This window comes from Micromonospora sp. NPDC047187 (assembly GCF_040643355.1).
Classification (GTDB): domain Bacteria; phylum Actinomycetota; class Actinomycetes; order Mycobacteriales; family Micromonosporaceae; genus Micromonospora; species Micromonospora salmantinae.
The window spans coordinates 56,105-113,775 of sequence record NZ_JBEYUF010000013.1 but is presented as its reverse complement, the minus strand read 5'-3'; the positions used below and the strand labels follow the sequence as shown (position 1 = coordinate 113,775).

The window sequence follows — 57,671 nt, the reverse complement described above, 5'->3', positions numbered from 1 at the left end:
GCCTTCCTTCAGGTCCTCGTTGGGGCGGATCACCAGGTAGAGCAAGCCGATCCAGAGCGCGGAGAGCAGGATCGCGCCCATGAAGTCGGTCGGGTGGTGCATCCCCCGGTACATCCGGGACGTGGCCACCCCGACCGGCATGAGCACTGCCAGCGCCACGAAGATCCAACGCCACCACCGGTCGGTACGCGGGAAGACGATGAGGGTGATCGCCAGCCAGACGCAGATCGTGGCCGCGATGTGCCCGGACGGGAACGACGAGGTGGGCATCTGCCCGTCCAGGTTCTCCACCGGCGGACGTGGCCGGTCGATCGCGCGGGCAGACGCCAGGAAGAGGGTCAACTCCCCCACCATCGCCAGCGCCACGAAGAGCACCGGGCGCCAGCGCCGCCACACCGCCAGCACCAGCGGGCAGAACACCAGCGAGATCAGCAGGATGGCATGGGTGTCACCGAACTTGCTCCACCACCAGCTGACGTCGGTCAGCACCTCGGTGTGCCGCTCGGCGAACCACTGCGGCACCTTCGTGTCGAGGGTGTCGAAGAAGGTGCCCTTGGCGTGGTAGCTGACGTACGTGCCGAAGCCGTACAGCGCCCCGAACACGATCACCCAGCCGACCAGCAGCTCGGCCACCGCCGAGCGGGGATGGGCCAGCACGTGTTCCTCGGCCGGGGCGGGGGCGATGTCGTGCCCCGCCTCCGGCTCCAGGCCCTCGGTCAGCGGCGGCACCGGCCGCCCCCGCTCCCGCCGCCACAGTCGGAAGGCGTACGCGGTGACGCCCAGCCAGGCGGCCCCGAGCAGCCAGGCGGCCAGCACGTCGGAGACGAAGTGCACGCCCAGCGCGATCCGGGTCAGCCCGACCAGTGCCACCAGCACACCGACGCCGACGATGGCCGGCTTGCGCCAGCGGGGCGCCATCGCCGGCAGGAACACCAGCAGCAGCGCTCCGTACGCGACGAACGAGCCGAGCGCGTGCCCGCTCGGGAAGCTGTTGCCGGGCGCGCTGGCGATCGGCACGTCCACTACCGGGCGGAGCCGGCCGACAAGCGTCTTCAGTGACGGGTCCAGGATCAGGCCACCGACCCCCGTGATGATCAGATAGACGGCGAGTCGGGGCTGCCGCCGGATCAGCAACCCGACCACGGCGATGGTGACCAGCCAGATGAGGATCGGTCGGCCGCCCAGGTCCGTCACCGCCTGAAGGACGGTGACCAGCGCGTGGTGCGGGGCGACGAGCCCGTTGAACCACTCGGCGAGCCCGTGGTCGACATCCTGCAACGGGCTCCACTGCACCCGGACGAGCAACAACAGCAGCCCGAAGGCCACCCCGGCACCGGTGACGGCCACCAGACCGGCAATGCTCCGTTCGGCGAAATGACCGATCGGACGGTGCGCCACCTCTTTGACCGCGGTCACCCCGCACCTCCCTTGTGTGTCTGGCGAGGCGCTTTACCCGATCCGCGTCCGTCGTACACGCCGGTGCTGCTAGAGCGCCGACATGTCCCCGGTGTCGTACAGCTCGGCGCGGTCCGGGTCGGGCTCCCACAGATCCGGTTGGGCGGGCTCGCGCGCACCGATGCGCAGCGCCTCCAGTTGGGCGGCGAAGGACAGCCCGCCGAAGAGCGCCATCCCGGTCAGGTTGGCCCAGAGCAGCAGCGCCATCATGCCGGTCAGGGCGCCGTAGGTCTGCCCGAAACCGTCACTGAACCGCACGTACGCGGCGAGCAGCAGGCTGGCCAGCCACCACAGCGCCGTGGCGATGCCGGCACCGAACAACAGCCAGGACAGGCCGGGCTGGTTGCGGCGCGGCGCGTGTCGGAACAGCACGGCCACGGCGACCACGGTCAGCCCGAGACTCAGCGGGAAGCGGATCACGTCCCAGATGCCGTGGGCGAGTTCGCCCCACTCGTAGTGTTCGCGGACCGAGTCGCCCATCGCGCCGCCGCCGACCAGGATCAGGAAGCCGGCGAGCGCGGGCAGGCCGGCGGTGACGGCCAGCACGGCGGCTCGCAGGTACTTGCGCAGCGCCGGGCGGTCCCGCTCGACGCCGTAGATGCGGTTGGCGCCCCGCTCGATCTGGGCCATCGTGGTGGTGAGCGCGAACAGGCCGGTGAGCAGACCGAGGGTGAGCGCCAGCTCCCCGGCGTCCTCGACACGCTCGCCCTCGCCGAGCAGCTCGCCGACCATCTGCGAACTCTGGCCCGGGGTGAGCGCCAGGACGGTGTCGGCGACCACCTGGCCGCCCTCCTCGACGCCCAGCTCGCTGATCAGGCCGGTGAGGGCGATCAGGAACGGCACCACGGCGAGGCAGAGTTGCAGCGCGAAGGCCCGGGAGTGGCTGAACCCGTCGCCGTAGCGGAACCGGATGAACGCGTCCCGCAGCAGGTGCCAACCGCCCTGTCCGCGCAGTGTGTGCCAGGCGTCGTCGGCGGACAGCTCCTCGTCGGCCATCAGCCGGGTCTCCGGCACGATCCGGGTACTACTCACTGCGGGCTTCCTCGATCAGCTGCTCGCCCCGCTCCCCGGCACCTTGCGCGTCGACGGCCAGGTCGGGGGCGTCCTCGGGCTGGGGGACGCAGAGCCAGAGCGCCTGCGGCCGAACCTCCGCCCGCAACTGCCGGCCCGGGGAGATCAGGTCGCCGTCCAACTCCCGAGGTTGCGCCCGGTTGCTGGTGACCACCACCCGCCGGCCCCGGAAGATCTCGAGCTGCGGCACCTGGCCGCTGCGGCGGACCACCGCCCAGCCGAGCGCGAGCCAGTGCCGCAGGTTGCGCGGGGTGAGCACGGCGACATCGAGCCAGCCGTCGTCCGGCTCGGCCTCGGTCAACAGGGTCACGCCGCCCTGCAGCCGGCCGACGTTGGCGATCAGGACCGAACGGGCCCGGCGGCGTAGCGGAGGCCGGTCGTCGATGCGGATCTGCACCCGCATCGGCCGGTCCCGTAGGTGGCGGGCGGCACCCATCACGTACGCCGGCCAGCCGATGCGGGCCTTGGTGGTCTCGTTTGTGGCTTCGAGCATCTGGGCGTCGAAGCCCATGCCGGCCATCACTGTGAAGTACCTGTCCTCGACGGCGCCGACGTCGAGCAGCCGTCGGCCGCGTTCGACGGCGACCTGCAACCCGGCGGCGAGGTCGGTGGAGAGCCCCAGGTTGGCGGCGAGCAGGTTGCCGGTGCCCTGCGGCAGCACGGCGAGGGCCACGTCGGTGCCGACCAACCCGCTGACGCAGGACATCACTGTGCCGTCGCCCCCGCAGGCGAAGACCAGGTCGACGCCGGCCTTGACGGCCTGCTCGGTCTGGCCACGCCCCGGGTCGTCGACTGTCGTCTCGTACCACTGAGGCGCGGGCCAGCCGGCCGCGGTCAGGGCGTCGTCGACGGTACGGCGCAACTCGTCGAGATGGTCGACCTTGACCGGGTTGACCACCACAGCGGAGCGCAACCCGCCGTCGCCGCCCGAGGGCCGCCTGTCCTGTCCAGCATCCACGGCGCCAGTGTGCAGCACCCGGACGGCTTCAGCGACCCGGCGACCGGCGCACGTCGGAAGTGCCACAGACAGGTTTCAACCCGGCCCCACCCGTCAGGCCGCCGCCCGCAGTGCGAGCTCCACCCGCCGGCGCAGATCGTCGAGGTCGACACCGGACTCGGTGAGCACCAACGCGCCCAGCCCGTTGCCCTCCCGGAGCACCCCGAGCAGGATGTGCTCGGTGCCGATGTGCCGGTGGCGCAGCCGCAGGGCCTCCCGCAGGGACAGCTCCAGCACCTTCTTCGAGCGGGGCGAGAACGGGCCGCCGAGGTACCGCCTACGCCCCCAGCGGCGGCGTGGCGCCGGCACCGCCTCCCGTAGCGCGTCCGGGCCGAAGGACTGCTCGATGCGGGCCACGATCGCGGCCAGGTCGATGCCGATCTCCCGCAGCGCTGCGGCGTCCGCGTCGCCGAGGCCCGCGCCGCCGCTGGCGGTGTGCCGGCGGACGCGTTCGCGCAGGTCGTCGGCGCGTACCCCGGCGTCGGCGAGCACCCGGCTGGCCAGCCCGGCCTCGTCGGCGAGCAGGGCGAGCAGCAGGTGCTCGGTGCCCACCGGCCGCTGGCCCTCGACCCGTGCCTCCTCCAGCGCCCGCCGCACCACGTCGCGCGCCCGGTCGGTGAACCGTTCGAACATCACGCCTCCCAGGATGAGTTGACCGCCGGTCGCCCGGCGTGCTTCTTGTGCACTGCCTGCCGGCTGACCTCGAGCGTGTCGGCGATCTCCTGCCAGGACCAACCCTGTCGTCGGGCGTTGTCCACCTGGACCACCTCGAGCCGCTCGAGCAGCCGGCGTAGCGCGCGGACGGCGCGCAGCCCGACCCGGGGGTCGGTGCTGCCGGCTGCCGCCGCGAGTTCTGTCGCCTGACTCATGCCGTCAACATACGTTGACAGCGCGTCTCGTGTCAACCCTGGTTGACGAACGCTTGCCTGTTCCGTCCGCCGCACCCCACCCACCGACTTGACAGCGCTATAGCTAGCCGTTATCCATTAACGATCTAGACGAAGGATGTGCTCCGTGCAGGACGTGGTGCTGGCCATGCTGGCCAAGGAGCCGGCGCACGGATACCAGCTGCGCAGCCGGCTGCGTGCCGCGCTGGGCCCGCTGGGCGAGGCGATGAACGCCGGGCAGATCTACGTGACGCTGACCCGCCTCGGCAAGGCAGGGCTGGTGACCTCGCAGCGGGCCGAGGGCCTACCGGACCGGCCCGAACGCCGGGTGTACGCGCTGACCCCGGAGGGGCAGCAGCGAGTCGCCACCTGGCTGGCCGAAGTGAACTGGCCGAAGCCGGACCTCGCGGAGTTTCACCTCAAGCTGGTCGCTGCCGCGACAGCCCGGCTGGCCGATCCGGTGGCCCTGGTTGACGCCCAGCGGCGTGAGGTGCTGCGCCGGCTGCGCGACGCCCAACGGGCCGCGTTGGAGCGATCGGTGGATCCGGTTGCCGGGCTGCTGCTGGAGGGTGTCGTGCTGCGGCTGCGGGCCGACCTGGAATGGCTGGAGGCGTGCGAACGCCTATGGGCTGAACTTGATCCGACCGGACGGAAGGCGGGGGCGTGACCGGGTCGACGGTATTGCAGGCGCATGGCCTGAGCATGCTTTACGGCGACGAGCACGCGCTGGTCCGCGCGGTCGACGAGGTCGACCTGAACGTGCCGGCCGGGCAGTCGCTGGCGGTGATGGGGCCCAGCGGCTGCGGCAAGTCCACCCTGCTGTACCTGCTCGGCGGGCTGCAACGCCCGACCGGCGGTGAGGTGTGGCTGGCCGACCGTCGGATCGACACGATGAGCGAACGGGCCCTGGCCCGGCTGCGGCGTGACAGCCTCGGGTTCGTCTTCCAGTCGTTCCACCTCATGGACGAGCTCACCGCGGTCGAGAATGTGGAGCTGGCCGCGCTGCTGGCCGGCCATTCACCAGGCAGGGCCCGCAAGCGGGCGATGTATCTGCTGGACCGGGTGGGGCTGGCCGACCGCGCCACGCACCTGCCCTCGGCACTGTCCGGTGGGCAGCGCCAGCGGGTCGCCATCGCCCGCGCGTTGAGCAACGAGCCGCTGGTCGTGCTGGCCGACGAACCCACCGGCAACCTGGACAGCGCCGCCACCCTGGACGTGCTGCGGCTGTTCGAGGAGCTACGCACCGCAGGACAGACCCTCGTGGTGGTCACCCACGACCCCCGCATCGCCGCGGTCGCCGACCGGGTGATCGCCATGCGTGACGGCGCGTTCGTCGACGACAACCGACTTGCCAGCACCGCCACCGGCACCCTCTACGGCGGGCGGAGCTGACATGGCCGGCCGCCTCCTGCTCGTCTGCCGGCTACTGATGCGCGACCTGCGCCGTCGCCGAACCGAAACCGTCCTGCTTCTGACCGCGATCACCGCCGCCACCGCCACACTGACCGTCGGCCTCACCCTCAACGAACTCGCGGACCGGCCGTACCAACAGACCCGGACGGCCACCGCCGGCCCGGACGTGATCGTGACACCCCGGGCCACCGGCCAGGCCGCACTGGACGAACTCGCATCGCTTAGCACCGGGGCCGGCGTCACCGATCACAGCGGCCCCTTCCCGATCGCCTACCTGACGATGACGGCCCACGGCAAGTCCGCGCACACCGTCGTGGCGGGCCGGGACACCGCACCCGCATCGATCGACCGGCCCGCCGTGACCGACGGCACCTGGGTACGCCCCGGCGGCGTGGTCGTCGAGCGCGCCTTCGCCGACGCCCTCGGCATCCGCATCGGCGACACGGTCAACATCGGCGGCCATCCGCTGCGCGTGATCGGGACCGCGGTCACCGCCGCGAGAGCGACGTACCCGTACGCCGGGTGGCACTATCCCGGCAGCGTCCTGGTCGAGCGCGGCGGCCTGGTCTGGGTCGACCACAGCAACATCGCCACGCTCGCCGGCAGCCAGCCCCTGTCGTACACCCTCAACCTCAAACTCGCCGACCCGGCGGCCAGCAGCACATACCCCATCGGCGACCAGCTCACCACCTGGCAGGCGATCAGCTACCTCAACGGTCGGCTGTACAGCGACGCGCAGATCGCCCTGCTCGTCGGCAGCTGGCTGCTCAACGGCCTTGCGCTGGCCGGCGTCGCCGGCATCGTCGCGGGCCGGATCATCGGCCAACGTCGCCGGGTGGGGCTGCTCAAGGCCGTCGGCGCCGGCCCGGCCATGATCGCCGCCGTCCACCTCGCCGAGTACCTCGTGATCGGGCTTGCGGCCGCCGCCGCGGGCTTGGCCGCGGGCTGGTTCGCCGCACCCGCGCTGATCCGCCCCAGCGCCGGGCTCATCGGCTCCGTCAACGCCCAGCCACCTGCGCTACGCATGGTGGTCGCCGTCGTGGTCCTTGCCCTCGCGATCGCTGTGGCGGCGACTCTGGTGCCGGTGTTGCGCGCCGCCACCACCAGCACCGTTCACGCGCTCGCCGACGCCGCAACACCACCGCGGCGTCGGCGGTGGCGCATCTGGCTGTCACGGCGGCTGCCCACCCCCCTGCTGATCGGGGTACGCATCAACGCGCGCCGGCCGCGCCGCGCCCGGCTGGTCACCGTGAACGCCCTGATCACCACAACCACGCTCGTCGGCGTTTTCATGGTCAACAGCCAGGCGGTGCACTTCGACCTCGGCTACACCGAACTCGCCAACCCCCGGGTGGAACGGGGCGAGCAGGCCACGCTCGTGCTCACCGTCGTGCTGTGCATTCTCGCGCTCATCAACGCCGTCGTGAGCGCCTTGGGCGCGGTCCTCGACGCCCGGCAGCCACTGGCCGTCGCGCGGACGCTCGGTGCGACGCCCGCGCAGGCAGGCCTGGGGCTGGCGGTAGCGCAACTGCTTCCAGCCATACCCGGCGTCGCAGTGGGGATCCCGGCCGGCGTCGGGCTCGTTACGTTGGTCAGCACCGGCGAAGTCCAGTACCCACCCGGTTCCTCCCTGCTCGCCACCGCGCTCGGAGTCCTGCTCGCCATCGCCGCGCTCACCGCCATCCCCGCGATGGTTGCCGCACGGCGTCCGGTTGTGGACACACTCAGGTCCGCACCGACCTGACCGGCCGAGCCATCCGATCCCGCCCGCCGCCACGCTCATCCGACTACCCTCGGTCAGGGACAGCTTGGTCGTGCCGGGCGCGACGCCCGGGAGGTGATATCGGATGGCCGCACCCGCCGACGCAGCGGTGCTGGTCGGCCTCGGGTCGGAACTCGACCTCCCGGTCGTCGAACAGGCCGCGCAGGAGGCCGCCGGACACGGCCGGCCGCTGCATCTGCTGCACACCTTCGACTGGCGCGCGGCCTTCGCCGCGGACACCGTCGCCGCACCCCGCGACCAGGCCGAAGAGCTGATCACCCGCGCCGCCCAGCTCGCCCACCAGACCGAGCCGGGGCTGACCGTACGCGGGGAGATCGTCGAGAGCGCCATGCTGCCCACCCTCATCCGCCGCTCGGAGGGCACCTTCCTGCTGGCCGTCGGCGACAGCGGCATGGCGGGCAGCGGCCAGTGCGTTCCGGCCGAGACGACCGCCGTGCAGTTGGCCGCACGCGCCGGCTGCCCCCTGTTGGTGGTCCGACGTGAGCCACCGCCGCAGGGCCCGGTGCTGGTGGGCGTCGACGGCTCGCCCAGCTCCCACCTCGCCCTCCAGTGGGCCGTGCAGTGTGCGGCCCGCCGGGGCGCTCGACTGCTGGCGCTGCGGGTGGTCGAGTACGACGAGGACACCGACGCGGTCGCCGAGCAGCTCACCGAGGCACTGGCCCGGCACACCGGCCGCGACAGCACAGTGCCGACCGAGTGTCGCGTGGTACGCGGCGACCCCGCCGAGGTGCTGATCGACACCTCCCGCAACACGCAGGTGGCGCTGGTCGCCGCCCGCGGCGACGAACCGGGGCGGGCCATGCTGGGCGCGGTCGCCCAGTCCCTGCTCTACCACTCCCCGGCCCCGGTGGTAGTGGTCCGCGGCCTGGCCGAGGCGCCGCTGACCGGGCCCGACGCCCACCCGGCGCGAGACCAACGGCCCTGACCCGGGGCGTCCGCAGCGGCCAGGCTGGACACCGGACGCCCACTCCTACCCGCGAGAGGCAGCATGATGGAGACCGCTCTCGACGTGCACCGCGCCCTCACCGACGACGAGCTGCGCCGGCTGGACGCCTACTGGCGCGCCGCGAACTACCTCACCGTCGGGCAGATCTACCTGCTGGACAATCCGCTGCTGCGCGAGCCGCTGACCCCCGACGACATCAAACCCCGACTGCTCGGGCACTGGGGCACCAGCCCCGGCCTCAACCTGATCTACGCCCACCTCAACCGGGTGATCGTGGCGCGCGACCTCAACGCCATGCTGGTCACCGGCCCCGGTCACGGCGGGCCGGCCATCGTGGCCAACACCTGGCTGGAGGGCACCTGGTCGGAGCGCTACCACGACGTGGCCCGCGACGAGGCCGGGATGTCCCGACTCTTCCGCCAGTTCTCCTTCCCGGGCGGCATCCCCAGCCATGTCGCGGCGGACGTGCCGGGTTCGATCCACGAGGGCGGCGAGCTCGGGTACGCGTTGAGCCACGCCTACGGCGCCGCGTTCGACCACCCGGACCTGCTGGTGGCCTGCGTGATCGGCGACGGCGAGGCGGAGACCGGGCCGCTGGCCGGCAGTTGGCTCTCCGACGTGTTCCTCAACCCGGCGCGCGACGGCGCGGTGCTGCCCATCCTGCACCTCAACGGCTACAAGATCGCCAACCCGACAGTGCTGTCCCGGATCCCCGAGAGCGACCTGCTCGACCTCATGCGCGGATCCGGCTACCAGCCGTACGTGGTGGCCGGTGACGAGCCCGCCCGGGTGCACCGGACCCTCGCCGCGACGCTGGACCGTGTGCTGAGCGAGATCGCCGAGATCCAACGGCGGGCCCGCTCCGGAGGCGTCGTCGAACGCCCCCGCTGGCCGATGATCATTCTGCGCACGCCGAAGGGCTGGACCGGCCCGCGTGAGGTCGACGGCACCCAGGTGGAGGGCACCTACCGCGCCCACCAGGTGCCGCTGTCGAGCGTACGCGACAAGCCGGCGCACCGGGCCGAGCTGGAGCGCTGGCTGCGCAGCTACCGGCCGGAGGAGCTGTTCGACGCGACCGGCGCGCCGGTGGAGGAACTGCTGACGCTGCCGCCGCGCGGTGACCGACGGATGAGCGCCAACCCGGTCACCAACGGCGGCGTGGTGCTGCGCGACCTGACCCTGCCGGACTTCCGCGACTACGGCGTGGAGGTACCCGAACCGGGTACGCCGATCGCCGGCGCGACAGGGGTGCTCGGCCCCTGGATCCGCGATGTCATCAGCGCCAACCCGGAGACGTTCCGGCTGTTCGGCCCGGACGAGGTCGCGTCCAACCGACTGGGTGCGGCGTTCGAGGTGACCGACCGGGCCTGGGTGGCCGCCACAGTGCCCGGCGACGACCACCTCTCCCCGGACGGGCGGGTCATGGAGGTGCTCTCCGAGCACCTGTGCCAGGGCTGGCTGGAGGGCTACCTGCTGACCGGCCGGCACGGCGTGTTCACCAGCTACGAGGCGTTCATCCACATCGTCGACTCGATGCTCAACCAGCACGCCAAGTGGCTGAAGGTGACCCGGGCCATCCCCTGGCGGCAGCCGATCGCCTCGCTGAACTACCTGCTGTCCAGCCACGTCTGGCGGCAGGACCACAACGGCTTCTCCCACCAGGACCCGGGCTTCATCGACCACGTCGTCAACAAGAAGGCCGAGGTGGTGCGGGTCTATCTGCCGCCGGACGCCAACACCCTGCTCGCCACGATGGACCACTGCCTGCGCAGCCGGCACTACATCAACGTGGTGGTGGCCGGTAAGCAGGCCGCCCCGAACTGGCTGACGATGACCGAGGCGATCCAGCACACCCGGCGTGGCCTGGGCATCTGGGAGTGGGCCAGCAACGACGGCGACACCGAACCAGACGTGGTGCTCGCCTGCTGCGGAGACGTGCCCACCCTGGAGACGTTGGCCGCCGTCGAGCTGCTGCGCCAGAACCTGCCGACGTTGAAGGTGCGCCTGGTCAACGTGGTCGACCTGATGCGACTCCAGCCGGACACCGAGCATCCACACGGCCTGACCGACAACGAGTTCGACACCATCTTCACCCAGGACCGGCCGGTCATCTTCGCGTACCACGGCTATCCGTGGCTGATCCACCGACTCACCTACCGCCGCACCAACCACGAGAACCTGCACGTGCGCGGTTACAAGGAGGAGGGCACCACCACCACTCCGTTCGACATGGTGATGCTCAACGACCTGGACCGCTTCCACCTGGTCATCGACGTCATCGACCGGGTGCCCGGGCTGGCCGCCAGCGCCGCGCACCTGCGCCAACGGATGGTCGACGCCCGACAGGCGGCCCGCGACTACACCCGCCAGTACGGCGAGGACGACCCCCAGGTCGCCGAATGGCGCTGGGTCCGCGAAACCGACCCGACCACCCCCTGAAGGAGGACGACGTGCGCGACGCGGAGATCCTGGTCGGCTACGACGGCTCCACCGACGCCTCGGTAGCCCTGAACTGGGCAGTGGAGGAGGCGCGGCACAGCGGCCAGCCGGTGCGGCTGGCGTACGTCTTCGAATGGCTGACCGTGGCCAGTTGGGTCGGCCCGGGCGTGGCCCCCGGCGTGTGGCCGGACGACACCGCCCGCCGGCAGGTCGAGGACCTGGTCCGCAGGGCCGCGGCGGACGCCACCGCGGCAAACCCTGGGCTGACCATCACCGGCGAGGTGTACGACGGGCCGCCCGCGCTGGTGTTGCAGGAACGCTCGGCGGAGGCCGGGATGCTGGTGCTGGGCAGCCGGGGTCACGGCGGCTTCGGCGGCCTGCTGGCCGGGTCGACGGCGGTCTCGGTCGCGGCACACGCCCACTGCCCGGTCGTGGTGGTCCGGGACGGGGCCGACAGCGCCGCTACCGACACGTCGGGCCGCCCGGTGGCGGTCGGGGTGGACGGTTCGCAGCCTTCGCTGGTGGCGCTCGGCTTCGCGGCCGAACGGGCGGCGCAGCGGCAGCTGCCGCTGCGCGTCCTGCACGCCTGGACACCGGGCCCCGGCGGGGCGGCCGGGGTGCCCGCCGAGCGGGCCGCCGTGGAACAGGCGCTGGAGCCGTGGCGGCGAACATTCCCCGAGCTGGCGGTGACCGTCGACCTGGAGTCGACAAGCCCGGCCGCGATGCTGATCGAGGCGAGCCGGGACGCGCGGCTGGTGGTGGTCGGCAGCCGCGGCCGGGGCGGCCTCGCGGGGATGCTGCTCGGCTCGGTCAGCCAACAGGTGATCCAGCACTCCCACTGCCCGGTCGCGGTCGTCCGAGAACGCTGACCGGAGCCTCAGGCCATGAGCGTGCGGCGCCTGGTGCTGGCGCGAACTCGGGCCGAAATCCTCATCGCTCAAGATAGCCAATCCCGAGATCGGCCTCGCGGTCAGGCTTCTGCGGCTATTCGCCGAGCCAAGCGTTCATACACGGGAGCGGCAAACGCCTATTCGACATCTGCCGCTCCCACTGTCATCGGGCCGACAAACGCTCCCGAACAACCTTATTAACAAGATCAATTTCGACTAGATTAACGGTCCGTCAAGAACATCGTATTCACAGTAGAGACCGACCAGGTATTGCTTCGAGTATTCCCCTCCCTGCGCGATGTTCTGCGGCAACCATTCGTCCGGTCCGGGATCGAGGTCAACCACGCATCGCCCGGAAGAACAGTCAAGATTCAACCCATCCGACAAAACTGTGTACGAGTACTTGGCGCTCGAAACGAACTGGTACTCACTGACTCCCTTGACGATCAAGCGGACGAGTCGCCATTCGTTAGCGCTTGCGTCCATCGCCTGAATTTCAACGGAAGCGGTGCGATCACCGATCGGAACACGAGGTAGGTGCAGGCGAACTCCAGTGATAACGCCATCCTCGAAGCGAATAAACCGCTCCAGGAATGACTGGACATCGCGTTGTTCGAGCCGCGCAGACACCTAAATACCCTCCTGTGAGCTCATGGCCTCAGATTCCACCCGGGCGGAAGGTCCGGACCTGGAATATGCGGAGCACCCGCACCATGCCCACCACCGGGAGTGCCGGGCGGGTCAATGATGTGGCCATGCGGACCGCCTGTTCCATGGTCCTTGAAATCATAGTGCCCAAATGCATCGCCATCCCCATTGTAGATCGTGTTCTGCACTGGGGTTCCATCTCCGCCCGTACGGGTGTAAACGGAATTCGGCTCCCCGCCGGTCCACGGGGGCCGACCCGTTCCGGACATATGACCACCTATTGGAAGCCCATCGTCGCCGAGTGGGATCCTGGCATCGACCGGGCCATATGGTCGATCCGCCATCGACGGTGCGGGCGTGAAGCCGTCACCGCAGTTGTGAACCAGGACCGGCGTTTTGCCCGCCACCACATAGTACGTGTGGATGTCCGCGACCGTGAGGTCGTGCATCGACTTCAGGCCGGCATACGACCGGACGGCCTGGACGGTTACCGCCTTGCCATCCAGGGCCCGCAGCGACTCGCCGACCTGCACATCCGCGGCATCGATCCAGTCCTTCCGGTCCTCGCTCCAGAACGGGTGGTGCTGCGTGGTCTTGATGACGGAAGGCTCGGCGCCGGCCGCCACGACCGTCAGGTCCGTCAGGTCCGCATCCTCGTTGCGGTGGGTGCGGGTGACCTCACGAGCCGCGGTCTCGCCGGTCTCCGGGTCGGTGGCCAGGACCAGGTCGCCTTCTTGCAACTTCTCGATGGCTTCGTAACCACCGCTGGCCAGCACCACCTTCGTTCCCGGCGCGAAGCTGTGTCGTTTGACCAGGCAACTCTCGGCTGCCTTCAGGACGTTGTCGGCCCATTTCGTGTCCTCGGACCATTTCAACAGGGCCTTGCCGGCCCTGGCGATCGTGTTGGCCATCGGCTTGGCCTTGCGGAGGAACTGGAGGGCCTTGGTCGCCGGCAGCATTCCGGCGAGTGAGAAGGCGCAGGCCATCAGATCGCCGTGGATGCAGTCCAGGATGTCGTTGATGCCGAAGAAGTCGAGCAGAAGCTTTCCGCCGGCCTGGATGATGATCGAGATGGCGTTCTGCTTCTTGACTTCCTTGGCCCGCTTGATCTCCTCGTTGGTCGGGCCGCCGTTCTTGCCGCCGCCCCTGCCGCCCTTGTCGCCACCGCCGCCGTTGCCGCCACCAGCATCATGCGCGGCGTGCGCCTCTGCCCAGTCGTCGTCGCCGCAACTGCCGCCGCAACCGTCGTTGTCGCCCGCGACCTCGACGTAATTGCCGTACATGTCCTCGTAGTCGGCGCCCGGGCCGCAGGCGTCGTCCGAGCAGGACCGGAGGCCGCTCGGGTCGGAGAACGTGATCGGGCTGTTGTTGCTGTAGGCATAGGCGTTCCACTGCTGCGGATCGGCCAGGTCCTGCACCGGGTCGACCGAGATGAACCGCCCCAGACCGGTGTCGTACTGCCTGGCTCCGATGTTGGTCAGGCCGGTCGGGTCCTTGTCGCCTCCGACGAAGCCCTTGTTGTTGGTCCACTGCGGCTGGCTGCCGCGAGGATCGCCGTACGGGGTCTGGCGGCGTACGGTGACCGCCTGCGACGCCGCGTTGATGCCGGTCTGCTGGGTGCCCTGGTGGTCGGAGTAGAGCCAGGTCAGCGCGCTCGGCGTACGGTTGGCGACCATCTTGCCGGCGAAGCTGTAGTAGCGGGTGCCGGTGATGACGGAGTTGTTGTCCCGCCGGATCTCCTGGCCCGGCAGGTAGAGCGTGCTGCCGGTGGCGTCACGCCGGATCAGGCGCGCGCCGTCGGCGTCGTAGATGTTGGTCTCGACGGTCTGACCGCCGACCTTCACCGTGGCGAGCTTGCCCTCGGCGTTCCACGTGAGGGTCTGCGAGTTCGCCGCCGTCGCGCAGTTGTTCGCTGTGGTGGCCGCCGGTCGGCAGGTCATGTTGCCGACGTTGTCGTAGGCGTACTGGGTCGTGACGGCGGGTTGGCCGGGCGCCTCCGTGGCGACCGAGGTGACGGCGTGCGGCCGTACGACGTCCTTGCCGCTGGTCGGCGTCGTGTAGTCGCGCTTGGTGTCGCCCGCCGCGGTGTGCACCTTCTCCGTGCTGCGGTTGCCGACCGCGTCGAGGGTCCACTCGTGCCAGTACGGTGCCGGCCCGCCCAGGTTGGGCACGCTCGGATCCGCCGCGCAGTCGACACCCGTCTTGGGCGTCCAGGCGTTGGTCATCCGACGCAGGTCGTCGTAGCGGAAGCACTGGGTGTCCGCCGTACCGACCTGCGGGGTGTCCTTGATCCAGAGGATGTTTCCGATGGCGTCACGCTTGTAGTTGGCGTCCACCACCGTGCCGGCGCCGGTCTCCGGCTTGACCGTCATCCGGTCGACGCGCCGGGTGGTCAGGTCGTAGTAGGTGTTGTCCTCGACGTACACGCCGCCGTCGGTCTTGCGGGTGGTGAGGGTCGGCTCGCCGTACTGGGTGTACTGCTGGCCGATCACGTAACGGCCCACGTTGATCAGGTTGGTTGCCAGCTCCGTGGGCAGACCCGTCGTCGAGTCGTACTTCGTCTCCACCTTCTCGGTGGTCAGACCGCCGCCACCGGGATAGGTGATCGACGTCGGGCTGCCGTTGTACGGGGAGTATCCGTAGGCGTAGGACCAGGTGCCCGCGAGGTTCTGAGCCTCGTTGGTGGGGATGACGTAGTTCGCGCCGTCCGGCTGGTAGCGGTCGGTGAAGTCGCTCACCTGCCACTTGTAGGCGTTGGCCGATCCTGCGGACTCGTACCGGATGCTCTCGGTCAGTTGACCGCGGACCGTCTTGCCGCTGTAGAGCTTGTCGTACTTCCACTCGGCCAGCTTGTTGCCGGCCGCGACGCTGCCGGCGTAGAGGCCCTTGCGCCGCCCCATGGCGTCGTAATCGTTCACCAGGACGTTGTTGGCGGCGTCGGTGGTCCTCTCCACCTGGTCGTACTGGGTGTACGACATGGTGGTGGTGCCCTTGTCCGGGTCCTTCGCGCTGATCTGGCGACCCTTGATGTCGTACGCGTTCACCCACTCGTTTCCGCCGGTGTCCCGGACGAGGGTGAGCTGGTTCTTGCGGTTGTAGGTGTAGGTCGTGACGATGTCCGGCTTGACCTGGGTCTTGTCGGCCCGCTGCCGCAGTTCGATCGTCCGGCCCTGCACGTCGGTCTTGGTGGTGGTGACGGTGCCGCCCTCCGGCGGGGTCACCACTGTGGAATCGCCGAGGTACTCGGTCCTGGTGCGCCACTTCTCGACGAGGTTGGTGATCCCGTCGGTTCCGAAGAACACCTGGTCGGTCGTGCGGGAGGCGTTGTCGTAGACGGCCTTCGACACGGCCGGCACCGACCACTCCGGCTCCCACCAGAGCGCGCCGGCGGGCGCGCCCGGCTCGGCATGCGCCTGGTAGGTGGTCACGGCCCGACCGGTCGCGTCGTAGAGCGTGTCGGTGACCACCCGGTCGCCGCCGACCCCGGCAATCTGTGTCTGGCGGGGCCGCAGGAAGGCGTCCTTGATGTCGTACGAGGTCAGGTAGCCGCCGCCGGCGTTGAGCACCCGACTTCTGGTGTACGGGTAGGCGTCCCGGTTGGGCGCGTACGAGTAGGTGTAGTCGACCGACGGGCTGGTCGGGTGGGCGGTGCGCGGCCAGCCGACCGCCCAGCCCTTGGCGAGGCGACCCATCGGGTCGTACTCCATGTCGGTGAGCCGACCGTTGTAGTCCTTGGTCTGGATCGGCTGACCCCAGTAGGGCCGCGTCTCGATGGTGTTGACCCAGTCGACGCTGCCGCCGTTCGGATCCGGGGTCTTGGTGGTCACCGTCATGACCGGCCCACCGGTCGCAGGGGTGTACGCCGTCGTCACCGTACGGCCACGCGCGTCGGTGGCGGTCTTCGGCCGCCCGTACACGTCGAAGGTGGCCTGGCTCAGGGTCTGCCAGACGGTGCCACCGCCGACCGACCAGTCCTGGAGCCGGTCGATCCGGGTGACCTCACCCCGGCTCGGTGGGGTGTCGACGCTCGTCGCGCCGTCGTAGAACTTGCGCTCGTCGGCGACGATGTCGTCCTGGCTGGCCGGCGCGGTGGCGCAGGGCACCGCCTTGACGGTGATCTGCTTGACCGTCTGGATCAGGTTGGCACCGGTGTTGCGGTTGTAGAGATAGGTGGTGCACGTCTCGTCGCCGGTCTTGGCCACGTCACCGTCGGACTGGATCGTCTTCGTGCTGCCGTAGGTGCCGTCGAAATTCGACACGCTGCGTGACGTCCGCCAGCCGGAGGCGCCGTTGACTCCGAGCGCCACGGCGTTGTAGGTGATCGCCGTGTTGACGTACCGGGCGGTGACCGTGTCCTTGTTGATGGTGCGGGTCGCTGTCGCATCCGAACGCCACGGCACATTGACCGTCTTGCTGACCGGCTTGGTCTTGGTGCCGTTGTAGACGACCTGCTCGCGGACCATGCCGGCGAACTGGTCCTCGTCGTACACCGTCTCACCGCCGAGCGAGGCGCCCACCGTGACGGTGCGGGTGTCACCGTTCGCGTTCAGCCGGTCACCGTGCATGCCCCGCAGGAAGGTCGTCTCGGTCAGGGTCTGCGCCGGAGCGTCGCCCTTGCGTACCTGCACCTGGCCGTAGCCGCGGAACTGGTTCCACGTCTTGCGTTTCGGCTTGACCAGGCCGTTGTCGTCGGCGTAGTGCCAGGCCGGGTTGCCGATGTAGTCGTAGTACGTGTTCTGCACCGGCTGGCCGTGGTCGGTGCCGCCGACCTTGACCATGATGTCGGACTCGGAGACCTGTGTGACGACGTACTTGTGCCAGTACTCGGTGAGTTCCTTACCCGGTTCGTACGGGTCCGGTCCGACCACCGGGTAGCAGAGGCGGGTGTTGTTCTCCGGGGAGGACGGCAGGCTGCTGCTCTTGCAGTCCTCCTGGCTGTACGTGACCTGGATCTTCCCACCGGTCTCGGTGATGATGTTGCCGATCCGCATCCGGTTGTTGCTGGTGTTGTTCTTGCTCAACACCCGGTTCCGCTTCGAGATCGGCTCGAAGGTCACCGGCGGCATGACCTCCGTGCCCCCGACCAGGCCCTTGTGCACCAACGAGTCCAGCCACATCCCGGCGTGGTCGCTGCCGTCACCGACCGAAGGGTAGGTGTGGCCCAACGTCCAGGAGTCGACCGGCTGCCAGTCGTCGGGCGTCTTGGTGGTGTCCCAGACCTTCGTGGTGACCGCCGACAGCCGCTTGGTGGTCCAGAACGTCGGGCCGTAGTTCTCCTTGCAGTCCGCCGCCGCCGCCGTGCACTCCTGGTCCCAGGGAACGTCCTTCCAGTTGCCCCGGTTCGTGCAGTCGACGGTGCAGCGGTTCGCGATGTCGAGGACGACCTGGGCCAGCGGCTGGACCGAGCGATCGGTGCTGCCACGGTCCCAGGTGCCGTAGTCGATCCGCCGCAGCGAACCGCCCCGGGTGTAGAGCGCCTTGTTGGTGGACGTGGCGTTCTTGGCGTAGTAGTTGTCCTCTTTCTCGTACCAGTACGACAGCGTGTTGCCACGGGGGTCGACGACGTAGTCGAGGTTCCACCGCCAGGTCTGGTTGCAGAACGACGAGGCGAACGTGCCCGCGTTGCACGGCTCGTTGGTGTGGTTGCCGGCGACGGGGACGTTCCACGCGGAGTTCGTCGTGGTGCTCTGCCCCGGCAGGCTGTTGAGGCCGAAGAAGTACTGCATGCCGTCGGGCGTCGTCACCTTCCAGTGTTCGCCGTCGTCATCGCCGTTGGCGGCACTGAGCTTCTTCTCGATCTTCGAGCCGTCCTCGTTGCGGCTGTGCCAGCCCTTGCCGGTTTCGAAGATCAGCTCCCCGCCCCGGCCGTTCAGCGACATGGTGGCGTTGTCCGACCGCCAGCACTGGTCGCCGGTACGGTTGGTGCTGTTGTTTCCGCCGCTCATGTCGTCGGCGCACGGCACGTAGCTGCGCTCGATGTAGCCGGACCAGAGGCTGAAGCCCTCGCCGGCCCAGGACGGCTGACTGTTTGACGCGTCGGACTGTCCGTCGACGGCGTCGGAGGTGTAGGAGAGGCCGAGGCTGGGTGCCGGGCCGCCGATCGCCGGCGGCATCCGCATCGGGTACGACCAGGAGAAACCACCGGTCGACGTGCCCGCCGACCAGGTGGCGCTGGCCGCCATCGGCGTGGCGGAGAAGTCACCCTCCGGACCCGAACTGCCCGCGGCGAGCGCGACCAGTGTGGACGCCGCCCCGGTGGAACGCGCCGTCGAGGCGCCGGCGGTGACCGGCACCTCGGCGCTGACCGAGCCACCGTCGTTGTGGGACACCAACGGCGTGGCGGCACAGTCGGCCCGCTCCGGGGTGCGCAGTCCACACTCCGGCACCTGGAACAGCCGCAACCGGGATGCCCAGTCGCCGCCGAAGGCGTCCCGGAAGCTCCGGTAGTCCACCGAGACGGTGGCCGCACCCGGCTGACCGAGGGCTGCGGACGAGGTGGTCGCCGAGCCCTGACCGGCCTCGTCGACCCGCAGCATCAACCCGTCGCGCCACCGCGCCGGCACCGTCGCCCGGTTGAGCAGCTCGACCGAGACCGCAGAGGTCCGGGCACCCGCCGCACCGGCCGCCCGGGTGACCGACAGCGGCAGCGCACCGACCCGTACCGCCGCCGGCGCAGACCGGCGCTGCCCAGTCGGGGCCTCCGCCGGGAGCGTCACCGTGGCCTTGCCCGGCTTCGGCCACACCGGCGCGGCCGGCTTCGCGCTCGGCACCTGCCGGGTGGGCCATGCCTGACCGTCGGCCGTGGCGCCGTCCTTGTCGAGCTTCTCCCGTTGACCGGTCTGGGGCTTGGGGCTGGTCGGCGCGGCCTGCGCCGGGACCGACAGCCCGGTGACGACGAGCGCCCCACTGAGGATCCCTGCCACGATCGCGTGCATCCGATTATGCGGCTTATATGTCACTTTGGCCAGTTTTTTGGGGTAGCGAGTCACCATGCCTCCACTCACGAGGTGTCGTGCTGCGGGTAGCTGAGGGGTACGAGAGCGTCAGTCCTCGGGTGCTTCCACCGACTCCGGTGACTCCGCGTCGAAGAGCGTCTTGACCGCCACGTCGGTCAGCGCCCCCTGATAGAGGCCGAGCTTGTCGATGTCGCCCTGCCAGAGGTCGCCCCACCGCGGCGTCCCGCCCACCGGGGTGAAGCGGGCCGCACCGACGACGAGCGGACCGGTCGCGTTGAAGGCACCGGTGAAGGCGCCGCTGCCGTAGCCCTTGATGCCCTCCTGCTTTCCGTTGACGTAGAGCCGGACCTCGCGCCGGGACGCGTCGTAGACGGCGACCAGATGCGTCCACCTGGCCCGGTCGTCCTCCGTTATGACCCGCGACGACATCGGGACCTCGACGGTCTGGCCCGAGATGACGTCGTCGTCGACACCGAAGACGCTGAGACACCACCGGTATTCGGTCGTGCTGCCCACCGTGAAGGCCCGCTGGCCGAGGTAGAAGGCCGACTGTTGACTGCCGGCCTGGCTGACGGCGGTCATCGTGCCCAACGCCTCCGCGTCGGGTCGCACCCAGACCGACACGCTGAAGGACTGATCGGTCCGCAGCACGCGGCCGTCCTGCCAGACCGGGTTCTGCGGCTCGGCGAGATTGTCCTGTGAGCGCCCGTACTCCACGGTCTGCTGGGCGGGATCCTCGATGCCCTGCCGGTCCAGCGCCAGGAACTTGTCATCGGACAGCGAGCCGAAGTCGACGCCCTGGGTCAGCGCCAGTCGGCGGCCGAACTGGCCGTCCTCCGGCGCGCTGCACAGCGTGGGGTCGGACGACTCCTCGTAGCAGGCCATGCCGTTGGCGAAGCTCCAGTCACCCACCTTGATCGCCGCGAGCATCCCGGGCTCGTCGAAGCCACCGGAATCCGGGTCCTCGGCGAGCTGACCGATGAAGTCGTGCGCGACCAGCACCCGGTCATAGACCTGCACGTCGGCCAGGTTGCCCTTGAACCAGTTGATCGGAGAGCCCGCCCACCCGCGGCCGACGGTGAAGATGCCGCCCGCGCTCCAGGCCGTCGCGGTCCGGTCCACCTCGCCGGTGAGCGTGCCGTTGACGTACAGCCGGACCTTTCCGGCGGTCTTGTCATAGACGCCGGCGAGGTGCGTCCACCGACCGACGTCCGCGGCGGTCAGGGCGGTACTGACAGCGGGTCGGCTGGTGCTGGTGGTCAGGTCGGTGTCCTTCATCATGAACGACCAGCGGGGCGTCGCCGGGGAGCCCTCCAGTCGGGTCCCCAACTGGAACCCCGTGGTGCTGGTGCCCGCCTGCGCGGCGACGACCATGTCGCTCGTGGTCGGCAGCGCCCCCAGTCGCACCCAACCCGCCACGCTGAACGACCTGGTGGTGTCCAGCACCGGTCCGGCCGTCGCCAGGGCCGACGAGGTGCCGTTGAACGAGGCGGTCTCGCCACGGATCATCCGTAGGTCCCCCGTCCACGAGACGCTCCCCGAGGACAACGGGGTGCGGCCCGACGGCGGGGACTGCTGCATGTCGTCGAGCGCGTTCGCCGCCGTGACGCCGGGGTACGTCTCCAGACCCCAGCGGGCGACAGCCGGCGCCGCACGCGCGGCGGTGAACTCCAGCGAGCCATGCCCGACGTTGCCGGCACCGTCGGTGGCCGAGACGTAGAGGGTGTTCAAACCGTACTTCGGCACCACGAGCGAGACGACCGCCTGCATCACGCGGATCGGGGCGTTCGGTGGCACGTTCACAAGGCCGCTGGTCGCCGCGAGCTGCGTGGTGGCCGGGCTGGCCCAGCCGTACGCGACCTTCGTCACCGTGAGGTCGGTGGACCGGATCGTGAAGTTGGCCGTGCTGCCCGGCACCGTCGATCCGCCGCTCAGCACGGCGGTCACCGGTGGGACCTTGGTGTCCGCCAGGAAGGTGCACCAGTCGGACCAGACGCTGGTCTGGCTGTACGGCGCGGGGTCGGTGGCCTTGGCACGGAACGCGTACTTGACGCCCTCCCCGGCCGTCACCGCGGCCGTGGTCGAGCGCCCTCCGGCGGGGACCGACGCCCCGGCGGGAGCGGCCCGGCGGGGCGTCGAGGCGTCGATCAGACCGTTGGCGGGCACCTGGACCCACTCGTACCCCGTCGTCAGCGCCTGCGTGCCGTCGGCGTCCGGGAAGATCGCGGAGAAGGTCGGCTTCAGCGTGCCGATGACGAGCGTCGTGTTGGCCGGGCAGGCCACACCCGCGATCTGCAGGTTGTTCGGCTTGCCGGGGATCGAGTCGAAGTCGACCACCAGCTTGGCGTTGCCAGGAAAGAACTTCTTGTACCGGTCGGTGGTGCTCTCACCCGAGCCGTCGGTGGCGCTACAGGCGCAGAAACCGAAGGTGATGTTTGTGGCGCTGCTCGTCGCGGACGACTGGATCACGCTGGTCACCGCGGACCCGGTGAAGTTGACGGTCATGTCGGGTTGCGGGGAGTCGGAACACCCGGAGCCCTCGTTGGCGTGCGAACTGGCCGAGGACTTCAGGCCGATCAACTTCGGTGCCCACTTCGTGCGCGGCGTCGAGGCGATGACCCCCGAGTGGTAGAGGTAGGTCGGGGTGTTGCCGCAGGACCAGGAGTGGTCCAGCTTCATCTGCACGTACGCCGACTCGATGTGCTTACCCCGGACAGTGGTCAACGGGAAGTCGAAGTAGGACCGGTACAGTTTTCCCGAATCCGGGTCTCTGCCCACCCGGGCGACCGAGGTGTCGGTGTTGTTGCTGTTGTTGTTCGTCGAGTACGCCCAGCGTGACTTGCCGGTGGACCAGGCGGGGTCGATGTAGACCGGGAAGGTGGCGTTCCCCGGTGCGAGCAACGTGGTGTCCGGACGCAGCAGCAGGTCCCCGTCGGCGACCTCGACAGCGACGGCGGCGGTCCGTGCCGCGTCACCGGGCGCCGCCGCTGACGACGGCCCACCACCGGAGCCCGAATCCGCCGCCGAGGTCTGCGCCGAGCGGCTGCCCGCCGGCCCGGTAGCGGAACGGGAGTCCCACATGACGGCGTTCTCCGCGGCGGCGAGGACCTCGCCGTCCGCCATGGCGGACAGGTTGCCGTCGCGCCCTCGTACCACCCGCGCGTCTCCACCCAGGTCGAAGCGGAGTTCGCGCAGGCGCGGATCCGCTGCCGCCTCGGGGGTCTTGACCACGAAGACGTGCGTGAAGCCCGTCCGGGTGGCGCGCAGCACGAGGTCCGTGCCCGGCAGCACCTCCACGTAGGTCGCGGCGTCGCCGGACACCGACGGGCGCGGAAGGCCGCCGGGCCACGACAGGGAGAACGACCTGCCCTGCCGGGACAGGATCACCGCCGGGGCGGCTCCTCCGGCGGAGAAGCGCACGTCCGCGACCGACGCGGCGGGCCGCCAGCCACCCGAATCCTCGATGAGCGTGAGGTCCACGTCAGCCCAGGAGCCGTTGGGTCGGTGCACACGCTGCGGCTGTACCGCCATTTCGGCGGTGAAGTCACCCGACGGATTCGCGAAGACCTGGGTCAGCTCGGTTCGGGCCGACGCCACCTCCACCCGCTGGCCCGAGCGGCGCGCCGCAACCGCGGCGGACCCCGCGTCGGCCGCCTCGGAGACCCGGGTGGGCGGCTGTGCCGCGGCGGGCGGTGCCGCCTGCGCTGGCACCGCGAGGCTCGACGCGCCGAGCAGCGCGACCACGGCACCAACAACCGGTCGAGATTGTCTGGAAAGGAACGCAGGCAGCAGCCAGCGGCTAGCAGTCATCAAAAATCCCCCGTGGCAATGAGAACTAGTCGGCCGAACTGTAGGGATGCCGCACATGTTTGTCTATGCCGTTGACCATGCGTTATGGCAAATGGGACGAGAGCCCTTAATGATCACTCAATCTGCACCCGGCGTCACCGATTCCTGGGCGGCGAGCACCGCCGCCTCCCGGGTCGGGTCCAGCCCGATGGAGCTGCGCTGCGGTCGTCCGGCGCGCGGCGGAACCGCACCGACCTCGCGCAGCCAGCGCCAGGTGTCGCCGACGGTCTCGGCCACCGGCCGACAGGTCAACCCGGCGGCCAGGGCGCGGGTCACGTCCTGCTCCAGCAGGCCCCGGTACGGGTGGCCGCGCGGCAGCCAGATCGGCAGGTCGCTCCACGGCTGCACCCCGGCGGCGAGAATCGACGCCGGATCGGTCCAGCGGAGCCGGGCGTCGGACCCGGTGGCGGCCACGCACGCGTGCAGCAGCTCGCCCATCGTGGTCTGCGCCGGAGGACCGACCGCGTTGAACGTGCCGCCCACCTTCCGGGCGCCCGCGTCGAGCATCCACCCTGCCAGGTCGCGGACGTCGACGTACTGCACCGGCAGGTCGGCCGGCGCGGGGGCGAGCACGTCCCCGCCCCGCTCGATGCGCCGCAGCCACCAGGGCAGCCGACCGATGTCCTCGCCCGGGCCCAGGATCAGGCCGGCCCGGGCGACCAGCGCACGCTGATCGAACACCTCCCGCACGGCACGCTCGGCACCGGCCTTGAGCTGCGGGTAGTCGCCGTCGACGGCGCCCGGGTCGGCGTCCACCACCGGGGAGTCCTCATGCAACCCCGCCGCGGCATGGTCGGTGTAGACCGAGCCGCTGGACACGTACACGTAGTGGCCGACCGAGTCGACCAGGGCGCGGGCGGCGTCGCCGGCGGCCCGCGGCGCACCGTCCCAGGTGTCCACCGCGACGTCCCACTCACCGCCGGCCAGCGCGGCCAGGCCGTCCGGCGCGGTGCGGTCACCCCGCAACCGGTGTACGCCGGACGGCACCGTGCCGTGCAGCCCTCGGTTGAACACCGTCACCGACCAGCCGCGGCGCACCGCCTCGGTGACCGTCGCCCCGCCCACGAAGCCCGTACCGCCCAGCACCAGCAGTCTCATGCGCGCCACCCTGCCGGCACCGGCCGGCGAAGGGCACCCCTGTTCACCGGCAGCGGATCTGCCAGTGGCAGAACCGGACGCTGGGCGGGAGGGTGCGGGCGTTCACGCTCACGCGGACCCCGTCCAGAATGCAGGAAAGCCACCCCGGGCATGGTCAACGGAGGCGCCGATTGCGAAACTGCTTCAATCTGCGTCAGCACAACCCCGGACGGAGCAGGGAATGTCCAGCACACCGCTGTCCCTGCCGCAGCCATCCGCGCGGGCACCCGAGTTCGGCCGGGACGCTCTCATCGTCTGCGAGAACCTGGTGCGGATCTACCAGACCGGTTCGATCGAGGTGCAGGCACTGCAGGGCCTGGACCTGGCCGTGCAGAGCGGTGAGCTGGTCGCCGTCGTCGGTGCCTCCGGGTCGGGCAAGTCGACACTGCTCTCCATCCTGGCCGGCATCGACGCCCCCACCGCCGGGCGGGTCCGGGTCGACCGGTGGAACCTGCTGGCGATGTCCCGCGCGGACCGGGTGGACTACCGGCGGCACACCGTCGGGTTCGTACGGCAGCAGACGGCGAGCAACCTGATCCCTTACCTGACCGCACGGGAGATGGTGGACCTGCCGATGACGGCTGCCCGTACCGGCAAGCAGGAACGCCGGGAGCGCGCGGCCGAGCTGCTGGACAGCCTCGGTGTCGCCGACTGCGCCGACCGCCGCCCCGGGCAACTCTCCGGAGGGCAGCAGATGCGGGTCGCGATCGCTGTGGCGCTGGCCAACCAGCCGCGGGTCCTGCTCGCCGACGAGCCGACCGGCGAGCTGGACGCCGCCACGTCCGCGGAGGTCTTCGGTGTGCTGCGGGACGTCAACCGGCGCTACGGCGTCACAGTCGTCGTGGTGACCCACGATCCGGAGGTCAGCGGCCAGGTCGAACGGACCGTCGCGATCCGGGACGGGCGCACCAGCAGCGAGGTGCTGCGCCGCACCACCACCGACGCGGAGGGCGACACCCACCTGATCGCCGAGGAGTACGCCGTGATGGACCGGGCCGGGCGGGTCCAGGTGCCCCGCGAGTTCCGCCAGGCGCTCGCGCTGACCCGACGGGTCCGGCTGGCCCTGGAACCCGACCACATCACGATCCACCCCGACTCGGAAAGCGGCGAATGAGCAGCGAGCCACTGCTGAGTGTGCGCGGCGTACACCGGCGCTTTCGCACCGGGCCGACCGTCGTGCACGCCCTGAACGGCGTGTCGTTCGACGTGGCCGCCGGTTCGATGGTGGCGCTCGTCGGCCGGTCCGGCTCGGGCAAGACCACCCTGCTCAACGTCATCGGCGGCCTGGACCGCCCGGACGCCGGCACCGTGCACGTCGACGGCACCGACGTCACATCGCTCGACGAGGATGGCCTGTCCCGGCTGCGGCGCGAGAAGGTGTCGTACGTCTTCCAGAGCTTCGGGTTGATCCCGGTGCTGTCGGCCGCGGAGAACGTCGCGGCCCCGCTGCGGATGGCCCGCGTCGCCCCCACCGAGCGCGAGCGGCGGGTCGAGTTGCTGCTGGAGCTGATCGGCCTGGCCGACCACGCCCGGCAGCGGCCGGCCGAGCTGTCCGGCGGCCAGCAGCAGCGGGTGGCGATCGCCCGCGCGCTGGCCGCCTCACCCCAGCTTCTGCTCGCCGACGAGCCCACCGGGCAACTGGACGCCGAGACAGGCCTGTCGGTGATGGCCCTGCTACGCGGGATAGTGGAGTCCGAGGGCGTCACCGTACTGGTGTCGACGCACGACGCGGTGATGATGGCCCTGGCCGACCGGGTGATCCGCATCCACGACGGGCACCTCGACGAACAGGCGGCCGGGCAGCCGTACGCGCCAGTGCCGGACGCCGGATGACGCGACGATGAGGCTGGTCAGCCGGCGCGCCCGCGCGCAGTGGCCGCTGCTGGCAGCCCTCCTCGGGGTCGTCACGATCGGCGCGACACTGCTGGGTACCTGCACCCTGTTGGTCACCCGCACCGCCGAGCGGGCGCTGGAGGTCGCCATGGCCCGCGCCGCCCCCGCCGCCGTCGACGTGACCGTCTACACCGGCACCGTCGAGGGCCGGGACACGTCGTCCGTCGCCGCCGACACCCGCACCGTGGTGGCCTCCACGCTCGCCCCGTTTCCGGTGACGACAACCGCGCGGGCGTCGACGGTGCTGCGGGCGCTGCCGCCCGCGCTCGCCGCTGGCACCACAGTGCCGGCCCAGGCGTACCTGTCCGGGCTGGACGACCTGCCGACCCGAGCCGAGCTGGTCACCGGGCGCTGGCCACAGCACCCAGGCGACGCGGTGCTGCTGGAGTCCACCGCACAACTGCTCGGCCTCACCCCCGGCCGCCGGGTACGCCTCGGCGCCGAACTGGCCCACGCGCCCGTCCCGGCCGTCGACGTGGTCGTCGTCGGTGTGGCGCGCCCGCTGCCGGGGCGCGGCTGGGACCGCGACCCGCTGGCCGCGGCCGGCTCCGCCACCGGCTACCGGGACGGACGCTTCCAGCAGCCGGTCAACGCCTACGGCCCCTTCCTCGTCGACCTCGCCGACCTGGTCACCACCGGTGCCACAGTCGACCGGCTGGAGGTCACCGCCCATCCGGACCTGTCCGACAGCAACCGCCACGACCTGGAAACCGTGGCCGGGGCCGTCGGCAGTGCCGACGACCGGCTGGCGGGCACCCTCGGCGACCGCGTCCGGCTCGCACGTGTCGCCTCCGAACTGCCACTGACCCTGCGGGCCGCCGACGACCAACGGCACGTCACCGCCGCCGTCGTCCTGGCCATCGCCGTCCTCGGCGGTGTCCTGGCCGCGACGGCACTCGTCCTCGCCGGTCGTCTGACCACTGGCATACGTGCCGACGAGACTGCCCTGCGGTCCGCCCTGGGCACCAGCCGTCGCCAACTCGCCGCCACCGCGACACTCGAGGCCGGGCTCGTCGCCGCCGTCGCCGCCGCGATCGCGATACCGGCCTCGTCGGCCCTGCACGCCGGCCTGACCCACCTGCCGCCGCTGGACGGTGCCGGCCTGACCGTCCGGCCGGCGATCGCCGGTGCCCAGGTCCTCGCGGTCGCCGGCGGCGCGCTGGTGCTCGCCGCTGTACTCATCGTCCTGGCCGTCCGGCCCGTCCCGGCAGCCGGCGACCAACGAACCCGCCGCGAACTGCTGGCCCGATCCGGCGCCGACCTGATACTCGCGGTGTTCGCCGCCGCCGGCTGGTGGCAGCTGTACGCGCAGTCCACCGCCGCCAGCCCACGCGCCGACGCGGTCCGGGTGCTCGCGCCGGCGCTGTTGCTCATCGCAGGCGCCGCCCTGGCTCTCCGGGTGGTACTGCCCGCCCTTCGCGGCGCCGACCGGCTGGCGTACCGCGCCCGCGGGCTGGCGCTTCCGCTGGCGGTCTCCGAGGCCGCCCGCCGGCCACAAGCGGTCGCCGCCGGACTGCTCGTCGGACTGGCCTGCGCGGCCGGAACCTTCGGCCTCGCCTTCGACGACACGTGGCACCAGTCGCAGCGCGACCAGGCCGCGCTCGCCGTCGGCACCGACCTCGCACTCACCCTCGGCACGGCGCCGGTGGCCGGAGACGGCGCGATCGTCAGCGCGGCCACCGCGGGGGCCGTGAGTCCGGCCCTCGACCGTGGCACCGCCGTCGGTCAGTGGCTCGGCAGCGCCGGCGACGCGCCGCGCCTGGTCGCCGTCGACACCACCCGCGCCGACGCGCTGCTGCGCGGGCGGCTGGACAACGACCGCGGATGGGCGGACGTGGGCGCCACGCTGGCGCCACGCACCCGGGTCGACGGCCTCGCCGTTCCGGCTGGCGCCCCACTCGTCCTGACCGGGACCGCCGCCGGCGACACCCCGCTCTCCGTGACGCCCCGGCTGATGCTGCAGGACGCCACCGGCCTACGCACGTCCTGCACCGGTCCCGCCGTACCGCTCGACGGCCAGGACTTCCGGCTGCCCGCCTGCGCGACGGCTGACGGGCTGCGCCTCGTCGCGGTCGCCCTGCCGGTCACCGCCGACGCGGTCGGCGGACCCGTCGCCGTCGCCGTCACACTCACCGTGCCGCCCGCCGGGTCGGCGGAGAGGCCCGCTGACGGATCGGAGTGGACCGCCACGTCCGCGCCGCCGGTCCCGAGCAGGTTGAGTGACCCGACCGTCACGGTGTCCGCCACCCCGACGGGGACCACGCTGCGAATGGCCGCGACCGTCGACCTCGGCGGCGCCGAGGACGCCGCCCGGACCCTCGTCGCCACCGCCTTCCCGGACCCCGGCCCGGTGCCCGTCGCCGTCTCCGCCCGCTTCGCCAGCGAGGTCGGAGCCGAGAACGGCAGCAAGCTCAGCGTCACTGTCGGCATCACGCCCGTCCCGGTCGTCGTCACCGAGGTCGTGCCGACCGTACCGTCCGCCCCCGGCGCCGTCGCCGTCCTTGCCGACCTGGACACGCTGTCGCGCGCACGTGCCGTCACCGGCGACCTGACGTTCCCGGTCGACGCCTGGTGGGTCGGCCACCCAGCCGGCCCCGGTGCCGCCGAGCGGGCCACCGCCCTGCACCTGGGCACCGTCGCGACCCGCGAGGCGGAGACCGCCCGCCTCACCGGCGGCCCGCTGCTCGCCGGGCTGCCGGCCGCGCTGCGCCTCATCGTTCCGGCCGCGGCCCTGCTGCTGCTCGCCGGCGTCGTCCTGCACGTCACCTGTGACCTCCAGGTCCGCGCCGTCGAGGTGACGCGGCTGCGCGGCCTGGGGATGTCCCGGCGCGGCATCCGGGCCGTGCTGCTCGGCCAGCACGCCGGCGTTCTGCTGCCCCTGCTCGCGGCGGGCGCGGCCGTCGGCGCGCTCGCCACCCGCGTCGTCGCTCCCCTGCTCGTGCGCTCCGAAACCGGTGCCGCGCCCGTCCCGGCCACCCAGCCACACTGGCCGTGGCCGGCCGAGGCCGCACTGCTCGCCGTACTGCTGGCCGGATGCGTGCTGGCGGTCGCCGCCGTGGTCACCGTCCAGGTCCGCCGGGCCGACGCCGCGCACCTGCGGGTGGCCCCGTGAACCGGTGGCTGACCCGCCGGTGGCCGGCGCTGCACTGGCCCAGCATCCGTGGCCGTGGCCGTACCGACGCCGGTCCGCTGCTGCTCGCCGCCGCCGTCATCGCGGCCGTCGCGCTGCTCGCCGGGGCCGCACCGGCGCTGCTCCGCGCCGCCGCCGACAACGCCGTCCAGGACACGGTCCGCCGCGCCGGCAACGACGCGAACGTCCTCGTACACGCCAACTGGGAACGCGACGACGGGCCGACCGGCGGGCGGGTCCGGATGCCCAGCCTCGCCGAGGACCTCGACAACTTGCGCGCCCGGGCGACATCCGCGCTCGGGCCCGATCTGGACGCCGCGCTGCTCCCGCCCCTCGCCGCTGTCAACGGCCCGATCCTCAACATCACCGACGGTAGCGCGCCACGTACCTTCCAGTTCACCTACCTGGCCGGTGACGCCGGCGGCCCGGACGTGACCTGGGTCGCCGGCAGCCCGCCCGGCCCCGCCGTCTCCGACGATTACGTCGAGGTCCCCTACGACGGACCGCCCTGGCCGGTGCAGGTCGGCCTCTCCGAGGCGGACGCCGCCGCACTCGACCTCGGCCCCGGCGATCGATTCCCGGTCACTGACGGCAAGGGTCGCGACAAGGACGTCCGGATCAGCGGAATCTACCGACCCACGGACAGCGCCGACCCGGCCTGGCGGCTCGCCCCGGCGCTCCTGCGCCCCGTGCCCGGCGCCGACGGCATGGGAACCACCCGGTTCGGCGGCCTGCTGTCGCGCGAGTCGTTACCGGACGCCCGGCTCGCCATCGACGAGGACCAACTGCGGCGCACCGTCCACTTCGCACCCGTTCCCGGCGCGCTCACCTGGGACGCCACCGCGGCGCTCGCCAGCCAGGTGGTCAAGCTCAAGGCGACGTCCGGCTCATCAAGCGACCGCGAGCAGTCCCTGAAGTGGGAATCGCAACTCGACACCGCCCTGCGCGACGCCCGTGCCCGCAACAGCGCCGCTTCCACACAGGCCGCCGTCCTGCTCGCCGGGGTACTGACCGCCACGGTGCTGGTCCTGCTGCTCGCCGCCGACCTGCTGGTCCGCCGCCGTACGCCGGTGCTGAGCGCCACCCGGCAGCGTGGGGCGGCGCTACCCGACCTCGGTGCGGAACTGATCATCGAGTCCACAGTGGTGTCGGTGTCGGCCGCCGCCGTCGGGCTCACGCTCGCCCGCGCGGCCGCTCCGGGCGTCTCCTTGACCTGGGCCGTTCCCGTGGTCCTGGCCGGCGCCGTCGCCGGGCCGGCGTTCGGCATCCTCGCCGCCGCCCGCGCCAGCCGGGACCGGCGCCAACCCGCCAACCCGGCCGCTCGGCGCTGGATCCGGGCCACCGGTCAGTTGCGCCGCGCCGCAGTGGAAGCCGCTGTCCTGATCGCCGCGGTCGCCGCCTTCGTCACACTGCACCAGCGCGGGCTCCTGCCCGTCGCCTCCGACGCTGACACCGGTGAGCTGACCGGCGATCTCGTCCTGCCGGTCAGCGCCCTCGCTCTGGGTGCGCTCGTCGGCGCGCTCGTCCTGCTCCGGCTACTGCCCCTCGGGGCGCGGTTCGCGCTCCGCCAGGCCCTGCGCTCGCGCCGTCCGCTGGCGGTGTTCAGTGCCGCCCAGGCGACCACAACGGCCGGACGCGCGCTGCCGCTGCTTGTTCTGGTCAGCACCACGGCGCTCGCGTCGTTCGCGCTCATCCTCGGCGCCACAGTCACCCGAGGGCTGACCGACGGCGCGTGGAGCACCGTCGGCGCAGACGCCCGCCTCGACGTCGGCGCCGACGCCGAGGCCGCCACGCCCGCACTCGCCGAGCGCATCGCCGCCGCACCAGGGGTAGAGCGGGTTGTCGTCGCACAGGTGACCGACTCGGCACGCGTCTTCGCCGAATCGACGCTGCTCACCCCACGCCTGGTCATCGTGGACACCGCCGCGTTCCAGCGCCTGCTGGCCACCACTCCGCTGCCCGACGCGCCGGCGTTGGCCCGGCTCACGGCTCCCGGTCCTGGCCCCGGGGAGGTCCCGGTGCTGGTCCGCTCGAGTGGCGGCGATCTGCGCACCGGCACGCGGCTGCAGCTACCCCGGGACGGCGCCCCGACCATCCGGCTCGCCGCAGTCGGTACCGCTCCCTCCGTCGGCGGCGCCGACGACGTCGTCATCGTGGACGCCGCGGCCCTCGCCGACGCCGGGCTGCCCGCCGTTCCGAACACCGTCTGGGTGACCGGCCCCGGCGCGGGGCGGGCCGTGTCGAACACCGGAGTCACCTCCGACGTCGTGCTGCGTGCGGACGTCCTGCGGGCGCAGCGGGTGGCTCCGCTGACGGCAGGGCTGGTACGGCTGGCGTGGACGACCGCCGCGGTGCTGCTGGCGCTGGGGTTGCTCGGCCTCACGCTCGCCGCCGCCGCCGGCGCCTCGGAGCGGTGGCAGACCCTGACCCGACTGCGGACCCTCGGCCTGCGGCCACGCGACGCCCGCTGGGTCGCCGCCGGAGAGCTGCTGCCGCCGGTAGTGGTCACCGCGGTGTACGGCCCGCTACTCGGGGCCCTGCTCGCACGCCTGACGCTCGGCCCGCTCGACCTGCGGCGACTCACCGGCCAGGCCGCCGACCCGACGGCGGTCCTGCCGTGGTGGCTGCTGGGCCTGGTGAGCGTGGCGCTGCTGGCGACGGCCGCCACCGTCGTACCTGTCGAGTCGGCGCTGCGGCGCCGCGACCGGCTGAGCGAGGTGCTCCGCGCCGGGGAGTGACCGATGGTCTCTCCGCCCGTGCGGGAAGCAGAAACGCCGAGACCCGTTACCGATATCGGTAACGGGTCATCTGATCCGCTTGCATGGATGGTGGGCGATACTGGGTTTGAACCAGTGACCTCTTCCGTGTCAAGGAAGCGCGCTCCCACTGCGCCAATCGCCCGTGGCGGCCCCGTGGGGCGCATCGCGAGCGGACGACGGGATTCGAACCCGCGACCCTCACCTTGGCAAGGTGATGCGCTACCAGCTGCGCTACGTCCGCACGTCCCCGGCAAGCGCCGGCGACAGGTGAACTCTACCCGATGCCAAGATCGCTTGGAACGGCACCCTGGCCGGTCGCGGTTGCGCTGGTACCCGCCGGGGTACTGAAGGGCTCGACAGCGCACCACACCCCCTTAAGGAGGCTGTCGTGGGTATCGGCACCAGCATCTTCCTGATCGCGCTCGGCGCGATCCTCACCTTCGCACTGGACGCGAGCGTCGGCGGTATCAACCTCGACGTGGTCGGCTGGATCCTGATGGGCGCCGGCGTGCTCGGCCTGATCATGACCACGCTGATCTGGGGTCGCCGCCGCCAGGTCGTCACCACCACCGAGCAGCCGGTGGAGTACCGCCAGGTCGAGGAGCGGCGGGACATCGCACCGCCGCTGTGACCCGGCCAGCTCCACCGCTGGCGGAACCGCCAGACCACCGTGATTCCGGGCCGGCCGCCTCGCCGAAGGCGGCCGGCCTTTCGCACCGACAACCCCACGCCGGGCAGGCGTCGCCGTCGGCGATTGGACCACAGTGCTCCGGCGGTGCCGGCGGCGGCGGAATCAGAACTCGATGACCAACCGGCCGCGTACCCCTCCCGCTTCCAGGAGTTGATGCGCGCAGGCCGCCTCCTGCGGCGGGAACCGGCCGGCGACCCGCAGGGTCAGCACACCCTCCTCGGCGAGTCGCCGAAGCAGGTCGAGCTTGTCGCGGCGCCCGTCGTACTCGTGCACGTACGCGGAAACCATGGTGATCCTCCGCTGGTCGGCCTGCGCCCGCAGCACCGGATCGGGCCCGCCGCGCAGCAGCGCCACGGCACCACCCTCGCGCACGGCGGGCAGCAACGCGCCACCGAGCAACGCGGTGTCGACAGCGGCGTCCACCCCGTCCGGGGCATGCTCGCGGAAGCGGTCGGCGACGCCCGGACCTCGGGTCACCGTCACGTCGGCACCGAGCGCGGCGACCAGTTCGGCGTCACCCGGCGCCGCGTCGGCAAACACCCGGTGACCGGCGGCCTTGGCGAGCTGTACCGCGTACCCGCCGACGGCACCGGCCGCGCCGGTCACCGCGAGGGTGCTGCCGGGCGGCAGCCGCAACTGGTCCAGGGCGTGCAGGGCGGTCAACCCGTTCAACGGCAGGGTGGCCGCCTCGGCGGGTGACACGCCCGCCGGAGCGGGCACCACCCAGGCTTCCGGGAGCACTACCCATTCGGCGTACCCGCCACCGGCCGCCCTCGTCGGGTTGACCATGGCCATCACCGGGTCACCCGGGGCGAGTACGCCACTGGTGTCGGAGCCCACCTCGTCGATGGTGCCGGCGATGTCCTGGCCGGGCAACAGCGGGTCGCTGCCGTGCAGTCGCACCGGCGTCATACCGGCCCGGATCAGCGTGTCCGCCGGGTTGACCGCCGCGGCGCGTACCCGGATGCGGACCTCACCGGGGCCGGCGTGCGGCGTCGGAAGCTCGACCACCCGCAGCACCTCGGGCCCGCCGTAGCGCAGCAGTCCGACCGCTCTCATGCTCGACTCCTCATTCGGGTGACCGGCCGACCACCGTGTCCGGCGGTCAGTTCAGGCAGGTGAGCGCGACCTCGGCGTACCGCGTCAGCGCCGCCCGGTCCGGGTTGATGGCACCCATCACCCGCAGGCCCTGGAGACTGGTGACCAGGAAGCCGGCCAGGTCGGTGGCGCTGCGGTCGGTGGTGATCTGACCCCGCAACTGCGCCTCGGCGAGCAGGTCGTAGAGCGCCAACTCCAGGGACTGGGTGGTCGAGCGAAGCCGCTCGGCGACCCGCACATCCTGGTGTGCCCGTTCCATCGACGCCCCGACGATGAGGCAGGAGAGGTGCCGGCCGTCGCCGGTGATGTCGTCCACCGTGCCGATGAACACCTCACGGATCACCGCCCGCGCGTCGTTGCCCGAGCGCAGCAGATCGACCATCGGTGTGGCGTAGCGCTGCCGGTACAGGTCGAGCACCGCCAGGTAGAGGCCGTCCTTGCTGCCGAACGCCGCGTAGATCGAGCCGCTGCCCAGGCCGGTCGCCTCGGAGAGGTCCCGCATGGAGGTGCCCTCGTAGCCCTTGCTCCGGAACACGTCCATGGCAGCGTCGACCGCGGCGTCGAGGTCGAACTCACGGGTGCGGGCCATGGCTGAACGCTACCCGCTATCTGGAACGATCGACAAAGTACCGCCGGTCACAGCCGCCGATCCGAGCCGTTTCCGCTGGCCGTGGGCGTGCCGACCCCGCGTTACGATCCAGATCATGGAGCCTCTCGACACGGTGCTGGCCGCGCACCGGGCGTACCTGCTCGGTTGGAACATCGGTGTCGCCGGCGGGCCGGACCTCCCGACCTACCGCAGTGACGTGCCGCACGCACCCCTCAACGGCGTGCTGCGGGTGGTCGGGCGCACCCCGTGGGACGCGCTCACCGAGGCCCGGAAGCGCCTGCACGGCGTACCCCGGATCTGGTGGGTCGGCCCGGACAGCGACGCCGGCGCCGCGGACGGCCTGGTCTCCCTCGGCGCGGTGCAGGTCGCCCGCATGCCGATCATGACCGTGGGGATCGGGTCGGTGGCCGAGGCGCCGACTCCGGCCGGCGTGCAGATCGCCGAGACCACCGACCTCGCCGCGTTCGTCCCGGCCTATGCCCGGGTGTCCGGAATCCCGGCGGACGGCGTGGCGGCGTGGCGGCGACGATCGAACGGGAGAAGGCGTTCACCGGCGACGGCACCGTGCTCCGGCTGGCCGGTCGCCTCGACGACGGCCGGGTCGTCGCGACGGCCGTCGCCTGGATCAGCCACGGTCTGGTCACCCTCTACTTCGTCGGCACCCAGCCGGAGCAGCGCCGCAGGGGCATCGGCGCGGCCATGACCAGGGCCGCGCTCCATCTGGCTGGCGAGCGGGGCGCCCGCACCGCCGCCCTCACCTCGTCGGCCGTCGGCGAGTCGGTCTACCGCGGCCTCGGTTTCCGGCCGGTGGGCGAGTTCCGCCTGTTGACCTTCTGAGAGCGAGCGCGCTACCCGGCGAGCCCGAGTGGATCACGGGGGTGGCTGTCCGCCGGAAACCATTGACTACAGGGTTCGGACAGCGTTGTCTTTTACTGGCGCCTGGGGAGGTACGACAGTGATCGACGATGTGTCCCTCGTGTTCTGCGTGACCGCCGACGTGTCGGTGCGCGAACGGATGGTCCGACGCCTGGACGGACTGGGCACCCTGGTCATCTGCACCGACCTCGCGGAGCTGCAGGCGATGATCGGCGGGCCGGTCATCAGCGGACCGGGACGGCTCCCCAGCCCCACCACGGCGTCCGCCCCCGCTCCAGCCCCAGCCGCTCCAGCCGTCGGCGTGGCCGGCCAGATCAACCTCGGTGACCTCACCATCGACCCGCTCGACCATCGGGTGACGTGGCGCAAAGAACCGCTGGCCCTGACCCGACTCGAGCGCAACCTGCTCACCCAACTCGCCACCGCACCGGTCGGAGTCTGGACGTACCAGCGGCTCTTCGAATCGGTCTGGGGCTGCGCGTTCCTCGGCGACACGTCGATCCTGCACTCGGCCGTGAAGCGGTTACGGCGCAAACTGCACGCCGTCGACGACGCCCTGTGTGTGCACACCGTGCGAGGCATCGGCTACCGGCTCAGCGTCGACTGATGACGTGGCGCCACAAGCGAAACGGCTCGTCACCGGGTCTTCCGGTGACGAGCCGTTCTCCTCTGGTGGGCGATACTGGGTTTGAACCAGTGACCTCTTCCGTGTCAAGGAAGCGCGCTCCCACTGCGCCAATCGCCCGTGCTTGTTGCCGAGGTGGGGACGGGATTTGAACCCGCGTACACGGCTTTGCAGGCCGTTGCCTCGCCTCTCGGCCACCCCACCGAGGTTGCCCCCGTCATACGTGGCGGCAGCTCCGAGCGGACGACGGGATTCGAACCCGCGACCCTCACCTTGGCAAGGTGATGCGCTACCAGCTGCGCTACGTCCGCACGCCCCCGGACGTTCCCGGGTGACGGATGAGAACTTTAGCCGAGTGGGTGTTTGACTGCCAACTCGGGGTCGCCTCGGCGCGTCCCGGGTGGCCGGGGCTGGAGCGGAGTCACTCTCGGCCGGCTTCCTAGGTGGCTGGCCCGGTGCCGGGATCCAGCACTGACCGTCACACTCAGACATTCCTCGGCAATGATCGTCATCATCGCGTCGCATGCCCGACCGTCGACGTCTCCACTACCCGACACCGGGCAGCGGACCTCGACGAACACTCTCCGTGGAACGACCGACGACCCCCGAAAGAAGTGTCCGGCTTCCGACTGTCACCGCGTGAATCGGCGCGTGGTGGTAACTGTTCGTGTTCGGTCGGATGGGCTACGGTAACGGTCGTGACGAGACGTGCGGCCGAGATCCGCCTGGATGCCCTGCTGCGCACCGCCTGCGACGTGATCGTGGAGCGCGGTCTGGCCAACACCCGGACGGCGGACGTGGCGAATGCCGCGGGCGTGAGTCAGGCGTTGGTCTTCTACCACTTCGCCACCAAGGAGCGGCTGCTCGCGCAGGCCTTCGCGTACGCGGTCGAGCAGGATCTGGCCCGCCTGGACGCGGTGACCCGCTCCTCGGCCACACCGCTGACCAAGCTCCGCCGGATCCTCAAGCTCTACACCCCGGCCGGGCGGGCGACCTCCTGGTCCATGTGGATCGACGGCTGGTCCGAGTCGCTGCGTACCCCCGAGTTGGAGAAGGTCTCCCGGCGGCTCGACCTGCGCTGGCGACAGGACCTGGCCGCGGTGATCACCGCCGGGGTGGCCGACGGCACCTTCCAGTGCGCCGACCCCGACGGGGCCGCCTGGCGGATCAGCGCGGTGATGGACGGCCTCGCCGTCCAACTCGCCGTGCACGACCGGGTGATCTCCCGCCGCCAGTTCGGCGAGTGGGTCCGGCTGGTCACCTCCCGAGAGCTCGGCCTGGACCCGGCCGACCTGGACTGAGCTGGGCAGCCAGCACCGATCCCCCCGCACCGGGCCGGGCAAAACGGGCTCAGTCCGCCCCGTCGACCGGAACAATCGGCAGCATGGACCTCCTGGAGGCGTACCGCCGGAGCCTGGCCGAATTCATCGACCGGGTGGATCAGATCGAGCCCGGCCAGTGGTCCGACCCGACACCCTGCTCGGACTGGGACGTCCGCACGCTCGTCAACCATGTGGTGACCGAGGACCGGTGGAGCGTTCCGCTGCTCGCCGGCCGGACCATCGACGAGGTCGGCGACCGGCTCGACGGTGACCAACTCGGCGCCGACCCGATCGCGACGGCCCGGGAGGCCGCCGCGCAGGCCGAGATCGCCGCCACCCACCCCGGCACGATCGATCGCACAGTGCACCTCTCCGGCGGCGACACCCCGGCCACCGAGTACCTCCAGCAACTCCTCGCCGAGCACCTCGTGCACGGCTGGGACGTGGCGGTGGCGATCGGCGCACAGCCCCGGCTCGACCCGGACGCGGTGCACGCCGCCGCCCAGTGGTTCGCCGGCCAGATCGACGCCTACCGGCGCAACAAGCTCGTCCACACCGGCGTACGGGTCCCCGACGACGCCGACGAGCAGGACCACCTGCTGGCCGCGTTCGGCCGCGACCCCGACTGGGCGCCGAGCGACTGAGCAGATCTCGATCTGTTGGTGCGACAGCGGCTCGGGACCTTGCCGTGACCTCGGGAGACTGATATCCACAGATGCGCATGCGTCACCGCGCATCTGTGGTCGGCGACTGGCCGACCATCTCGCTCCCACGAGGAGGTCCCGTGCCACAACCGGAGTGGTCACCCCCGATGAGCCGGCGTCGACGCCGGCTCATCGCCATCCTGGCGACGACGGCGACGGTCGCCGCGCTGCTCCCCACCGGCGTGAGCACCGCGGCCCCCACCGGCGGCGCGGCGTCCACCGAGCGCCGGTCCGGGCCGTTCGCCGAGGGACACACGCCCGCCGACGCCGACAACCGCACCGGTACGGCGGCACCCGACGCCCGCCAACGCGGCCTGGCCCGCGCCGTGGACCCCGACGTCCGGTGGAACCGGCTCGGCACCCCGCAGGCGCTCGGCCCCGGTCGTACTCCGCTCGCCAGCGGGCTGCCCGCCGACCCGGAGGCCGCCGCCCGCGCCTACCTGGCCGCCAACCGCGACCTGTTCGGCATGGACGCCGCGACGGTGGACAGCATGGAACGGGTGCTGGTCCGGCCGATCGGCAGCGGCACAGTGGTCACCCTGCGGCAACGCTTCGGGGACCTGCCCGCCGGGCCGGACGGCCTCGTCACCCTCGCGGTCGCCGACGGCGCGGTGCTCTCGGTCAGCTCCTCACTGGCCCGCAACACCGGCACACCAGCGCCGGCGACCCGCACCCCCGAGCAGGCGTACGCCGCCGCGCTCGCCGACGCCAAGCTGACCGCCGACACGGTGGCCAGCCACACCATCCGGTCGGTGGCAGTGCCCACACCGCTGGACGGGCCACGGGCCGCCTACGAGGTGACCATGATCGGCGCGGACACCGAGCACCCGGCCGCGTTCACCAGCTATGTGGACGGCAGCACCGGGCAGGTGCTGGTCCGCGAGGACCTCGTCGACTTCGACTCCGACAATCCGAGCTGGGCGGTCTTCCCGGCCACCCCGCCCCGCGACCTCGGCCCCGGGCAGGACCCCCGGGTGCGCTGGTGCGGCGACCCGGCCCCCGGCTGCCAGGCCGCCTGGCGTGACCCGGCCACCGGCCAACCGTGGGACGTCGACGCAGCCACCGGCACGCCGACCTTCACCTCGCGCGGCAACTCGGCCAACACGGTGCTGTCCTGGGGTGCGAACACCCCGGTCGTGCCGGCCCCCACCAGCCCGGAACGCCGCTACGAGTACCCCTTCACCGACCAGTGGCACCAGGCCAAGTGCAACCCGAGCGTGTTCACCTCGGCCCAGCGCAACGACGCGGACGCGTCGATCGCCAACCTCTTCGCCATGCACAACCGGATGCACGACTGGTCGTACCAGCTGGGCTTCACCGAGTCGGCGTGGAACCTCCAGGCGGTCAACCTCACCCCGTCCGGCCTGGGCGGTGACGCCGAGCAGGGCCGCGCCCAGCAGGGCGCGCTGAGCGGCAACCGGAACAACGCCAACCAGGGCACCCCGCGCGACGGGCTGCCGCCGACCACAAACATGTACCTCTGGCAGCCGCAGGCCGGCGGGCCGTACCCGCCGTGCGTGGACGGCGACTACGACATGACGGTGATCGGTCACGAGTACGCCCACGCGATCACCAACCGGATGATCGCCGGCCCGGACAGCGGGATCAGCGGCCACCAGGGAGGGGCGATGGGTGAGTCCTGGGGCGACCTGCTCGCCGCCGAATACCTCTACCAGCACGGGCTGCGCGCGCCCGGCGAGACGCCCTTCATCACCGGCGGCTACGTCACCGGCAACCTGGTCAGCGGCATCCGCAACTACGACCTGAGCCGCAGCCCGCTCAACTACTCCGACATCGGCTACAACACCGCCGGCCCGGCGGTGCACGCCGACGGGGAGATCTGGGGCGCCACCAACTTCCGGGTCCGCTCCGCCCTGGTGAAGCGGTACGGCCTCGGCACCCCGCAACGGCAGCTCGACTGCGCGCTGGGCAAGGTCGCGGCAGATCAGTGCCCGGGCAACCGGCGCTGGTCACAGCTGGTCTTCGACTCGTTCCTGCTCCAGGCCGCCAGCCAGGTCAGCATGCTCGACATGCGCGACAACATGCTCACCGCCGACCTGCTCCGCTTCGGCGGCGCGAACCAGGACCTCATCTGGGCCGAGTTCGCGCGCTCCGGGATGGGCCGGGACGCCGCCACCAACGGTGCCGGCGACACCGACCCGACGCCGAGTTTCGCCTCGCCGCGCGGTGGCAACGCGACGCTCACCCTGCGTCCGCGCGGGGACAGCGCCGAAGCACCTGTCCGCGTGTACGTCGGCGCGTACGAGGCGCGGGCCGTGCCGGTGGCCGACACCGACCCGGCGACGCCGATCCCGGACACGGTGGAGATGGTGGCCGGCACGTACGACCTGCTCGCCGTGGCCCCCGGGTTCGGACACCAGCGGCTCAGCGTGGTCGCCAAGGCCGGTCAGGACGGGTACGTCGACCTGCGAATGAGCCGCAACCTCGCCTCCACCGCGTCCGGCGCCACAGTCACCGGCGACGGGGTCAACCTGGACCGGGTCGTCGACGACACCGAGGCAACGAACTGGGCCAGCCTGGACGGGGTCGCCGGCCGGCAGCTCACCGTGGCGCTGCCGGGCGACGCCCCGCAGACGGTCAAACGGGTGAACGTCAGCGCGATGCTGCGCCCGGCGATCACCGGTGACGCCGACACCGGCGCCCAGAACGCGCTCAGTGCCCTGCGCTCGTTCGCGGTGTCCGCCTGCAACGCGACGACCACCGACTGCACGGATCCGACGCGTTGGCAACGCATCTACACCAGCGCGGGGGACGCGTTCCCCGGCGGGGCGTACCGGGCGTACAGCCGCGACATCAACCTCCGGACGTTCGCGGTACCCACCACCCTCGCCACCCACCTGCGCCTCGAGGTGCTGGCGAGCCAGTGCACCGGCGGCCCGAACTACGCGGGCGAGCAGGACGACGACCCGGCCACGACGACGGACTGCGCGACTGCCAGCCCGGCCCGGAGCCAGGTCAGGATCGCCGAGTTCCAGGCGTTCTCGAAGTGACACAGTGGGGCCGGCGGATGTCCGCCGGCCCCACCGTGCTCGATCAGCGGTGCGCCCGACGCCAGGGGTCGGCGACGGCCGGGCGCTCCCAGCGCCGGTCCACCGGGGGGTCGTCGGCCTCGTCGGCGTCCCCGGCCACGGCCCGGGTCAGGTGTCGCAGCCGCAGCAGCAGCCCCACCCCGAGGAAGAGCAGCAGACCGCCGAGCAGGAAGGCGACCTGCACCACGCCGAACGCGCCGGACTGGGAGACCGGGCGGTTGGCCGCCGGTGGCGCGGCGTCGGCGGCCTGCTCCGCGACCGGCTCCTCCGTCGCCGTACTCTCGCCCTCGGCCGGAGCGCTCGCGGATTCGGTGGGCTCCGGCGGGGTCGCCGTCGGCTTCGGCTTGCTGGTCGGGGCACCGCCCACCCCCACCACCGAGCGGGTGGCGGTCTGCCGGGCCAACAGGCGCAGGTTGGCGTCGTACGCCTCGGCGGCGAGGGTGACCCGCCCCTGGGTGACGTCCTCGTCGAAGGCCACCCGGTAGCGGGCCGTGACAGTGCGGCCCGGGCAGAGCGTGCCCGGGTCGAGCTGCCGGTCGGTCAACCGGGCCACGTCACCCTCGGTACGGATCTCCAGCGGAAAGTCGCCGGTCTCCTCCACCCGGTCCATCTTCACCTGGTCGAGCCGGAGGCCCCCCTGCACGGTGAGCACCATCGACCAGCGCACCTTCGCGCACCTGGCGCGCCGGTCGGTCTGGGAGACCACCGCGGAGATCGTCCGCACCTGCTCACCGGCGGTGAACCGTCCCGGCAAACCGCTCATCTCGGTGGTGAAGGCCGCCTGTGCCGGGGCGGCCACCGCCAGCTCCACCCCGCTCAGACAGGCCAGCACCACCCCTGCCCTCAGCGCATACCGCCACACCGTCACCACCGCCGTCCTCCGTTCGGTCGCCTCCACCCCGCAACGCTAGAAGCGGGGCACCGCGCCGACCAGACGGGTGTGTTCGCACCGGACGGCAAGGACGGGGTCGCTTTTCACCGACCGTGGTGAACCGGTCACCGCTCCCCCGCGACACGCCGGGAGTCGGGCCGCTGGGAGAATCGCGCCGTGTCCGAGCTCTCCAGCACGTTCGTCCGGCTGCACGCCCGGCTGGCCCCGGTCCCCTTCGTTCCCGAGGTGCTGCTGCACCAGGCGGACGAGCCGATCGGCCTGTGGGAGCTGACCGAGGGCGAGTTCTCCAGCGACCGGCCGCCGCCGTTCTGGGCGTTCGCCTGGGCCGGCGGGCAGGCCCTCGCCCGCCACGTCACCGACCACCCGGAGCTGGTCGCCGGCCGGCGGGTGCTCGACCTCGCCTCCGGCTCCGGCCTGGTCGCCATCGCCGCCGCCCGCGCCGGCGCGGCGTCCGTGCGGGCCGTCGAGGTGGACGAGCTGGCGGTGGCGGCGGTCGCCCTCAACGCGGAGGCCAACGGGGTACGCGTCGACGCCGAGTTCGGCGACATCCTCGACGGCGACGCCGGGGACGCCGAGGTGGTGCTCGCCGGAGACGTCTTCTACAGCGACGCGATGGCCCGCCGGGTGCTGCGGTTCCTGCTGCGCGCCGCCCGAGCCGGCGCGCCGGCGCTGGTCGGTGACCCCGGCCGGGCGTTCCTGCCCCGGGACCGCTTCGACGAGGTGGCCGGGTACGACGTGCCGGTGCCGGAGGCGCTGGAGAGTGTGCGGGTGAAGCGCACCACCGTCTGGCGGCTGCGGGCCGGGCTGCCGGGGGCCTCCGGCTAGCGTGTCCGGGTGCTGTTCCGCAGCTGGGCGCAGGTGGCCGACGCCGCATGGCCGGACGTGGCCCGGGTGCCGGACCACGTCGGCGGCACCCACCTGGTCGTGACCCGGCACCCGCTGGTCCGCCAGGTCCTCGCCGACCCGGTGACCTACCGGCCGGACAACGCGCTGGACGCGGTGACGCCGATGCCGGTGACCGCGCTGCGGGTGCTCGCCGGGCACCGGTTCCGGTTGCCGCCGACCCTGGCGAACAACTCGGGTGTCAGCCATCCGCAGATCCGGGCGATCGTCGCGGAGGCGTTGCACCCCGCCCGGGTGGCCGCCCAGCGGCAGTGGCTCACCGCGCTGGTCCGGGACCGGGTCGCCCGGATCGGCGCCGCGCTCGACGCCGGCGAACCGGTCGACCTGTACGCGGACCTCGCCGCCGACCTGCCGCTGCTGGTGCTGGCCCGGCTGGTCGAGTTGCCGGACGCGCCGGTCGGCGCGGTCAAGGAGTTCGCCCGCGCCGCGCTGGAGTTGTTCTGGGCACCGCTGGACGCCGACCGGCAGGTGGCGCTCGCCGCCGAGGTGGGCCGGTTCCACCGGGTACTGCGGGACTTCGCGGCCGTCGGTGGCGGTCTGGCCGCTGAGCTGCGCGCGGCCGGGCACCCGCCGGACGTGGTGGTCGGCGCGCTCTTCTTCCTGTTGGTCGCCGGGCAGGAGACCACCTCGCAGTTCCTCACCCTGCTCCTGCACCGGCTGGCGAACGAGCCAGTGGTCCGGGCCGGCCTGCGCAGCGGCGAGGTCGCGGTGGCCGACGTGGTGGAGGAGGGGTTGCGGCTGGAACCACCGATCGTCACCTGGCGGCGGGTGGCGACGACGGAGAGCACCCTGGGCGGCACGCGGGTGCCGGCGGGCAGCAGCCTCGTGCTGTGGCTGGGCCGCGCCGGTCGGGACCCGGCGGTGGTGGAGTCGCCCGACGAGTTCCGTCCGGGTCAGCGTGGATCACGCCGGCACCTGGCGTTCGGGGCGGGGGCGCACCGCTGCGTCGGGGACGTGCTGGCCCGGATGGAGGCGGCCGTGGTGGTGGCCGAGGCCGCGCCGCTGCTGGACGGGGTGACGGTGCTCCGTCCGCCCTGGTGCCCGGACAATCTCACCTTCCGGATGCCGGACGCGTTCGTGGTCCGCCGCTCGCCCGGGGTCACCGGGCTGACCGGATCCTGACATCCGCTCGGTATGTTTCCGGGCGTGTCAGCCATCCCCACCCGTCGGATCCCTGCCGTCGTAACGCTTCTGGTCCTGCTGACGTTGACTGCCTGCACGGTCGGTCCCGGTCACCCGGCGCACGCTCGGCAGGTCACCGCGGCCCAGCCGACTCCGTCCGCCTCGGCGCCGACCCCCTCGGCCTCGCCGTCCCCGACCGCGAAACCCGCGTTCAAGAGCCTGGCCTGGTACGTGTCCCAGGTGCCGACATTTCCCGAGGCACCGCAGCCGCAACCGGTGACGCTGCCCGCTACCGGTTCGGCGGCGTTCTGGCATCGCCTGCCGACCGACCAGAAGGTCGCCTTCATCACCATCGACGACGGTGGGCTGGCCCGCCCGCCGGAAGTGATCGACTTCATCTGGGAGGCGCGTATCCCGGTGACCATGTTCCTCAACTCGCCGGCGGCGGCGGAGCACACCGACTACTTCCGGCAGATCGAGGCGGTGGGCGGGGTCGTGGAGAACCACACCATCAGGCACAACTCGCTGGCCGGCCGGTCGTACGACTACCAGAAGCAGGAGATCTGCGGCGCCGCCGACAAGCTGGAGGAACTGTTCGGCAAGCGACCCACCCTGTTCCGCCCACCGTTCGGCGAACATGACAGCACCACGCTGCGGGCCGCGCACGACTGCGGCGCGAAGGCGGTCTTCCACTGGACCGAGACCGTCCACGAGGGGAAGGTGCGCTACCAGACCCCGGAGAAGGTGGTCCAACCCGGCGACGTGCTGCTGATGCACTTTCGACCGGCGCTGATGGACGACCTGCTCGCGGCGTTGAGGGCGATCCACCGGGCCGGGCTCACCCCGGCACTGCTGGAGCAGTACGTACGGTGATCGGCCCGTCGCCGACCTGACGAAAGTCAGGGGTGGGTGGTGCCGTTCGGGCGCGGTGGGGTGGCAGGTCGCTCGCCTAGCGTCAGTGCATGATCACATTACGTGGGTTGACGAAACGGTTCGGGCCGACAGTCGCGGTCGACGCGTTGACAGTCGACATCGCGCCCGGCCGGGTCACCGGCTTCCTCGGCCCGAACGGCGCCGGCAAGTCCACCACCATGCGCATGATCCTCGGGCTGGACCGACCCACCGCCGGGCAGGCCCTGGTGGGCGGGCGCGCGTACCGGGAGTTGCGCCGGCCGCTGCACGAGGTGGGCGCGCTGCTCGACGCCCGGGCCATCCACCCGGCCCGGTCCGGCCGGGCGCACCTGCGCGCCATGGCGCACAGCAACGGCATCCCCGCCCGCCGGGTCGACGAGGTGCTGGACACCGTCGGGCTGGACGGACGGGCCGCCGGCAAGCCCGGCCGGGCCCTCTCCCTCGGCATGGGCCAACGACTCGGCATCGCCGGGGCGCTGCTCGGTGACCCGCCGGTGCTGATGTTCGACGAGCCGGTGAACGGCCTCGACCCGGACGGGGTGCGCTGGGTGCGGCAGCTGACGCGCTCACTGGCCGACGAGGGACGGACGGTCTTCGTCTCCAGCCACCTGATGAGCGAGATGCAGCTCACCGCCGACCAGCTCGTGGTGATCGGCCGGGGACGACTGCTCGCCGACTCGCCGATCGGCGAGGTGATCGCCCGCAGCACGGTAGCGGTCCGGGTCCGCAGCCCACACCCGGACGGGCTGGCCGCGCTCGCCGCGCGCCTCACCGCCGCCGGGGCGAGCGTCGAGACCGCCGACCGCAACGAGCTGACCGTCACCGGCGTCACCGCCGACCAGGTCGGCGACCTGGCCCACGAACTGGGAGTACGACTGCACGAGCTGAGCGCGCACGCCGCGTCGCTGGAGCAGGCGTTCATGGAGTTGACCGCCGACAGCGTCGAGTACGACGGCGGTCCGACCGAGGGTGGGCAACGATGAGCACGCAGACCGACGCGGGCACCCGCCCCGCCAGCACGCCGGCCGCAGGTGCGCCGGCCACCTTCCGGGGGGCGGTGGCCGCCGAGTGGACCAAGCTCTCCTCGGTGCGGAGCACCTGGTGGACGGCACTGGCCGGGCTGCTGGTGATGTTCGCGAGCGCCGGCCAACTGGCCATCTACGTCGCCAACGACAACACCAACGACGACCCGACCGACGACCGGGGGATCGTCACCGTCGGCAGCGTGCTGATCGACTCGGTCGAGCTGACCCAGTACGTGGTGCTGGCGCTGGGCCTGCTCGCGATCACCGCCGAGTTCACCAGTGGCACCATCCGGACCACGTTGCAGTGCACCCCGTCGCGCGGTCGGGTGCTGCTGGCCAAGGCCGCGGTCGCAGGGGCGGTCACCTTCGTCCTCGGGCTGGTGCTCGGCGGCGTCGGCACCCTGGTGGCCCGACCGGTGCTCGGCGAGTGGGGCAGCGCCCCGGCCGCCGACACGATCGGCGACATCGTGGCGGTGGCGACCTACCTGGCGCTGGTCGGTGTGCTCGCCCTGGGCCTCGGTGCCGCGTTGCGCAGCGCGGTGCTCACCCTCACCGTGCTCCTCGCCACCCTGATGATCGTGCCGCTCTCCCTCCAGGAGCCGGACATCGACGTGCTGAACCGGATCGCCGACGTGTTCCCCGGCGTGGCCGGCGGGCACTTCCTGGCCGGCGACACCGAGCCGTACCCGAGCGTGGTCGGGCTGCTCCTGCTCGCCGGGTGGGCCGCCGCCGCGCTGCTGCTGGGCCGGGCCGCCCTGCGCCGCCGCGACGCGTAGGGCCGGCGAGCTGGGCGGGGGCCGGTCGGCCCCCGCTCAGCCGTCGACCAGCCCCGCCTCGTACGCGAGGATCGCCGCCTGCACCCGGTTACGTACGTCCAGCCGGGTGAAGATGCTGGTCAGGTAGCTCTTCACGGTGCCCTCCACGAGGTGCAGCCGGCGGGCGATCTCGGCGTTGGAGAGGCCCGCCCCGACCAGGGCCAGCACCTCCCGTTCCCGCTCGGTCAGCCCGGCCGTCCGGTCCCGGGCGGCGGGTCGGCGGGCCAGCCGGCCAGCCCCCAGCTCGATCACCCGGCGGGCCACCCTCGGCGACAGGTACGCACCACCGTCGGCGACGGCGTGCACGCCCGCGATCAGCTCACGTGGGTCGCCGGCCTTGAGCAGGAACCCGCTGGCGCCGTGCCCGAGCGCCCGGGCCACGTGGTCGTCCTCGCCGAAGGTGGTCAGCATGATCGTCGCGGTGTCCGGCACGACCCGACGGATCTCGGCGGCGGCGGCCAGCCCGTCCAGCCGCGGCATCCGGATGTCCAGCAACGCGACCCGGGGTCGGTGGGCCCGGACCAGCTCCACCGCCGCGTGCCCGTCGCCGGCCTCGGCGACCACCTCGATGCCGGGATCGCTGGCGAGGATGGCCCGAACGCCGGCCCGGATCATCGCCTCGTCGTCGGCCAGCACCACCCGGATCGGCGGTGCCCCGGTCGTGTCGGTGTCCACTACGCGATCCACTCCTTGCTGACCAGCCGGCCATCGGTGAAACAGAGTCGCCAGGTCGGCGCCGCGAGGGGGAAGTTGCCGTCGGTGTAGTACTCGCAGCCGGCCCGGTCGATCGGTGTCTGGCGATCCAACTGCCGCCGGGGCAGCCCGACCAGCTCGGACCGGGCCGCGCCGACGCGCATCTGGTCGAAGGTGGCCCGGTCCAGCACCGTCCCGGCGGTCGCCACCGGGTAGTAGACGAACGAGAGCACCAGGGCGAAACCGACCGGGGCGACGAGCGCCACCAGCAGGCTGCGCCGAACCCGCCGCCGGGCGTCGTGCAGCCGCCGCTCGGCGTCCACCGGCCGCTCCGCCGGACCCGGGCGCTCGTCGGACCAGGACGCAAGCCCGGCCTCGGCCGCCGACCCGATCGCCTCGGACGCCGCCGCGGTGGCCGGCAACACCGCCCGTACGGCGAACCCGCCGTCGGCCCGGTGGCCGGCGTCGAGCGTCCCGCCGGCGAGGCGGACCCGCTCGGCGAGGGCGAGCAGCCCACTGCCCTGCGAGGGCGGAGCGGGCAGCGGCCCGGCCGGCGGAGCCTCGTTGACGACTGTCACCTCGACCCGGTCACCGTCGCGGGTGAGGCGTACGTCGACCGGGGCGCCCGGCGCGTACCGGGCGGCGTTGGTCAGCGCCTCCCGGACGATCCGGTGCGCCGCGTGACCGGTCATCGCCGGTAGGTCCGCGACCGCCGGGGCGGCGTCCAGCCGTACCGCCATGCCAGCCTCCCGGGCACCGTCGACCAGGTCGGCCACGGTCTCGCCGCTCGGACGCAGCGACGCGCCAGCCTCCTCGCGGAGCACCCCGATGATCTCGTGCAGTCGCTCGGTGGCGGCGGAGACGCTGGCCCGCAACTCCCCCGCCGCGGCCCGGTGCCTGTCGTCCAGGTCGGCGGCGACCTCCAGGGCTGCGGCGCGCAACGCGATCAGGCTGAGGTCGTGACCGAGCGAGTCGTGCATCTCCCCGGCGATCCGGGCCCGCTCACGCAGTCGGATCCGCTCGGCGGCACCCCGCTGCTCGCGGGTCAGCGCGTCGACGTGCCGGCGACCGGCGTCGGTCAACTCCTGCTGCTGGCGCCGGTACCGGCCGACCAACCAGGGGAACACGGCGGCGAAGAGCAGCACCGAGGCGAGTAGGAACCAGGTTGCCGCGCCGGCGCCGAGCAACCCCAGGTTGAGCGCCGTGCCACCGGCCGTGATCAGCACGAAGACCATGATCGCCGGACCCACTGTGGCGCTGCGCCGCCCGGCGAGATAGCTGAAGACCGGAATGGCGAACACGAAGTTGCCGTCGACCAACGACCCGAGCACCGCCAGCACCAGGGCGACCAACGGTTGACGTCGACTCGCCACCACCGCCACACCGAGCAGCAGCAGCTTGCCGACCAACAGCGGAAACGTGTACCGCGTATAGGGCGGGCTGGCCTCGGCGTAGCCGACCGGGGCGGCCACCACCGCCCAGAGCAGCACGTCCAGCAGCAGGCGACGCCGCCGGTGCAGCCAAGCCGGCGGCGGGGAGTCGAGGATCCGCACGGCGGTCAGGCTACCCACGCCCGACCTGCGCGGACACCGACGAAAGTCAGGTGTTCAGCCGCTCTCCTCGGCCCAGACCCGCCAGTCGTCAAGCACGCCGTGCAGGGCCGGGGTGAGCCAACCCGGCGCGGACCGCCGGAACACGCCCGGGTCCATCGCGCCGGCGCCGTCCGGCAGCGCGCCGAGCAGATTCGGTACCAGGTCGGTGAGGTTGGTCCAGTGCACCAACTCCGGCCGGGCCGGCCAGGCTCCGATCACCACACCGGCCGGCACCGCCCTACGGTCCAACGCCTCCAGGGTCAACGCCGTGTGGTTGAGCGTGCCCAACCCGGCGCGGGCGACCACCACCGCTGGCGCGCCGAGCGACACCGCCAGGTCGGCCATCGTCCACGGCTCCCCCGACGGTCGCAGCCCCATCGGAACCAGCAACCCGCCCGCGCCCTCGATCAACACGAGGTCGTGCTTGTCGGCCTCCGCGCGGACGGCGTCCACCGCCGCGTACAACTCCAACGGCGGCAGGTCGGCCACCCGCGCGGCGGCCAACGGGGCGAGCGGATCCGGGTAGCTGGCCAGGGTCCGACCGGTCAGCGGCGCAGCCAGCCGATTCACCGCGTCCACATCGCCGGGCTCACCGCCGGCCGTACCGGTCTGACCGGGTTTGACCACCGCCACCCGCAGCCCGGCGGCCTGCGCGGCGGCCGCGATCGCCGCGGTCACCACCGTCTTGCCGACCTCGGTGTCCGTCCCGGTGACGAGCACCGACCCCGCCCACCCGGTCACGGCGCCACCTCGGTTCGCGACTGCGGGGCTCGCAAACCCCGCTCACTCCTCGCGCTCACGGCGCGGTGTCCACTATGACGTCCAGCGCCCGCTCGAACTCCGCCCGGGGCACCCCCGCGCTGACCGTGAGGCGCAGGCGGGAGCGGCTGTCCGGGGTGGATGGTGGCCGGAAACAGCCCACCGCGACGCCCCGGTCCCGGCAGTCCGCGGCCCACGCGGTCGCCGCCTCCGGCCCCGGGGCGGTCACCGAGATCACCGCCGCGTCCGGGGCGGAGACGGTCAGCCCGGCCGCCCGCAGCCGACCGACCGCCAGTCCCACCCGGTCGGAGAGTTCGGCGCGCAGGTCGTCGCCGGCCTGGGCGAGCCGCAGCGCCGCGTGCACACCGGCGGCGACCGCCGGCGGCAGTGCCGTGTCGAAGATGAACGTGCGCCCGGTCTCGACCAGATGCCGGACGAACTCGGCCGGGCCGGCGACAACGCCACCCGCGCCACCGAGCGCCTTGGACAGGGTGGCGGTGACCACCACGTCCGGCTCGCCGGCCAGCGCGGTGGCCGCCACCGCGCCCGCGCCGGCCGGGCCGGTCAGGCCCAGCGCGTGCGCGTCGTCGACCAGCAGCAGCGCGCCGTGACGGCGGGCCACGGCGTGCAGCCGAGCCAGCGGGGCGAGGTCACCGTCGACCGAGAAGACCGACTCGGTCACCACCACCGCCGGGCGGCCGGGAGCGGCGGCGAGCGCGGCGGCCACCGCGTCGACGTCGGCGTGCGGGGTGACCACCGTCTCCGCACCCGAGATGCGGCAGCCGTCGATCAGCGACGCGTGGTTGTGCGCGTCGGAGACGAGCAGCGTCCGAGGTTGGACGAGCGCCCGCAGCGCGCCGAGGTTGGCCAGATAGCCGGAGGAGAAGACCAGGGCGCCATCGGTGCCCAACCAGCGGGCCAGGTCCTCCTCCAGCGCCCGGTGCGCGTCGGTGGAGCCCCGGACCAGTCGCGACCCGGTAGCCCCCAGCCCGTACGCCGACAGGGCCGCCGTGGCCGCGGCGATGACGTCCGGGTGGGTGGCCAGGCCGAGGTAGTCGTTGCCGGCCAGATCGGTCATCTGATCGTCGGCCGGACGCGGATGCAGTCGCCTGGTGAGCCCGGCCTTCGCCCGCAGCTCCGCGCGGCGGTCGAGCGCCGCCAGCCAGTCCGCCACCGTCACCCTCCCCCGCTGTGCGTGCCGGTCAGCCCGACACCCGCCGGGCGAAATTACCACCCGCCGCCACCAGCCCGACGATTCCACTCGGTGCGAGTGCCGACCGGGCCGCCAGGGCATTCCGGCTGATCGGGCGGCCCCAGGCCTGTGCGAGAGTCCCCGGCCGGCCTACGACGGACCCAGACAACGACCGGCCGCGTTGGATGTTCGTCTGGATACAACACCGGTATCCAGACGAACATCCGCCTTGCCGGACCGCCGCCTGGACTCCGTCTCGGCTCGACCGGGGACTCTCGCGCAGGCCTAGTAGGGTACGAGCCATGTCAGAGATCCTCGACCAGGCCCGGACCCAGGTCCTGGGTGACGGTGTCGGCCTCGATCAGGCCGGCATCCTCGCCGTGCTGAACCTGCCCGACGAGCACCTGCCCGCCGCCCTCCAGCTCGCTCACGACGTGCGGATGCGCTGGTGCGGCCCGGAGGTCGAGGTCGAGGGGATCGTCTCGCTCAAGACCGGCGGCTGCCCGGAAGACTGCCACTTCTGCTCGCAGTCGGGCCTGTTCACCTCGCCGGTGCGCTCGGTCTGGCTGGACATCCCGTCGCTGGTCGAGGCGGCGAAGCAGACCGCCGCGACCGGGGCGACCGAGTTCTGCATCGTCGCCGCGGTCCGCGGTCCGGACGCCCGGCTGATGAAGCAGATGCGCGAGGGCGTCGCCGCCATCAAGGCGGCTGTCGACATCCAGGTCGCCGCGTCGCTGGGCATGCTCAGCAAGGAGCAGGTCGACGACCTGGTCGACATGGGCGTGCACCGCTACAACCACAATCTGGAGACCTGTAAGTCGTACTTCCCCAACGTGGTCACCACGCACTCGTGGGAGGAGCGCTGGGAGACGCTGCGGATGGTGCGCGACTCCGGCATGGAGGTGTGCTGCGGTGGCATCCTCGGCCTCGGCGAGACCGTCGAGCAGCGGGCCGAGTTCGCCGCGCAGCTCGCCGAGCTGAACCCGCACGAGGTGCCGCTCAACTTCCTCAACCCGCGTCCCGGCACTCCGCTCGGTGACCGTCCGGTGGTGGAGGGCAAGGACGCACTGCGGGCCATCGCCGCGTTCCGGCTGGCCATGCCGCGCACCATCCTGCGGTACGCCGGTGGTCGCGAGATCACCCTCGGCGACCTCGGCACCCGTGACGGTCTGCTCGGCGGCATCAACGCGGTGATCGTCGGCAACTACCTGACCACGCTGGGTCGACCGGCGACGGCAGACCTGGAGCTGCTGGACGAGTTGAAGATGCCGGTCAAGGCGCTGTCCGCCACGCTGTGACGACAATGACGACGACGGAGCTGTGGTGTGACCGGTGCGGTGAGTCGGCGACGGCCACCGCCCATCCGGCCTGCGCGTCGGCCCGTCAGTTGGAGCCGCCCCGGTTCTGCCCACGCTGCCGTCGCCGGATGAAGGTGCAGGTGCTGCCGGTGGGCTGGGCGGCGGTCTGCGTCGAGCACGGCGAGATCCGGGGCTGAGCCGGTGCTGCGGGGGCGGGCGGTGACACTACGACCGGCGACGGTCGCGGACGTGCCGGCCCTCGCGGCGATCCGGGCCGACCCGGAGGTACGCAGGTGGTGGCGGGGCGGCGACGACCTGGCCGACTCCGTGCGCGCCGACCTCGCCGACGACGACCTGCACGTGTACGCGATCGAGCACGACGGCCGGGTGATCGGCGCGATCCAGTGGTACGCCGAGGCGGACCCGGACTACCGGCACGCCAGCCTGGACGTCTTCCTCGACCCGGAGGAGCGCGGCGCCGGCCTCGGCGGTGACGCCATCCGCACCCTGGCCCGACACCTGATCGACGAGTACGGCCACCACCGCTTCACCATCGACCCGGCCGCGGCGAACAGCGCCGCCATCCGGGCGTACGCGAAGGTTGGTTTCCGCCCGGTGGGGGTGCTGCGCCGCTACGAGCGTGGCGCGGACGGCCGCTGGCACGACGGCCTGTTGATGGACCTGCTCGCCGACGACCTGGTGGAGTGACTCAGGCGTCCCACAGCAGGTGGCCGTCGGGCAGTCGGCGGGCGCCCTCGGCCGGCCGGTGCGGGCTGATGCGGCCGTCCGGCATCAGGTGCGCCACGGGGACTCCGCCGCCCAGCGTCGCGACGTCGGCGATCAACCGCCGGTGGCAGCGCCACCACACGCTCTCGCTGCACATGATCGCGGTGGTCCGACGGTCCACCCCGGCGAGCACCTCGGCGAGCGCGTCGTCGAACTCGGCCGTCCGCGTGTGGGCGGCGTACGCCCGGAACGCCGCGACCGTCCACCAGGTGTCCGGCTCCGGCTCCCCGGCGGGGACGTGGCGTCGTCCGCCGAGCCGCGGCTCCCAGCGGTAGTCGACGCCCCACTCGGGCAGCCACCGTTCGAGTTCCTCGCGGCGGACGTCCGGGTTGGTGCGGCTGGCTGGGTATCGCCGCACGTCCACCACCTGGGCGATCCCGGCTCCGGTCAGCAACTCTCCCAGCCGGCCCCGATCGGCGCCGCCGTGCCCGACGGTCAGCAACTCCCGCACGGTGTTGGCTTGCCCGGAATTCCGCCGACCTATCCCACCCGAGTCCGCCCGCGACGGCCGGGCGCCGCGGATCTTGGACAGTTGCCGCCCGCGAGCCCGCGAGCGGTAACTGTCCAAGATCTCGTCGCGGTGTCGGTCAGGCGATGGCGCACTGGGTGTTGTTGACGGTGAAGGCTGTCGGTTTCGGGTTGGCGCCGCTGTACGTGCCGTTGAAGCCGAAGCTCACCGACGCGCCCGGGGCGATCGTGCCGTTGTAGGACAGGTTCGTGGCGGTGACCGCCGCCCCGCTCTGGCTGATCGTCGCCGACCAGCCCTGACTGACGCTCTGCCCACCGGGGAAGCTGAACCGTAGGGTCCAACCGTTGATCGCGGTGGTGCCGGTGTTGGTGATCGACACGTTGGCGGTGAAGCCGCTGCCCCAGTCGGTGGTGGCGTACCCGACCGTGCAGGTGCCGCCGACCGGCGGGGCCGCTGTGGTCACCGCGACCGGCGTGGACGCCGCAGAGGTGTTGCCCGCCGCGTCCACGGCCACCACGTAGAACTGGTACGCGGTCGAGGCGGTCAATCCGGACACCGCCTGGGTGGTGCCGGTCGGCGAGCCGACCAGCGCGTCGGTGGCGCCGGCCTCGCGGTAGACCCGGTAACCGGTGACGCCCACGTTGTCGGTCGACGGGGTCCAGGCCAGTGTGAGCCCGGTGGCGGTGACGGCCGAGGCGACCGGCGTGCCGGGGGTGCTCGGCGGTGTGGTGTCGGCGGTGCCGGTCGGTGGCGTGGTCACGCTGAGCTTCGGCGAGGCGGCCGACTCGTTGCCCGCGCCGTCGCGAGCCACGATGGTGTACTCGAACGTCCGCTCCGGCAGCAGCGTGGTGATGGTGATCGAGTTCTCGGTGACCCGTCGGGTCGCCACCACGTCGTTACCGACCATGAACTCGCGGACGTCGTACCCGGCGAGGCCGCTGCCGCCGCTGTCAGTGGACGGCGCCCAGGTCAGGGTGACAGTGCGGGGGCCGAGGTTGGACGCCACCGGGGTGCCGGGGACGGTCGGCTTGGTGGTGTCCGGTACGACCGGGCCCGGCTCCTCGCCCCAGACGCGGGTGGCGCCGGAGTAGAGCGGCACCTTCCGGTTGGGCCCGGCGGTGGCCTGGTACGACGGGTCGTTTGTCGGGTCCCAGGTGCCGCCCTCCGGCACACCGATCTTGAACTGGACCTCCATCCGGTGCTGCGACTGACCCGCCGGGGCGATGGTGTGCCCGGCGCAGTCCACCTCGACGTACCAGATGTCGCCGCTGAACTGCTTGGCAGTGGTCGGGGACGGGCAGCCCTGGGTGTAGCCGGCGGTGACCTGCACCGGGCCGGTGCCGTCGGGCCGGAAGTAGTACCGGAACCGGCCGTCGGTCAGCGCGCGGGCCGGGAACGCGGACTTGTTGTAGACCATCACCTTGAGCCCGGTGGCCCGAGGTTCGGCCTGCGTCACAGTGGTCTCGACTGTCAGCTCGTCGATGTCCGGCGTCTCGGCGACCGGGAAGTTCGCCAGCGGCGTGCCGCCGTACTCGGAGGTCAGCCGAACCAGCGCGGACGTGAAGCCGGCGTTGTAGTCGGTGGCCACCTCGTTCATCACGTAGTCCGAGCGGCTGTCGCTGTACGCGTCGTTGGCCGAGGACGGGCCGCCGACCAGCGCGCCGTAGAGGGTGTGCCGGGTCTCCACCGGCACGGTCTGGCTGTCCCACCAGGAGCCGTGTGCGGTGCGGTGGTGCGGGTTCTTCGGTGCGTTGGCGCCGAACCCGATGACGTAGCTGGAGTTACGGGGGTTGTCGCCGAGCGCGTAGTTGATCTGCCGGACGGCGAAGTCGTGGTAGCGCGCCTTGCGGGTGGTGTCGGTGGTCTTGTCGCTGTAGACCAGCGCGGCGAAGGAGGTGTTCGCGGCGTAGCGCAGCGCGCCCCAGGAGTCGAGCACCGCCATCCCGCCGGGCGAATACGGAACCCGCTGCCCGTTCACGCCGACGGTCCAGTAGTCCAGCCACCGGTTGGCGTCGTCGACGTACTTCTGCTTGCCGGTCAGGTTGGCCAGCAGCACGTACGCGCCGAACTGCTTGTTGTCCCAGGCGATGGTCCACTTGTAGGAGCGGGTGGTGGACTGGTTCTCCGTGCCGAGCTTGTCGTACTCACTCTCGGCCTTGGTCAGGTAGCTGGCCTCGCCGGTGGCCCGGTGCAGCCAGATCGCGGCCCAGACCAGCTCGTCCTGCCAGCCGCTCCACGAGCGGTAGAAGCTGGTGGCGTCGGTGATGCACTCGTGGTAGGCCTTCCGCACCGTGTCGGCGAAGGTGTAAAGCTGCCGGGCGTGCCCGAGCAGCTTGTCCGCGTAGGCGGCGTCGGTGGGCCGGAACACCATCGAGGAGGCGGCCATCGCGGCCGCCGTCTCCCCCGCCAGGTCCGCGCCGCCACAGCTCGCATCGATCTTGTACGCGGGCCGCGCCATCGGCATCACCTCGGCCGGACCCCACCACTTGTGGTCGTCGTCGCCCTTGCCGACCTGTCCGTAGAGGACGTTTGCCGACGGGTGTGCCTTGATGAAGTAGTCGTTGACGAAGCGCAGGTTGTTGAGCAGGTGCGGCAGTTGCCCGGAGGAGGTGTAGCCGCTGCGGTACTCGACAGCGCCCCAGGCGAGCATCGTGGCGCTGAACGCCATCGGGAAACCGAACTTGACGTGGTCGCCGGCGTCGTACCAGCCGCCGGTGAGGTCCACACCCGCGCTGGCGCCGTCGGTGAGGGCGCTGTCTCCGCGCCAGGAGACCCGGTTCCAGTCGGGCAGTCGACCGGACTGCTGCGCCTCGTAGAAGAGCAGCGACTTCTGCAACGCCTCGGCGTAGTTGTAGGTCGCCGCCGGCGCGGCAGCGGCGGGCCCGGACGGTGGCGCGGTCACCGCGAGGGACGCGCCGGTGAGCAGCGCGACGCCGAGGGCCAGCAGCCGCCGCGGCCAGGGCTGGTCGGCGGCCGGCGACCGGCCGGGCTGGCCGCTGAACGGCCGGGTCAGGTGGCGCATGGCGGACTCCTGTCGGAGGCGCCGCCGGCGGTCGCACCGACGCGGGACGGCGTACGGGCGGCACGGCCACCGGCGACAGCGGGGTGGCGGTGTGACCACGGGTCATGGAAGCGCTCCCATGGATAACCGACAATGTAATGGGCGGGTCGCTGGTTGGGAAGCCTGCCAACCGGGGCCGGTGCGTGCGACGCCGCTTCCGTACTCGCGAGTAACCAGTGCGGACCATTTCACACCATCGACGCACTTCGATTAGTGCTCGCCGTTTGCGCAGCTCACGACGGGAGCCTCCGCGAAGACTGTCGCGGTGTTCGAGCGCTCCGGCGGCCAGCCAGACGAACGTACTGTTGCTGACCCACTACCAAGCGCGAGACAGTACCGCTCACCAGCGGTGCCGTCGACGCCGCCGCTCCCTGGTCAACCCTGAGGAGAAGCGATGGCACCACGACTCGCCGACGACACCGCCTGGACCGACATCCTGACCCGCGCGGTGGCCGCCACCCCGGAGGCGTTCGGCGCCGAGGTAGACGGCGTCACCACACTGCACAACCTGGTCGAGGGCGAATGGCGGGCGGTCGGCCAGCCCACCCCGGTCCGCACCCCGGTGGACAACACCGTCCTCATCAACCTGCCCCGGGTCGACGCGACCACCGCGCGCGCCGCGGTCGCCCACGCCGCCGCCGCGCACCGGGCCTGGGCCCAGACCCCGCTGGCCGACCGCAAGGCCCGGGTCGCCGAGGCCCTGGACTCGCTCACCGCCCACCGCGACCTGCTCGCCCTGCTGCTGGTGTGGGAGATCGGCAAGCCGTGGCGGCTGGCCTGCGCCGACGTGGACCGGGCGCTCGACGGCGTCCGCTGGTACGCGGGCGAGATCGACCGGATGCTCGCCGACGGCCGCGAGCCGCTGCCCGGCCCGGTCAGCAACATCGCGTCGTGGAACTACCCGATGAGCGTGCTGGTGCACG

At 71.8% G+C, this 57,671-nt stretch carries 44 protein-coding genes and 5 tRNA genes (2 of these 49 running past the window's edge); 26 read left to right on the top strand and 23 right to left on the bottom strand.

All coding sequences use genetic code 11. The features are described from left to right. The 5 genes from ABZ794_RS21090 to ABZ794_RS21070 all read right to left on the bottom strand — a co-directional run. Positions 1–1,416, bottom strand: partial view of a phosphatase PAP2 family protein gene (locus ABZ794_RS21090; protein ID WP_210786662.1) — the 5' portion only. Its footprint begins 75 nt before the window's first position; the window shows 1,416 of its 1,491 coding nt (coding positions 1–1,416); its start codon is at positions 1,414–1,416; its stop codon lies off the left edge, out of view. A gap of 69 nt (positions 1,417–1,485) precedes the next feature. After that, entirely contained in the window at positions 1,486–2,487 is a 1,002-nt protein-coding gene (locus tag ABZ794_RS21085; RefSeq protein WP_210786664.1) for a YihY/virulence factor BrkB family protein, read from the bottom strand. Further along, positions 2,480–3,484, bottom strand: coding sequence for a diacylglycerol kinase family protein (locus ABZ794_RS21080; protein WP_307850685.1), 1,005 nt, complete (start codon positions 3,482–3,484; stop codon positions 2,480–2,482). Before ABZ794_RS21080 ends, ABZ794_RS21085 begins: the two co-directional genes overlap by 8 nt. 93 nt (positions 3,485–3,577) lie before the next feature. Next, complete coding sequence (locus ABZ794_RS21075) at positions 3,578–4,156, bottom strand: Clp protease N-terminal domain-containing protein (protein WP_210786666.1); 579 nt, start codon at positions 4,154–4,156, stop codon at positions 3,578–3,580. After that, a complete protein-coding gene (locus tag ABZ794_RS21070; protein ID WP_030336062.1) occupies positions 4,156–4,392 on the bottom strand; it encodes an HTH domain-containing protein in 237 nt (78 codons plus the stop codon). The genes ABZ794_RS21075 and ABZ794_RS21070 overlap by 1 nt, the downstream gene beginning before the upstream one ends. Before the next feature lie 145 nt (positions 4,393–4,537). Between ABZ794_RS21070 and ABZ794_RS21065 the strand changes: the two genes are divergently transcribed. From ABZ794_RS21065 to ABZ794_RS21040, 6 genes are all read left to right on the top strand, one after another. Further along, a complete protein-coding gene (locus ABZ794_RS21065; RefSeq protein WP_238690953.1) occupies positions 4,538–5,077 on the top strand; it encodes a PadR family transcriptional regulator in 540 nt (179 codons plus the stop codon). Further along, positions 5,074–5,802 (top strand): ABC transporter ATP-binding protein, encoded by a 729-nt coding sequence (locus ABZ794_RS21060; RefSeq protein ID WP_238690952.1) that lies wholly within the window; start codon positions 5,074–5,076, stop codon positions 5,800–5,802. Before ABZ794_RS21065 ends, ABZ794_RS21060 begins: the two co-directional genes overlap by 4 nt. Position 5,803: 1 nt before the next feature. Continuing rightward, a complete protein-coding gene (locus ABZ794_RS21055) occupies positions 5,804–7,567 on the top strand; it encodes an FtsX-like permease family protein (protein WP_238690951.1) in 1,764 nt (587 codons plus the stop codon). Positions 7,568–7,670: 103 nt separating this feature from the next. Further along, a complete protein-coding gene (locus tag ABZ794_RS21050) occupies positions 7,671–8,531 on the top strand; it encodes a universal stress protein (protein WP_210786680.1) in 861 nt (286 codons plus the stop codon). A gap of 66 nt (positions 8,532–8,597) precedes the next feature. Then, entirely contained in the window at positions 8,598–10,991 is a 2,394-nt protein-coding gene (locus tag ABZ794_RS21045) for a phosphoketolase family protein (RefSeq protein ID WP_210786696.1), read from the top strand. An 11-nt stretch (positions 10,992–11,002) separates the two neighbouring features. Continuing rightward, positions 11,003–11,860, top strand: a complete 858-nt coding sequence (locus ABZ794_RS21040) for a universal stress protein (RefSeq protein WP_210786682.1) — start codon at positions 11,003–11,005, stop codon at positions 11,858–11,860. Positions 11,861–12,097: 237 nt separating this feature from the next. Here the strand turns inward: ABZ794_RS21040 and ABZ794_RS21035 are convergent, their stop codons facing one another. The 4 genes from ABZ794_RS21035 to ABZ794_RS21020 form a co-directional block, all read right to left on the bottom strand. Continuing rightward, entirely contained in the window at positions 12,098–12,511 is a 414-nt protein-coding gene (locus ABZ794_RS21035) for a hypothetical protein (protein WP_210786684.1), read from the bottom strand. A gap of 20 nt (positions 12,512–12,531) precedes the next feature. Then, positions 12,532–19,464, bottom strand: a complete 6,933-nt coding sequence (locus ABZ794_RS21030; protein WP_210786686.1) for a polymorphic toxin-type HINT domain-containing protein — start codon at positions 19,462–19,464, stop codon at positions 12,532–12,534. Between the two features lie 108 nt (positions 19,465–19,572). After that, positions 19,573–23,295 (bottom strand): LamG domain-containing protein, encoded by a 3,723-nt coding sequence (locus tag ABZ794_RS21025; protein WP_210786688.1) that lies wholly within the window; start codon positions 23,293–23,295, stop codon positions 19,573–19,575. 117 nt (positions 23,296–23,412) lie between these two features. After that, entirely contained in the window at positions 23,413–24,432 is a 1,020-nt protein-coding gene (locus ABZ794_RS21020) for an NAD-dependent epimerase/dehydratase family protein (RefSeq protein ID WP_210786690.1), read from the bottom strand. A 220-nt stretch (positions 24,433–24,652) separates the two neighbouring features. Between ABZ794_RS21020 and ABZ794_RS21015 the strand changes: the two genes are divergently transcribed. From ABZ794_RS21015 to ABZ794_RS21000, 4 genes are read left to right on the top strand one after another with little or no spacing between them, the layout of a single operon-like run. Continuing rightward, on the top strand, positions 24,653–25,585 hold the full coding sequence (locus tag ABZ794_RS21015) for an ABC transporter ATP-binding protein (protein ID WP_210786692.1): 933 nt from the start codon (positions 24,653–24,655) through the stop codon (positions 25,583–25,585). Further along, positions 25,582–26,304, top strand: coding sequence for an ABC transporter ATP-binding protein (locus ABZ794_RS21010; RefSeq protein WP_357517060.1), 723 nt, complete (start codon positions 25,582–25,584; stop codon positions 26,302–26,304). The genes ABZ794_RS21015 and ABZ794_RS21010 overlap by 4 nt, the downstream gene beginning before the upstream one ends. Before the next feature lie 7 nt (positions 26,305–26,311). Further along, entirely contained in the window at positions 26,312–29,476 is a 3,165-nt protein-coding gene (locus ABZ794_RS21005; protein ID WP_357517058.1) for a permease, read from the top strand. Then, the gene (locus ABZ794_RS21000; protein WP_210783246.1) at positions 29,473–32,232 is read left to right on the top strand and encodes an FtsX-like permease family protein; all 2,760 of its coding nucleotides are present in this window, start codon (positions 29,473–29,475) and stop codon (positions 32,230–32,232) included. Before ABZ794_RS21005 ends, ABZ794_RS21000 begins: the two co-directional genes overlap by 4 nt. An 88-nt stretch (positions 32,233–32,320) precedes the next feature. Here the strand turns inward: ABZ794_RS21000 and ABZ794_RS20995 are convergent. Together ABZ794_RS20995 and ABZ794_RS20990 are read right to left on the bottom strand one after the other, a co-directional pair. Then, positions 32,321–32,395 (bottom strand) — tRNA-Val (locus tag ABZ794_RS20995). Positions 32,396–32,421: 26 nt separating this feature from the next. Further along, positions 32,422–32,494, bottom strand: a tRNA-Gly gene (locus ABZ794_RS20990). Between the two features lie 147 nt (positions 32,495–32,641). Here ABZ794_RS20990 and ABZ794_RS20985 point away from each other — a divergent pair. Then, positions 32,642–32,884, top strand: a complete 243-nt coding sequence (locus tag ABZ794_RS20985) for a DUF6458 family protein (RefSeq protein WP_091400768.1) — start codon at positions 32,642–32,644, stop codon at positions 32,882–32,884. A 162-nt stretch (positions 32,885–33,046) separates the two neighbouring features. On the opposite strand, the gene ABZ794_RS20980 is transcribed toward ABZ794_RS20985, so the two are convergent. Both ABZ794_RS20980 and ABZ794_RS20975 read right to left on the bottom strand, forming a co-directional pair. After that, positions 33,047–34,003, bottom strand: a complete 957-nt coding sequence (locus tag ABZ794_RS20980) for an NADP-dependent oxidoreductase (RefSeq protein WP_210783243.1) — start codon at positions 34,001–34,003, stop codon at positions 33,047–33,049. 46 nt (positions 34,004–34,049) lie between these two features. Beyond that, positions 34,050–34,631: a TetR/AcrR family transcriptional regulator gene (locus ABZ794_RS20975; RefSeq protein ID WP_112585044.1), complete on the bottom strand. Its 582-nt coding sequence runs from the start codon at positions 34,629–34,631 to the stop codon at positions 34,050–34,052. A gap of 115 nt (positions 34,632–34,746) precedes the next feature. Between ABZ794_RS20975 and ABZ794_RS20970 the strand changes: the two genes are divergently transcribed. The 3 genes from ABZ794_RS20970 (at position 34,747) to ABZ794_RS20960 (ending at position 36,135) form a co-directional block, all read left to right on the top strand. Next, on the top strand, positions 34,747–35,355 hold the full coding sequence (locus tag ABZ794_RS20970; protein WP_357517156.1) for a hypothetical protein: 609 nt from the start codon (positions 34,747–34,749) through the stop codon (positions 35,353–35,355). Next, positions 35,277–35,489, top strand: coding sequence for a GNAT family N-acetyltransferase (locus ABZ794_RS20965; RefSeq protein WP_357517148.1), 213 nt, complete (start codon positions 35,277–35,279; stop codon positions 35,487–35,489). The genes ABZ794_RS20970 and ABZ794_RS20965 overlap by 79 nt, the downstream gene beginning before the upstream one ends. Positions 35,490–35,649: 160 nt before the next feature. Further along, the gene (locus ABZ794_RS20960) at positions 35,650–36,135 is read left to right on the top strand and encodes a winged helix-turn-helix domain-containing protein (RefSeq protein ID WP_238690982.1); all 486 of its coding nucleotides are present in this window, start codon (positions 35,650–35,652) and stop codon (positions 36,133–36,135) included. 63 nt (positions 36,136–36,198) lie between these two features. On the opposite strand, the gene ABZ794_RS20955 is transcribed toward ABZ794_RS20960, so the two are convergent. The 3 genes from ABZ794_RS20955 to ABZ794_RS20945 all read right to left on the bottom strand — a co-directional run bounded on the left by ABZ794_RS20955 (position 36,199) and on the right by ABZ794_RS20945 (position 36,464). After that, positions 36,199–36,273 (bottom strand) — tRNA-Val (locus ABZ794_RS20955). 13 nt (positions 36,274–36,286) lie between these two features. Then, positions 36,287–36,357: transfer RNA gene (locus ABZ794_RS20950), tRNA-Cys, on the bottom strand. Between the two features lie 34 nt (positions 36,358–36,391). Beyond that, positions 36,392–36,464 (bottom strand) — tRNA-Gly (locus ABZ794_RS20945). Between the two features lie 387 nt (positions 36,465–36,851). On the opposite strand from ABZ794_RS20945, the gene ABZ794_RS20940 reads away from it, so the two are divergent. From ABZ794_RS20940 to ABZ794_RS20930, 3 genes are all read left to right on the top strand, one after another. Then, positions 36,852–37,454 (top strand): TetR/AcrR family transcriptional regulator, encoded by a 603-nt coding sequence (locus ABZ794_RS20940; RefSeq protein WP_210783237.1) that lies wholly within the window; start codon positions 36,852–36,854, stop codon positions 37,452–37,454. A gap of 83 nt (positions 37,455–37,537) precedes the next feature. Next, a complete protein-coding gene (locus tag ABZ794_RS20935) occupies positions 37,538–38,119 on the top strand; it encodes a TIGR03086 family metal-binding protein (protein WP_357517055.1) in 582 nt (193 codons plus the stop codon). Positions 38,120–38,259: 140 nt separating this feature from the next. After that, positions 38,260–41,190 (top strand): M36 family metallopeptidase, encoded by a 2,931-nt coding sequence (locus ABZ794_RS20930; protein WP_357517053.1) that lies wholly within the window; start codon positions 38,260–38,262, stop codon positions 41,188–41,190. Positions 41,191–41,233: 43 nt separating this feature from the next. On the opposite strand, the gene ABZ794_RS20925 is transcribed toward ABZ794_RS20930, so the two are convergent. After that, entirely contained in the window at positions 41,234–42,127 is an 894-nt protein-coding gene (locus tag ABZ794_RS20925; protein ID WP_238690941.1) for a hypothetical protein, read from the bottom strand. Between the two features lie 150 nt (positions 42,128–42,277). On the opposite strand from ABZ794_RS20925, the gene ABZ794_RS20920 reads away from it, so the two are divergent. The 5 genes from ABZ794_RS20920 to ABZ794_RS20900 all read left to right on the top strand — a co-directional run bounded on the left by ABZ794_RS20920 (position 42,278) and on the right by ABZ794_RS20900 (position 46,859). Beyond that, positions 42,278–42,946: a 50S ribosomal protein L11 methyltransferase gene (locus tag ABZ794_RS20920; RefSeq protein ID WP_357517051.1), complete on the top strand. Its 669-nt coding sequence runs from the start codon at positions 42,278–42,280 to the stop codon at positions 42,944–42,946. 9 nt (positions 42,947–42,955) lie between these two features. After that, on the top strand, positions 42,956–44,146 hold the full coding sequence (locus ABZ794_RS20915) for a cytochrome P450 (RefSeq protein ID WP_357517049.1): 1,191 nt from the start codon (positions 42,956–42,958) through the stop codon (positions 44,144–44,146). 24 nt (positions 44,147–44,170) lie between these two features. Further along, positions 44,171–45,019, top strand: coding sequence for a polysaccharide deacetylase family protein (locus ABZ794_RS20910; protein WP_238690940.1), 849 nt, complete (start codon positions 44,171–44,173; stop codon positions 45,017–45,019). 89 nt (positions 45,020–45,108) lie between these two features. Continuing rightward, a complete protein-coding gene (locus ABZ794_RS20905; protein WP_210783221.1) occupies positions 45,109–46,041 on the top strand; it encodes an ATP-binding cassette domain-containing protein in 933 nt (310 codons plus the stop codon). After that, entirely contained in the window at positions 46,038–46,859 is an 822-nt protein-coding gene (locus tag ABZ794_RS20900; RefSeq protein WP_357517047.1) for an ABC transporter permease subunit, read from the top strand. The genes ABZ794_RS20905 and ABZ794_RS20900 overlap by 4 nt, the downstream gene beginning before the upstream one ends. A gap of 36 nt (positions 46,860–46,895) precedes the next feature. Here the strand turns inward: ABZ794_RS20900 and ABZ794_RS20895 are convergent, their stop codons facing one another. From ABZ794_RS20895 to ABZ794_RS20880, 4 genes are all read right to left on the bottom strand, one after another. Next, on the bottom strand, positions 46,896–47,573 hold the full coding sequence (locus ABZ794_RS20895) for a response regulator transcription factor (RefSeq protein WP_334505238.1): 678 nt from the start codon (positions 47,571–47,573) through the stop codon (positions 46,896–46,898). Then, positions 47,573–49,144, bottom strand: a complete 1,572-nt coding sequence (locus ABZ794_RS20890) for a histidine kinase (protein WP_357517044.1) — start codon at positions 49,142–49,144, stop codon at positions 47,573–47,575. Before ABZ794_RS20890 ends, ABZ794_RS20895 begins: the two co-directional genes overlap by 1 nt. A 54-nt stretch (positions 49,145–49,198) precedes the next feature. Beyond that, positions 49,199–49,903, bottom strand: coding sequence for a dethiobiotin synthase (bioD, locus tag ABZ794_RS20885; protein ID WP_238678930.1), 705 nt, complete (start codon positions 49,901–49,903; stop codon positions 49,199–49,201). A gap of 76 nt (positions 49,904–49,979) precedes the next feature. Next, a complete protein-coding gene (locus ABZ794_RS20880; protein ID WP_210783213.1) occupies positions 49,980–51,116 on the bottom strand; it encodes an 8-amino-7-oxononanoate synthase in 1,137 nt (378 codons plus the stop codon). Between the two features lie 320 nt (positions 51,117–51,436). Here ABZ794_RS20880 and bioB point away from each other — a divergent pair, with 320 nt between their 5' ends. The 3 genes from bioB to ABZ794_RS20865 are packed head-to-tail and all read left to right on the top strand — an operon-like array spanning position 51,437 to position 53,140. Beyond that, on the top strand, positions 51,437–52,432 hold the full coding sequence (gene bioB, locus ABZ794_RS20875) for a biotin synthase BioB (RefSeq protein WP_357517042.1): 996 nt from the start codon (positions 51,437–51,439) through the stop codon (positions 52,430–52,432). Positions 52,433–52,437: 5 nt separating this feature from the next. Beyond that, entirely contained in the window at positions 52,438–52,629 is a 192-nt protein-coding gene (locus ABZ794_RS20870; protein ID WP_238690935.1) for a hypothetical protein, read from the top strand. A gap of 4 nt (positions 52,630–52,633) precedes the next feature. Further along, positions 52,634–53,140, top strand: coding sequence for a GNAT family protein (locus ABZ794_RS20865; protein WP_210783207.1), 507 nt, complete (start codon positions 52,634–52,636; stop codon positions 53,138–53,140). Between the two features lies 1 nt (position 53,141). Here ABZ794_RS20865 and ABZ794_RS20860 read toward each other — a convergent pair whose 3' ends face one another. Together ABZ794_RS20860 and ABZ794_RS20855 are read right to left on the bottom strand one after the other, a co-directional pair. Beyond that, entirely contained in the window at positions 53,142–53,669 is a 528-nt protein-coding gene (locus ABZ794_RS20860; protein ID WP_238690934.1) for a DUF488 domain-containing protein, read from the bottom strand. A 136-nt stretch (positions 53,670–53,805) separates the two neighbouring features. Further along, positions 53,806–56,709, bottom strand: coding sequence for a glycoside hydrolase family 9 protein (locus ABZ794_RS20855; protein ID WP_357517038.1), 2,904 nt, complete (start codon positions 56,707–56,709; stop codon positions 53,806–53,808). Positions 56,710–57,142: 433 nt separating this feature from the next. Here ABZ794_RS20855 and ABZ794_RS20850 point away from each other — a divergent pair, with 433 nt between their 5' ends. Further along, positions 57,143–57,671, top strand: partial view of an aldehyde dehydrogenase family protein gene (locus ABZ794_RS20850; protein WP_357517036.1) — the beginning only. 1,037 nt of this gene lie beyond the right edge of the window; the window shows 529 of its 1,566 coding nt (coding positions 1–529); the start codon lies at positions 57,143–57,145; its stop codon lies off the right edge, out of view.

Bases quoted from the DNA above. Each gene is read 5' to 3' on its own strand.
- bioB (WP_357517042.1), top strand. From the start codon at position 51,437: ATGTCAGAGATCCTCGACCAGGCCCGGACCCAGGTCCTGGGTGACGGT.
- ABZ794_RS20855 (WP_357517038.1), bottom strand. From the start codon at position 56,709: ATGCGCCACCTGACCCGGCCGTTCAGCGGCCAGCCCGGCCGGTCGCCG.
- ABZ794_RS21005 (WP_357517058.1), top strand. From the start codon at position 26,312: ATGAGGCTGGTCAGCCGGCGCGCCCGCGCGCAGTGGCCGCTGCTGGCA.
- ABZ794_RS21050 (WP_210786680.1), top strand. From the start codon at position 7,671: ATGGCCGCACCCGCCGACGCAGCGGTGCTGGTCGGCCTCGGGTCGGAA.
- ABZ794_RS21075 (WP_210786666.1), bottom strand. From the start codon at position 4,156: ATGTTCGAACGGTTCACCGACCGGGCGCGCGACGTGGTGCGGCGGGCG.
- ABZ794_RS20970 (WP_357517156.1), top strand. From the start codon at position 34,747: ATGGAGCCTCTCGACACGGTGCTGGCCGCGCACCGGGCGTACCTGCTC.
- ABZ794_RS20870 (WP_238690935.1), top strand. From the start codon at position 52,438: ATGACGACGACGGAGCTGTGGTGTGACCGGTGCGGTGAGTCGGCGACG.
- ABZ794_RS20900 (WP_357517047.1), top strand. From the start codon at position 46,038: ATGAGCACGCAGACCGACGCGGGCACCCGCCCCGCCAGCACGCCGGCC.
- ABZ794_RS21020 (WP_210786690.1), bottom strand. From the start codon at position 24,432: ATGAGACTGCTGGTGCTGGGCGGTACGGGCTTCGTGGGCGGGGCGACG.
- ABZ794_RS21015 (WP_210786692.1), top strand. From the start codon at position 24,653: ATGTCCAGCACACCGCTGTCCCTGCCGCAGCCATCCGCGCGGGCACCC.
- ABZ794_RS20980 (WP_210783243.1), bottom strand. From the start codon at position 34,003: ATGAGAGCGGTCGGACTGCTGCGCTACGGCGGGCCCGAGGTGCTGCGG.
- ABZ794_RS21045 (WP_210786696.1), top strand. From the start codon at position 8,598: ATGGAGACCGCTCTCGACGTGCACCGCGCCCTCACCGACGACGAGCTG.
- ABZ794_RS21025 (WP_210786688.1), bottom strand. From the start codon at position 23,295: ATGACTGCTAGCCGCTGGCTGCTGCCTGCGTTCCTTTCCAGACAATCT.
- ABZ794_RS20935 (WP_357517055.1), top strand. From the start codon at position 37,538: ATGGACCTCCTGGAGGCGTACCGCCGGAGCCTGGCCGAATTCATCGAC.
- ABZ794_RS21055 (WP_238690951.1), top strand. From the start codon at position 5,804: ATGGCCGGCCGCCTCCTGCTCGTCTGCCGGCTACTGATGCGCGACCTG.
- ABZ794_RS21010 (WP_357517060.1), top strand. From the start codon at position 25,582: ATGAGCAGCGAGCCACTGCTGAGTGTGCGCGGCGTACACCGGCGCTTT.
- ABZ794_RS21070 (WP_030336062.1), bottom strand. From the start codon at position 4,392: ATGAGTCAGGCGACAGAACTCGCGGCGGCAGCCGGCAGCACCGACCCC.
- ABZ794_RS20905 (WP_210783221.1), top strand. From the start codon at position 45,109: ATGATCACATTACGTGGGTTGACGAAACGGTTCGGGCCGACAGTCGCG.
- ABZ794_RS21030 (WP_210786686.1), bottom strand. From the start codon at position 19,464: ATGCACGCGATCGTGGCAGGGATCCTCAGTGGGGCGCTCGTCGTCACC.
- ABZ794_RS20975 (WP_112585044.1), bottom strand. From the start codon at position 34,631: ATGGCCCGCACCCGTGAGTTCGACCTCGACGCCGCGGTCGACGCTGCC.